Origin of the sequence: Actinomadura parmotrematis (assembly GCF_019458805.1) — a bacterium.
Taxonomy (GTDB): domain Bacteria; phylum Actinomycetota; class Actinomycetes; order Streptosporangiales; family Streptosporangiaceae; genus Spirillospora; species Spirillospora parmotrematis.
Genome location: NZ_JAIBOA010000037.1, coordinates 1 through 55508, shown reverse-complemented (window position 1 = coordinate 55508; position 55508 = coordinate 1). Strand labels below are relative to the sequence as shown.

The following is a 55508-nucleotide window of genomic DNA, read 5'->3' as shown; positions in this document are numbered from 1 at the left end:
CGCCCCCCCCCCCCCCCCCCCCCGCCCCCCCCCCCCCGCCCCCCCCCCCCCCCCCGGGGGGGGGGGGGGGCCCCCCGCGGGGGGCCCCCCCCCGCCGTTTCGCATGCCCCGCACCCTCCGAGACGGAAAAGGACGCCCATGCACGGACGTGATGGCAGGCTCCGGGCCGCCGTACCGCTGGCGGCAGCGCTCATCATCGCGGCCGCGGGATGCGGCGGCGGAAAAGACGGAAAGACCGGGAAGGCCACCGAGAGCCCCACCCCCCGGCCCGCCACGGCGTCGTCGGCCGCCCCGCCGCAGTCCCTCGGCTCGGTGCCCATGGCGGTGGAGGCCAGCGCGGCGCACCTGGACGTCCTGTCCCTGAACCGCGAGGCCGACCGGACCGTCACCGCGCACCTGCGGATCGTCAACGACGGCCAGGGCACCCTCGAACCGTCGACCATCCTCAACGAGCTCGGCACCCCGGCCGACCTCGACAACGACGGCGGCGACCCGCTCTCCCGCACCAACGTGCGGTCGTCGGCGAGCGGCATCGGCCTGCTCGACGCCAAGGGCGGCAACCTCTACCTGCCACTGCGCACCAAGGACTACGAGTGCGTGTGCACCGGCCTCGGCGGGACGAGCGTCCGGCCGGGCGCCTCCCTCGACGTGTACGCGGTGTACCCGGCGCTGCCCGCCGCCGTCCAGCGGGTCACGGTCACCGCCCCGCTCACCGTGCCGCTGCAGGACGTCCCGATCGCCGGCGCCCCGGCGGCTGCCGGGGCGGGACGGCCGACCGTCCCGCCGCAGGCGTCCCTGGCCCCGCCGCGCGTCCTGCCCGTCGTCAGCGTCAGCGAGGGCGCCGACGAGGGCGTGGACGACGGCCCCGGCGGGCGCGCGGTGCGGCTGTCGTCCGACGTACTGTTCGCCCTGAACAAGGCCGACCTGACGCCGCGCGCGACGGCGCTGCTCCAGAAGGTGGCCCAGCAGATCGACGCGTCCACCGGGACCACCGTCAAGGTCGACGGCTACACCGACTCCTCCGGCAACGACGCCATCAACAAGCCGCTGTCGGGGCGCCGCGCCAAGGCCGTCTCCACCTGGCTGAAGCAGCACGTGACCCGCCAGGGCATCACGTTCACGGCCGCAGGGCACGGCTCCGCCAGCCCAGTGGCGTCCAACGACACCGAGGAGGGGCGTCGACACAACCGGCGCACCACCGTCTCCTTCGCCCGCCCAGTGCCGCCCGCACCCCAGATCAGCGGCGCCCCCTACCGGCTCGCGCCGGGCGCCCCGCCCGTCCTCGGCAGCGGCGCCTTCACCCCGGCCGCCGCGTCCGGATTGAAGGCGGAGGTGAACAGCCTGCACCGGGACGCGACCGGCCTCGTCACGCTGGTCTTCACCCTCCGCAACACCGGCACCCGGGAGGTGTCGGTCAGTATCGCGCTGGAGCGGAACGAGCGCCTGCACGGTGGTTTCCAGGCGCGCCGCACCTACAGCGTCGGCGGGGTGATGCTCTACGACACCGCCGCCCGCGTCCGCTATGAGCCGCTGAAGACCTCCAACGGCGAGTGCCTCTGCACGTCCACCGCCGACTTCGACGCCCACTCGCGCCTCAACCCCGGCGACAGCGCGATCTACTCGGCCACCTACCTGCCCGCCGCGCAGACCTCGACGGTGGAGCTCCGGCTCCCCTGGCAGGACCAGAACGGCGCCACCGTCACCGGCCTCACCGTCAAGTGAGCTCCGGGTGCCGGACGGTGAGAACGACCTTGCCGACCTGCGCGTTCGACTCCAGGTACCGGTGCGCCTCGGCGGCGTCCGCCAGGTCGAACACCCGGTCCACGACCGGCCGGAACGCGCCCGACCGCACCCCCGAGGCGACGAACGCCGCGGCGCGGCGCAGCCGCTCGGGATCGGTGGTCGTCTCCAGGACGGTGTAGGTGCGCATGCTGAGGGCGGGCATGCCGAGGTCGAGGCCGGGATAGGGCGTCGGCTCGCCGCTCAGCCCGCCGACGATCAGGTGGGTGCCGCCGGGGGCGGCGGTCCGCGCGAGGTCGGTCACGCCGGGGCCGGCGACGGCGTCGAGGACGAACTCGGCGCCGCGCCCGCCGGTCGCGGCGCGCACCCGCGCCACGACGTCCTCCTCGCCGGTCACGACGACCTCGGCGGCGCCCTCCTTGAGCAGCGCGTCCCGCTTTGCGGCGGTGCGGGTGAGGGCGATCGCGGTCGCACCTACCCGCTCGGCGACGTGGATCGCGGCGAGGCCGACGCTGCTGGACGCCGCGTTCAGCACGACCGTGTCGCCGGGACGCATCCCGCCGACCTCCACCAGCGCGCCGTAAGCCGTCAGGTAGGGCATCCACACCGCCGCGCCCTCGACGGCGCCGACCCCGTCCGGCCGGTGCAGCAGCGCCGCCGCCGGCACGATCGCGCGCTCGGCGTAGACCGCGTGGTCGTTCTGCGAGAACGCGGGGACCGTGCTGACCGCCTGTCCCGGCGCGAACCCCTCGACGCCCTCCCCGACCGCCTCGACGACGCCCGCCGCCTCCGTCCCGAGCCGGCCGGGGAACCGCCGCACCGGCTCGATGTAGTGCCCGCTGCGGAACAGCACCTCGGCCCGGTTGACGCCGACCGCGTCCACCCGGATCCGCACCTCGCCGGGTCCCGGCTCCCCCACCGCGACGTCCTCGACCCGCAGCACCTCGGGACCGCCGTGCTCGTGGAACAGCACCGTCTTCGCCATCGTCTCGCCCTTCCGCGCAGAAGTGATGATCACACTCGACCACATAAGTACGACGATCGTCAAACTTCGATTCCTGTCGTACAATCGGGCCATGGCCGACGACCGCATCCCCCCGCACCCCGACCCGAGCGCGATCCCCTTCCAGCAGGTCCTGGAGGCCCTCGTCGACCCGGTGCGGCGCAGCATCGTCACGCAGCTCAGCGCGTCCCCCGACGACGTGCGCTGCGGCGGCTTCGACCTGCCGGTGAGCACCTCCACGGCCACCCACCACTTCAAGGTGCTGCGCGAGGCGGGCCTGATCAGGCAGTACTACGTCGGCACCTCCCGCATGAACACCCTGCGCCGCGACGAGGTCGACGCCGCCTTCCCCGGCCTCCTCAAGGCCGTCACCACCGCCGACAGCGCCTGATCAGCCCTCCCCCACCGCCCGCCGCCGATGCCGCACCGGCGCGATATCGACGTCCGCGGCCTCACCCCCCGCGTTCACGAACGCCCGCGCGTCACCCACCGCCTCCCGCAGCCGCCGCCGCTCCCGCCGCTCGTAAACCCTTGCCGCCTCGCGCACGCCCCGATCCCGCACGGCGAACCGCGCCCAGGAGTAGACCCGCACCTCCCGCCGCACCGCCTCCGGCCGCGGACGCCCGGCCCGGCTGTAACGCAGATCGTGCACGACGACAGCACGCCACAGGGGCACGTCGAAGAACTCCACCCGCGACCGAGCGGACGAAAGATGATGAGCGGTACGGGACATCAGCGAACCTCCCCTGCCAGTCCTAAGCCCGGAGCGCGGCGATGACCCGCTCGAACGCCGGCACGTCCGGCAGACTCTCGGGCGGCTCGCGCATGCTTCGCGCGATGCCCATCGCGGGCGCGTCCGGGCCGAGGCCCGCCGTGACCTCCGCGACGAAGTCGTCGACGATCCGCCGCCGCGAGCACCGCACGGCGCAGCCGCAGCGTCCGGACCAGCTCCAACCGGCCGACGGTGACCAGCCCCGCACTCGCGTCCATGGCCCCCAACCCTGCACCTGCCACCCGCTGGAACCTCAACCCTTTTCCCCGGAACGTCACGACGAGGGATCGGCGCCCTCAGCGCCCACCCGCCTGCGCCGCACTCCCGTGCACGTCAGAAGCTCGGCGGCGTCAGGCGACAGGAACAGGATGAACGTCCAGCCCCCATCGCTGCTCCGGATGCGCCCGAGCCGCACCGGGTCCTGGCCGAGACCTTCCAGCGTCGCCACGGCATGATCCAGCCCGAGCGTCTCGAGCCCCTGCGCCCGGGTTCGCCTCCTCCTCGACCTGTAGACCCTGGCGAGATCCTCAGCAGGGCCCGCCCCCTCCCAGACGACGAAGTCGCCGCCGGACCTGAGCGCGGCCCGAGCGGGTTCGCACGCCTCGTTCGCGCACCTCAAGACCGCGATGAGCGCGCCGCGCTCCCCGCCCGCGCCCGCCCCGGCCTCCGGAACGGCCCGCAGGACCGACCGCGCGGCGGCCCACACCTCCTCGAACTCCACCGCAGTGATCTCCGCCGTCCCCGAGGCGTCCTGCCAGCCCGCCAGGTCGCTTTCCGCGAGCACGCCGTACCGGCGCTCGTAGGCGGCCATCGCGCCCCGATCGGCGTGATCGCGGATCCACAGGACCTCACCCAGATCAGCGGCGGTCACCGGCTCACGGGCGGAGCCCCTCGACTCGACCTGCCGAACGAGCCGCAGATCCTCGCCGACCTCGAAGTACGACCAGGTGTCGGCGTCGGCCCGGTAAGCGCGGATCATGAGCGTCACGGCCCCATTGAACCGCCCCGCCGCCCCGCTCACCGCGTCGGCAGGATCTGGTCCAGCCACCCGCAGGCGGTGACGCCGCTGGCGTCGCGCTCAACGAGGTCGAAGCGGCCGCCCATGGGGATGATCCCGGCCATCAGCACCCTCGCCCGACCACTGACGCCGGCGAATCCCGGACGGCACGACCTTCGAGCGGCGACATCCACCCATGCTTCCCGACCGCTCGACTCTCGGCAGGAACCACGCCGCCCAGCACCCCGATGACCGGGCGGCTCGGTGACCCGGCGGTCATCGAATGTTGACGTGCGGCGTGTTGCCTGGTTGAAACGTTTCCATCGGGCAACACGCCGCACGTCAACGAGAAGCGGCCGGGTGGTCATAGCGGAAGGGTGAAGGACGGGTCTCGGCCAGGCCGGTCGATCAGCGAGTGATCCAGGCCAGTCGGCGTGCTGTTGGGCCGCTGGTCCACGATCGCCCTGCTGGGTCCGCGACTGCACTGCCGGGATGTGCGTTCTGCTCGTATCGCGCTCCGGTGTCCGGCGACCGATCGCGCGTGAGGAGCGGCTCTGCCCGGACAGCCGGCGGAGTTTCACGGAGCCGCCGAACGATTGAGCCCCGGGGACGGTTCGCACCGGGCGCGACGGAGAGAGGACCGCCGCCGGACGGCGCGTGGGAATGGTTCTTCATTGTTGATGAGCCGGTCCGAGAGCCAATTGAACTCATCAAGTGGCGAGGTGGGCGGGGCCGGCGAGTCGATCATTCGGGGAGCGCTGGTGGGCTGGTCTTCGTGCCTTCGCGGCTCGGGCAGGGCGCGGGCGACGCCCCTACGAAACGGCGGGGGCGGGGGGCCGATCAGGTGATCGGCCCCCCGCCCCCGGCGGGTGGTGCTGCGCCTTGGCGGCGGCGGGCAGGGTCAGCTGCAGCCGCTGGTGGAGCCGCAGCCCTCGCAGACGTAGCAGCTGCCGGCCGGGCGCATCTTCGTGCCGCACGTCATGCAGAGCGGCGCGTCGGCGGTGCGGCCCTGGCGGCTCTCGATGACCTCCATCGACGAGCCGGCCGGGGTGGACGGCGCCGCCGGGGCGGCCGGAGCCGACGCCGGGGCCGGGGCGGGCTCGGCCGGGGCCTCGGTGGTCGGGGCCGACTGGGCGAGCGTCTCGTGCTCGACCTCGGGCTCGGCGTGCAGGGACGCCGGGTCCTCGCCGTTGGCCTGCATCGCCCGCTCGGCGGCGGTGAGGATGCCGAGCTCGGCGCGCTCCTCGTAGGACATGTTGTCCAGCGCCAGGCGCCGGAAGATGTAGTCCATCACCGAGGTCGCCATGCGGATGTCGGGGTCGTCGGTCATGCCGGCGGGCTCGAACCGCATGTTGGTGAACTTCTCCACCCACGTCTCCAGCGGGACGCCGTACTGGAGGCTGATGGAGATGGCCATGGAGAAGGCGTCCATGACGCCCGCGAGGGTCGAGCCCTGCTTGCCGAGCTTGAGGAAGACCTCGCCGAGGCCGTCGTCGGGGTAGGACGAGGCGGTCATGTAGCCCTCGGCGCCCGCGACGGAGAAGCGGGTGACGGTGGCCGGGCGCTGCTTCGGCAGGCGCCGGCGGACGGGCCGGACCTCGGCGGGCGCGGCGGCGGCCGTCTCCGGCTTCGCCTCCTCCTTCTTGCCCGCGGCCGACAGCGGCTGGCCGACCTTGCAGTTGTCGCGGTAGATCGCCAGGGCCTTCAGGCCGAGCCGCCAGCCCTCGAAGTAGACCTTCTCGATGTCCTCGATCGCGGCCTGCTCGGGCATGTTGACGGTCTTGGAGATCGCGCCGGACAGGAACGGCTGCACCGCCGCCATCATCCGCACGTGCCCCATCGGGCTGATGGTGCGGTCGCCCATCGCGCAGTCGAACACCTCGTAGTGCTCGGGGCGGAGGCCCGGCGCGTCGACGACGTGGCCGTGCTCGGCGATGTACTCGACGATCGCCTCGACCTGCTCCTGCTGGTAGCCGAGCTTGGCCAGGGCGCGCGGCACCGTGTGGTTGACGATCTGCATGGAGCCGCCGCCGACGAGCTTCTTGAACTTCATCAGCGCGAGGTCGGGCTCGATGCCGGTGGTGTCGCAGTCCATCATCAGGCCGATGGTGCCGGTCGGGGCGAGCAGCGACGCCTGCGCGTTGCGGTAGCCGTTCTTCTCGCCGGTCTTCAGGCACTCCTGCCACTGCTTGGCCGCGGCGGCGAGGATGGACCTGTCCATCTCGTCGAGGGTGCGGACCTCGTCGTTGGCGGCGGCGTGCTTGCGCATGACGCGCTTGTGCGCCTCGGCGTTGCGGGCGTAGCCGGCGTAGGGGCCGACGACGCCGGCGAGCTCGGCGGAGCGGCGGTAGGCGACGCCGGTCATCAGCGAGGTGATGGCGGCGGCGAGGGAGCGGCCGCCCTCGGAGTCGTAGGCGTGGCCGGTCGCCATGAGGAGCGCGCCGAGGTTGGCGTAGCCGATGCCGAGCTGCCGGTAGTCGCGGGTGGTGCGGGCGATCGGCTCGGTCGGGAAGTCGGCGAAGGTGATGGAGATGTCCATCGCCGTGATGATCAGCTCGGTGAGCCGGACGAACCGCTCGGTGTCGAAGACGTCGCCCTCGCCGAGGAACTTCAGCAGGTTGATGCTGGCGAGGTTGCAGGAGGAGTTGTCCAGCGACATGTACTCCGAGCACGGGTTGGACGCGGTGATGCGGCCCGTCTCGGGGTTGGTGTGCCAGTCGTTGATGACGTCGTCGTACTGGATGCCGGGGTCGGCGCACTCCCAGGCGGCCTTGGCCATGAGCCGGAACAGGTCCTTGGCCCTGATGGTCTCGACGACCTCGCCGGTCATGCGGGCGCGCAGCGCGAACTCGCCGTCGGACTCGACGGCGCGCATGAACTCGTCGGACACCCGGACGCTGTTGTTGGCGTTCTGGTACTGGACGCTGCCGATGTCGCGGCCGCCGAGGTCCATGTCGAACCCGGCGTCGCGGAGCGCGCGGATCTTGTCCTCCTCGCGCGCCTTGGTCTCGATGAACTCGGCGATGTCGGGGTGGTCGACGTCCAGCACGACCATCTTGGCGGCGCGGCGGGTGGCGCCGCCCGACTTGATCGTTCCGGCGGACGCGTCGGCGCCGCGCATGAACGAGACGGGGCCGCTGGCGGTGCCGCCGGAGGACAGCAGCTCCTTGGAGGAGCGGATGCGGGACAGGTTCAGGCCGGCGCCGGAGCCGCCCTTGAAGATGATCCCCTCCTCCTTGTACCACTCCAGGATCGACTCCATCGTGTCGTCGACCGACAGGATGAAGCAGGCCGACACCTGCTGCGGCGACTTCGTCCCGACGTTGAACCAGACCGGCGAGTTGAAGCTGAACATCTGGTGGGCCAGCGCGTGGGTGAGCTCGTGCTCGAAGATCTCGGCGTCCTCGGGGCCGGCGAAGTAGCCGTGCTCCAGGCCGGTGTCGACGTAGCGGCGGACGACGCGGTCGATGAGCTGCTTCAGGCTCCACTCGCGGGCCGGCGTGCCGACGGCGCCGCGGAAGTACTTGGAGGTCACGATGTTGACCGCGTTCAGCGACCAGAAGTCGGGGAACTCCACCCCGCGCTGCTCGAAGTTCACCGAGCCGTCGCGCCAGTTCGTCATGACGACGTCACGACGCTCCCAGCGGATCTCGTCGTACGGATGCACGCCGGGCGTGGTGAAGATCCGCTCCATCTTCAGCCCCTTGCGGCCCCCCTTGCCGCGCCGGACCGCCGAGCTCGCCGTCTCCGTCATGGCCTACCCCCTCCGGGCCCTCCCGCCGGGCCCTGTCCAGGAACAACTGGTTCCGCCCCCGGCCCGTTACCGCGGCCGGGGGCGCTCTCGCGAAAGTCGAATGAACGCCTGTGCAGTTGGTGCGTCAGCGCGGTGGCGGCGCGGTCCCCGAGGGGCCGGCCGCGCGGCGCAGCACGTCGATCTCCCGGGCGAAGTCGTCCAGCGACTCGAAGCCCCGGTACACCGAGGCGAAGCGCAGGTAGGCGACCTCGTCGAGTTCGCCGAGCGGGCCGAGGATCGTGAGTCCCACCTCGTGCGAGGGGATCTCCGCGGCCCCCGTCGCCCGCAGGGCCTCCTCCACCCGCTGCCCCAGCTTGGCGAGCGCATCCTCGTCGACCGGGCGGCCCTGGCAGGCCCTGCGCACCCCGGCGATGATCTTGTCTCGGGAGAACGGCTCGGTGACCCCGCTGCGCTTGGCCACCATGAGGAGCACGTTCTCCTGGGTCGTGAACCGCTTGCCGCACTCCGGGCACGAGCGGCGCCGCCGGATCGCGGCCCCGTCGTCGGTGGAGCGGCTGTCGATGACCTTGGTGTCGGGGTTGCGGCAGAACGGGCAGTGCACCGCGCCCTCCCCTCCCTGACCGCACCGACGCCGGCTCCACAGGAACACAACCTGTGGTTAATCACATCGGTGTAACTACTAGATGTTGTGGTCAACCGTAGAACGCGGCCGGGGGCTTCGCAACCTGGATCACCGGCCCCGCGCGTAGACCCTGGTCACATCGGGCCTGCGCGCGGCCCGCCCGGCGTGTCGCGATCGGACGATCACGGGCGGTGATCGCCGTACCGCGCCCGTACCCGCCCCGACCTGCGCGGACACCCGGGATCCGGGGGGCGATCAGCGTGCGGGCACGCGCAGCCGCTGGCCGGGCTGGACGATGGACCCGGACAGGCCGTTGAGATCGCTGATGCGGCGGACGGTGCGGCGCGGATCGGCGTGCGGATCGGTCCGCAGCGCGATGTCCCAGAGGGTGTCGCCGGGCCCGACCACGACGGAGACCACCCTAGGGCCGCCGGGGGCCCGGTCGCTCGCCGGACGCGCGCCCGACCCGGCCCGCGCGCCGCGGCCCGCCGTCGCCCACAGGGCCGCGAGCAGCACCGCGGCCACGAATGTGACGAGCACCACCCGCCCGCGCCGGGTGAGTCGCAGGCCCTGCGGGGGCGCGGACGGCCGCCGCTCGCGCGGCGCCGGCGCCGGGGCCTCCGCCGGCTCCGGCGCGGCCTCCGGGACGCCCGTGCAGTCCTCTACAAGGCGTAGCCGCCGCGGCCCCTCCCCCGGACGCGCGCCGCCCGCGCGGACGCCGCCCGCCCCCGCGCGGCGCGCCGGACCGCAGCGTCCCGCCGCGCTGTACGCCACCGCGTGCCCCCGTCGAAGTGCGCCGCTCATCCCGGGTACCCCCTCGCGACCTGCCGACGATCCCGACCCTCGAATGGATTTTCGATCGAACGCCTGTACGATGTTCTACAACAGGACGCACCCCCGTGGCGAGCACCGTCTTCGAACAATTGTTTGATCATCCGGCCGGAACGCGATACCGTCTCATGACAAGGAGTGACGGTCCCCAGCGCCAGGAGGAGAGCGAGCGATGAGCAAGGTCCGGGAGTTGCCCGACGGTCCCAGCGACGAGACCGGCCTGACCCAGCGCCAGCGCATGGTGCTGGAGGTCATCCGCGACTCGGTGAACCGCCGCGGCTACCCGCCGTCGATGCGCGAGATCGGCGAGGCCGTCGGCCTGACCAGCACCTCCAGCGTCTCGCACCAGCTGCGCACGCTCCAGCGCAAGGGCTTCCTCCGCCGCGACCCGAACCGTCCCCGCGCCGTCGAGGTGCGCGTCCCGGGCGCCACCCCCGTCCGCACCGAGGACGAGCCGTTCGACGCCGTCACCGACCCCGCCGTCCGCCAGGCGCCCGCCTACGTGCCGCTCGTCGGCCGGATCGCCGCCGGCGGCCCGATCCTCGCCGAGGAGGCCGTCGAGGACGTCTTCACGCTGCCGAAGCAGCTCGTCGGCGAGGGCACCCACTTCCTGCTGAAGGTGAGCGGCGACTCGATGATCGAGGCCGCCATCGCCGACGGCGACTGGGTCGTGGTCCGCCAGCAGCCGGTCGCCGAGCAGGGCGACATCGTCGCCGCCATGATCGACGGCGAGGCCACCGTGAAGACCTTCAAGCGCAAGGACGGCCACATCTGGCTGATGCCGCAGAACGCCGCCTACGAGCCCATCCCGGGCGACGAGGCGTCGGTCCTCGGCCGCGTGGTCGCCGTCCTCCGCAAGATGTAGCCGGCGCCCGCCGCTCCTGACCGCCCCGCCACGACCCCGGCCGGCCCCCCGCCGCCCGGGGTCGCAGCCGTGCCCGCACGCCGCCCGCCGGGACGTGCCGCGGGCGCGGCGCCCCGGATCGGGCGCCGCACCCGCCGCCTCAGCGCTGCGGCACGATGTTCACGATCTTGGGGGCGCGCACGATGACCTTGGCGATGCCCGCGCCGCCGAGCGCCTCGGCCACCTTCGGCGAGGCCAGCGCCAGCCGCTCCAGCTCGGCCTCCCCGATGGACGGCGCCACCTCCAGCCGGTCGCGGACCTTGCCCGCCACCTGCACGACGCAGGTGACGGCCTCCTCGACCAGCAGCGCCGGGTCGGCGGCCGGCCAGCCCGCCCGGACGACCGGCGCCTCGTGCCCGAGCACCTCCCACGCCTCCTCGGCGGTGTAGGGCGCGAACAGCGACAGCATCAGCGCGATCGTCTCGGCGGCCTCGCGGACCGCCGGGTCGCCGGCGCCGGGACCGGAGTCGATGGCCTTGCGGGCCGCGTTGACCAGCGTCATGATCCGCGCGATGGCCACGTTGAAGCGGTTCGCCTCGATCATCGCGGTCGCCTCGTCGACGGCGCGGTGCGTGGCGCGGCGCAGCTCGGCGTCGCCGCCGGCCGGGTCGGTGCCGGGCGCGGACGTCACCTCGGCCGCGATGCGGTGCACGCGGGCCAGGAACTTGTACATGCCGGACGGCGACACGTCCGCCCAGTCGATGTCGTCCTCGGGCGGCCCGGAGAACAGCATCGCCAGCCGGACGACGTCGACGCCCGACTCCTCGATCTGCTCCCCGAGGTCCACCAGGTTGCCGGTGGACTTGGACATGCCCTTGCCGTTCAGGATCACCTGGCCCTGGTTGAGCAGCCGCGCGAAGGGCTCGGTGAAGTCCACCATGCCCATGTCGTACAGGACCTTGGTGAAGAACCGGCTGTACAGCAGGTGCAGGATGGCGTGCTCGACGCCGCCGGTGTACTGGTCGACCGGCATCCAGCGGCGGACCGCCTCGACGTCGAACGGGCCGTCCTCGTAGGTCGGCGAGCAGTACCGGAAGTAGTACCAGGACGAGTCGACGAAGGTGTCCATGGTGTCGGAGTCGCGCTTGGCGGCGCCCCCGCACTTGGGGCAGTCGACGTTGACCCAGTCCTCGGCCGCGGCGAGCGGCGAGGTGCCCTTGGGCGCCAGGTCGGCGCCGCGCAGGTTCTCCGGCAGCCGCACCGGCAGCTGCTCGTCGGGGACGGGGACCTCGCCGCAGGACGGGCAGTGCACGATCGGGATCGGGCAGCCCCAGAAGCGCTGCCGGGAGACCAGCCAGTCGCGCAGCCGGAAGTTGACGGCGGCCTTGCCGGTGCCGCGCTCCTCCAGCACCTGCGTGATCCGCTCGATCGCCTCGGCCTTGGCCAGCCCGTCGACCGGGCCGGAGTTGACCAGGGCGCCGTCGCCGGCGGTCGCGACGCCGGTCTCGGCCGGGTCGGGCTGCCCGGTCTCCACGACGACGCGGACCGGCAGGCCGAACTTCAGCGCGAAGTCCAGGTCGCGCTGGTCGTGCGCGGGCACCGCCATGATCGCGCCGTGCCCGTACTCGGCCAGCACGTAGTCCGACGCCCAGACCGGGATGCGGTCGCCGGTCACCGGGTTGACGGCGTAGCGGCCGAGGAAGACGCCGGTCTTCTCGCGCTCGCTGGACAGCCGCTCGATCTCGCTCTCGCGCGACACCTCGTCCCGGTAGGCCTCGAACGCGGCGCGCCGCTCGGGCGCGACGATCTCCTCGGCCAGCGCGGCGTCGGCGGCGACGACCATGAAGGTGGCGCCGAACAGCGTGTCGGGGCGCGTGGTGTAGACGGTGACGGGCTCGGCGCGGCCCTCGATGGCGAAGTGGACGTCGGCGCCGGTGGAGCGGCCGATCCAGTTGCGCTGCATCAGCAGCACCCGCTCGGGCCAGCCGCCCTCCAGCTGCGCCATGTCGTCCAGCAGCCGGTCCGCGTAGTCAGTGATCTTGAAGTACCACTGGGTCAGCACCCGCTTCTCCACCAGCGCGCCGCAGCGCTCGCAGTGCCCGCCGACGACCTGCTCGTTGGCCAGCACCGTCTGGTCGTTCGGGCACCAGTTGACCTGGCCGCCCTTGCGGTAGGCGAGGCCCCGCTCGTAGAAGCGCAGGAACAGCCACTGCGTCCACCGGTAGTACTCGGGGTCGGAGGTGTGCAGCCGCCGCGACCAGTCGAAGGACGGCGCGTAGCGGCGGAACGAGGCGGCCTGCGTCTCGATGTTGGCGTAGGTCCACTCCGACGGGTGCGAGTCGCGCTTGATCGCGGCGTTCTCGGCGGGCAGGCCGAAGGAGTCCCAGCCGATCGGGTGCAGCACGTTGCAGCCGCGCTGCAGGGCGAAGCGGGCGGGCACGTCGCCGATGGCGAACGCCTCGGCGTGGCCCATGTGCAGGTCGCCCGAGGGGTAGGGGAACATGTCCAGGGTGTAGCGGCGCTCGCGCGAGCCGTCGGCGTCGTCGGCCCGGAACGGCCGGAGCTGTTCCCAGCGGGCCTGCCACTTGTCCTGAACTGCCCGCGGGTCGTACTGCTCGTCGCTGCTCACGGTCACTGGCTCCGGTCCTTCACGAAAGGTCGAATGGGCTGCCGCTGACATAGAAGAACCCCTCGCGCAGGAGGGGTCACCGCGGTGGCGTCTCAGTCCGCCGCCGCGGTCAGCTAAGGAGCAGCCGGGCTCGCATACCAACAGACTATCGCAGCGGCAACCCTTCCCGCCGGGCCTCACGTCCCCGGCAGGAAGGGACGGCGGTCAGCGGCCGCCGTCCTGGCGGGCGAGGGCGAGCACGCCGGTCACCTGGACGCGGGTGAGGTCCAGGTCGGCGCCGACGGCGCCCAGGGTCTCCTCCTCGGAGACGGTGAGCGGGCCGTCGGCGAGGGCGACCTCGGCGGCGGCGCGCAGCACGTCCTCGCGGACCTGCGGGGCGAGGACGCCCGCGCCGCGGGCCATCTCGGCGCGCACCTGGTCGAAGGGGCGGGCCATGTCGGCGTCGAGGACGGTCCCGTCGTAGGCCGGGTCGCCGGCCCGGTGGACGGCGGCGACCGCGCGGTCGCGGGCCGGGCCGTGGGTGACGTCGCCCGACCGCAGCGCCTGGGCGACGGCGAGGCGCACCAGCGTGGCGGGCACGGTGGCGAGGTGCGCCGCCGTCGGGACGGTCAGGACGCCGGGCGTCCAGCGCCCGTGGCAGGTGCCGCACTCGACGATCTCGCCGCCGGTGCGGTTCAGCGGGATCACCGGGATGAAGAACAGCGTGAACCAGTTGCGGCCGCGCCGCAGCCGGTACTCCCGGTCGCCGCCGCACTGGGGGCAGTGGAAGACGCCCGTGCCGATCGTGCCGAGCAGGACGCGCAGGCCGAAGATGATGAGCACCCGTCACTCCTTGTCCGCGGGGGCCGACCAGCCTAGCCGCTCCGGGCCTTGGCAGCCGGCCGGACGGCGGTCGCCCTCCAGTTAAATAGGAAACTTTCCTATACGAAAGGAGGACCTCCCCCTCGCCGCCGCCGGGCCCGCCCTGGCGCACGGCCACACCACCGGCCCGCCGAGCCGCAGCGCGTACACCTTCACCTGGAAGCTGACGGCGATCCACGCGACGACGTCCTTCCGCTACTTCCTCACCAGGAGCGGCTGGAACCCCGCCCAGCACGGCCGCCACCTGCTGCCGGCGGTCTGGGACATCGCCGACACCGGCAACGCCTTCTACTCCTGCGCCGACGTCGACCTCGGCCGACCCTCCCCGCACCGCCCACCCCCCCGGCCGTCCCCGCCGGAGCACGCCCTCACCTGGGCTGGTCGGGGATGGCGCGGGCGGGTGCCATGTACCAGGATGTGCGGAACCGCTCATACACTCACCGGTAATAAACGCCTGGTGACAAGCGTCGACGCCGAACCCTGTGCGAGGAGAGCCATGCTGAACCTGTCCGTGCTCCTTGAGGACGCCGCCCGGGAGACCCCCGACCGGGACGCCGTGGTGTTCGGCGACATCAGGCTCTCCTACGCGACGCTGGACGCCGTCGCGAACCAGGTCGCGAACCTGCTGGTGTCGCGCGGCGTGAAGCCCGGCGACAAGGTCGCGCTCGCCTCCCCGAACCTGCCCTACTTCCCGATGGTGTACTTCGGCGCGCTGAAGGCCGGCGCCGTCGTCGTCCCGCTGAACGTGCTGCTGAAGCCGCGCGAGATCGCCTACCACCTCGACGACTCCGACGCCAAGGCGTTCTTCTGCTTCGAGGGCACCCCCGAGCTGCCCCTCGGCGAGAGCGGCCACGCCGGGTTCGGGCGGGCCGAGGGCTGCGAGCACTTCTTCCTGCTGCCCGCGAGCCTCGCCACCACCGAGTCGCCGATCGAGGGCGCCGAGCTGTTCTGGGCGGCGCTGGACGGGCAGCCGGCCACCTTCGACAGCGCGCTCACCGAGCCGACCGACACCGCCGTGATCATCTACACGAGCGGCACCACCGGCCAGCCCAAGGGCGCCGAGCTGTCGCACCTGAACCTGCTCACCAACGCGATGGTGGACGACACCCTGTTCGCCAAGACCGCGCACGACACCTCGCTGGTGACGCTGCCGCTGTTCCACATCTTCGGCCAGACCTGCGTGATGAACGTCGGGTTCTACCGGCACGGCACCCTCGTCCTGCAGCCGCGGTTCGACGCCAAGGAGGCGGTCCGGCTGATGGTGGACGAGAAGGTCAACATCTTCGCGGGCGTGCCCACCATGTACTGGGCGCTGCTCGCCGACGACACCGACCCCGCCGACGTCGAGGCGATCTCGCGGAACCTCAACGTGGCCGTCGCGGGCGGCGCGTCGCTGCCGCTGGAGGTGCTGAAGGGCGTCAAGGCCAAGTTCGGGGTGGACGTCCTGGAGGGCTACGGCCTGTCGGAGACCTCCCCGGTCGCCTCCTTCAACCGGCCCGACCGGCCGACCAAGCCCGGCTCCATCGGCCTGCCCGTCTGGGGCGTGGAGATGAAGCTGATCGAGGACGACTGGACGACGGTCGAGGGCGAGGGCCCCGGCGAGATCGCGATCCGCGGCCACAACATCATGAAGGGCTACTACAACCGGCCCGACGCGACCGAGGCGGCGATCCGCGACGGCTGGTTCCGCACCGGCGACGTCGCCCGCCGCGACGACGAGGGCTACTACTACATCATCGACCGCTCCAAGGACATGATCATCCGGGGCGGCTACAACGTGTACCCGCGCGAGCTGGAGGAGGTCCTCATGACCCACCCCGGCGTCTCGCTCGCGGCCGTGGTCGGCGTCCCGCACGACTCGCACGGCGAGGAGATCAAGGCGTACGTGATCCGCAAGCCGGGCGCGACGGTGACCGAGGACGAGCTGGTCGCCTGGGGCAAGGAGCAGTTCGCCAGCTACAAGTACCCGCGCCTGGTGGAGTTCCGCGACGAGCTCCCGATGACGGCCACCGGCAAGATCCTCAAGCGCGAGCTCCGCTAGCCGCGCCGCGCGGCCCCCGCCCCGGGCGGGCGGGGGCCGCGGCCGGCGTCAGGACAGGCGGTAGGGCATGCGCTTGATGCCGTTGATGAAGTTGGACTCCAGCCGCTCCGGCTCGCCCGCGCGGATGCCGGGGTAGCGGGTGAACAGCTCGCGCAGCATCACGGTGATCTCGCGGCGGGCCAGGTGGGCGCCGAGGCAGAAGTGCGGGCCGGGGCCGCCGAACCCGACGTGCGGGTTGGTCTCGCGCAGGATGTCGAACTTCGCGGGGTCGGTGAAGACCGTCTCGTCGCGGTTGGCCGACCAGTAGTACAGGAGGAGCTTGTCGCCCTCCTTGATCTCGTGGTCGTTCAGCGTGGTGTCGCGGGTCGCGGTGCGGCGCATCCAGATGACCGGCGACACGTAGCGGACGATCTCCTCGACGGCGCCGGCGATCCGGCCGTCGAAGTCGGCGAGCAGCGCCTCGCGCTGGTCGGTGTGCACGGTGAACAGGTGCAGCGCGTGCGCGATGGCGTTGCGGGTCGTCTCGTTGCCGGCCACGACGAGCAGGATGAAGAACGAGCCGAGCTCCTGGTCGGTCAGCGACTCGCCGTCGATGTTGGCGTTGACGAGCGCGGAGACCAGGTCGTCGGTCGGCTCCTCGCGGCGGCGGCGGCCGAGGTCCTGGACCAGGTCCTGGAGGGACTGCCCGGCCGTGATCAGGGCGGTCGCCCACTGCTCGGGGTCGTCGGAGGGGACGAACTCGGGGTCGTTGCCCGCCAGGATGACGTTGGTGGCGTCCAGCACGGTGCCGTAGTGCTCGGCGCCGATGCCCATCATGTCGCAGATGATCTTCAAGGGGAGGCGGGCGGCGATCTCGGCGACGACGTCGCCGGTGCCCGGCCCGCCGGCGAGGCCGGCGGCGAGCTCGCCGGCGACGGCCTGCACCTTGTCCTCGAAGCGCTGGATCATGCGGGGCGAGAAGGCCCGCGAGACGATGCGGCGGATCTTGGCGTGCCGCGGGTCGTCCATGCTGATCATCGAGCCGAAGTACTCGTGCATGTCGCCGGGCACGTCGGTGATGCTGATGGCGCCGCGGCCCGAGCAGAAGTCCTGCGGGCGGCGGGACGCCTCGACGACGTCGGCGTGCCGGGTGAGCGCGTAGTAGCCCGGGCCGGGCTCGACGAACAGCACCTCCGGCTCGGGGTAGAGCGGCAGGTCCGGCTGCTCCCGCAGTGTCCTGAACGCGTCGTGGCGGACGTCGTGGGGCTCCTTCCAGAACCCCCAGTCGGTCAGGTTGATGTCCTCGGCCTTGAGCATCGGCTGCCACCGTCTCTGAATCGAATCCGGTTCGGTTTACATCACCGCTCTCAAGGTAAAGGAAGATCAGTCCTTGAGCCAGTCCAGCACGCGCGCGTTCACCGCGTCCGGCCGTTCGAGCTGGAGGAAGTGCCCCGCCCCCTCGACGATCTCGGCGCGCGAGCCCGCCGGGAGCTGGGCGAGCACCGCGTCCGGGTCGGCCGCCGCGACGCCGAGGCAGCCGTCGTCCGCGCCGTGCAGGTAGAGGACGGGCCGCTCGCCGGTGCGCTCCCCGGCGGCCTGCTCGGCCGCGTAGCGCGCGACGAGCCGGGACGGGTCGAGCATGGTGCGGTAGTAGCCGATCGCGGCGGCGAGGTTCTCGGGCATGGACAGGCACGCCATCACGTGGTCGACGTCCTCGGCCGCGTCGTAGCCGGGCGACCAGTCGGCCCAGAGCCGCTCGACGAACGCGCGGTTCACCGCGAGCTCGGCGAGCGGGGTCTGGAACAGGAAGATGTAGAACGAGCGGCGCAGCTGCTCGTAGTCGAAGAAGGCGCCCATCATGGCCGCGATCGGCGGCACCGCGAGCGTGACGGCCTTCCGCCAGCGCCCGGGCGCGTGGGCGGCCGCGCCGTAGACGGCGAAGGCGCCCCAGTCGTGCCCGACCAGCACCGCGTCGGGGCCGCCGCCGAACGCCTCGTGCAGCGCGTTGGCGTCGGCGGCGAGGGCGCCGCTCTGGTAGGCGCCGTCGGCGGGGACGGCGGTCGGCGCGTAGCCGCGCATGAAGGGGGCGACGGCGCGGTACCCGGCCGCCGCGAGCTCGGGCAGCAGGTGGCGCCAGGTGTGCGCGGAGTCGGGGAAGCCGTGCAGGCAGAGGGCGAGCGGCCCGTCCTCCGGTCCCGCCGCCAGGTAGCCGAACTCCAGCCCGTTCGCCGTCACCGAGCCCCGCCGGATGTCGTTCACGAGCGCCTCCTCGCGCACCGGTGCCACGTTCCGGCGGCGACCCTATCCGGCGGTTTCCGGCCGTTCCGGTGAGGCTTCTCACCGGTACTTCGGAAACCGCCGTATCTAGCCATATTTACACCGAATTCCGCAGTGAACTACCATCGGGACGACTGGATCACTCGCACTTAGAGGAAGCGTGATGACGGAGCAGACAGCCGACCTACAGTCCGCCGCCCGCGACCACCTGTGGATGCACTTCACCCGGCACTCGACGCACCGGGACGGCGCCGAGATCCCGATGATCGTCCGCGGCGAGGGTCCGTACGTCTACGACGCCGGCGGCAAGCGCTACCTCGACGGCCTCGCCGGCCTGTTCACCGTCCAGGCCGGGCACGGCCGCGAGGAGCTCGCGCAGGCCGCCGCCAAGCAGGCCGCCGAGCTGGCCTTCTTCCCGCTCTGGTCCTACGCCCACCCCAAGGCGGCCGAGCTCGCCGAGCGGCTCGCCGCGCTCGCCCCCGGCGGCCTGGACCGGGTGTTCTTCACCTCCGGCGGCGGCGAGGCCGTGGAGAGCGCCTGGAAGCTCGCCAAGCAGTACTTCAAGCTCGTCGGCAAGCCCACCAAGCACAAGGTGATCAGCCGCGCCGTCGCCTACCACGGCACCCCGCACGGCGCGCTGTCGATCACCGGGCTGCCCGGCCTGAAGGCGCCGTTCGAGCCGCTCGTGCCGAGCGGCTTCCGGGTGCCCAACACCAACCTGTACCGCGCCACCGCGCACGCCGACGACCCCGAGGCGTTCGGCCGCTGGGCCGCCGACCGCATCGACGAGGCCATCGAGTTCGAGGGCCCCGACACCGTCGCCGCCGTCTTCCTGGAGCCGGTGCAGAACGCCGGCGGCTGCTTCCCGCCGCCGCCCGGCTACTTCCAGCGGGTCCGCGAGATCTGCGACAAGCACGACGTGCTGCTGGTCTCCGACGAGGTCATCTGCGCGTTCGGGCGGCTCGGCACCATGTTCGGGGCGCAGAAGTTCGACTACCGGCCCGACATCATCACCTTCGCCAAGGGCGTCACGTCCGGCTACTCCCCGCTCGGCGGCATGCTCGTCACCGACCGGCTGTTCGAGCCGTTCAAGTCCGGCGACACGATGTTCGCGCACGGCTACACCTTCGGCGGCCACCCGGTGTCGTCGGCGGTCGCGCTCGCCAACCTCGACCTGTTCGAGCGCGAGGACCTGCTCGGCCACGTCCAGCGCAACGAGAGCACCTTCCGCGCCACCCTGGAGAAGCTGCGCGACCTGCCGATCGTCGGCGACGTGCGCGGCGACGGGTTCTTCTACGGCATCGAGCTGGTGAAGGACCAGGCCACCAAGGAGACCTTCAGCGGCGACGAGGCCGAGCGGCTGCTCCGCGGCTTCCTCGACAAGGCCCTCTACGACAACGGCCTGTACTGCCGCGCCGACGACCGCGGCGACCCCGTCGTCCAGCTCGCCCCGCCGCTGATCTGCGACGCCTCCCACTTCGAGGAGATCGAGCAGATCCTGCGCGCGGTGCTGACCGAGGCGTGGGCCAAGCTCTGACCCCGCCCCGGCCTCCCCGGCCCCGGCGCTAGCCGCCGCGGACGAGGTCGGCGGCCTTCTCGCCGACCATGATGGCGGGCGCGTTGGTGTGACCCCGGATGATCTCGGGGAGCACCGACGCGTCCGCCACCCGCAGCCCCTCCACCCCGCGCACCCGCAGCTCGGGGTCCACCACCGCGTCGTCGCCGGTGCCCATCCGGCAGGTGCCGGTCGGGTGGTAGAGCGTCTCGGCGTGCGCGCGGACGTAGGCGGCGAGCGCCGCGTCGTCCACGACGCCCGGGTAGGGCGCGAGCGGCGCGCCCGCGTAGCGCCGCAGCGGCTCCCCCGCGATCAGCTCCTCGGCGAGCCGCAGGCCGTGCAGCAGCCGCGGCAGGTCGGTCCCGCCGGTCAGGTAGCCGGGGTCGATGACGGGCGCGCCCGCCGGGTCGTCCGGCGCCAGCGTGATCCGCCCCGCCGACTCGGGGCGCAGCAGCACCACCCCGACGGTGATGCCGTGCTCCTCGGGCGGCGTGAGGCCGTGCGCGACGAACGGCACCGGCGCGAAGATCAGCTCCAGGTCGGGGGCGGGCTGCTCCGGCCCGCTCCGGGTGAACACCACCGCCTCCCCCACGTTGGAGGTGAACGGGCCGCGCCGCCGCAGCAGGTAGCGGGCGATGTTGGCGGGGGTGTCGGCGCCGCTCAGCGTCACCGGCAGCGGGCAGGCGCGCGTCACCCCGACCGTCAGGTGGTCGCGCAGGTGGCGGCCGACGGCCGGGCTCTCCACGAGCGGCGCGACGCCCGCCTCCCGCAGGTGGCCGGGGTCGCCGACGCCCGACAGCATCAGCAGGTGCGGCGAGCCGATCGCGCCCGCCGACAGGATCACCTCGCGGCGCGCCCCGACGGTCCGGCCGCCGAACTCCACGCCCCGCGCGCGGCCGTCCTCGATCACGACGCGGGACGCGTGCGCGCCCGTCAGCACCGTCAGGTTGGTGCGCTTGCGCGCCGGGCGCAGGTAGGCGTCGGCGGTGCTCCAGCGCCGGCCGCGCCGCTGGCTGACGGGCGTCTGCGCGTACCCCTCGTTGGACGGGCCGTTCAGCTCGGGCAGCCGCTTCAGCCCGGCGGCGGCGCAGGCCGCCAGGAACGCCGCCGTCGTCTCGTTCGGACTGCGCTGCTCCGACACCGTGACCGGGCCGGCCGTCCCGTAGACGGCGCCCGCGTTGCTGCCGACGCGGCCCTCCAGCCGCCTGAAGTAGGGCAGCACCTCGTCGTAGGACCAGCCGGGCACGTCCCAGCCGTCGTAGTCGGCGCGGTGCCCGCGCACCCACATCATCGCGTTGATCGACGAGCAGCCGCCGAGCGTCTTCCCGCGCGGCCAGTACAGCTCGCGGCCGTCCAGCTCGGGCTGCTTGGCGGTGGTGAAGTCCCAGTCGAAGGTGGTCTTGAACAGCTTGGGGAACGCCGCCGGGATGTGGATCTCCTGCTTGGCGTCGGGGCCGCCCGCCTCCAGCAGCGCCACCTGCACGGAGGTGTCCTCCGACAGGCGGGCGGCGAGGGCGGCGCCGGCCGAGCCGGCGCCGACGACGACGTAGTCGAACTCCATGGGCGCTCCCGCGGGGTGGGGGCCGTGCTCGCGCCGGCCCGGTCGCCCCCTTGGGATATCACCGGCCGGAGGCGGCGTCCACCGGCTCCTTCTCCGGGCGCGCGCGGCGCGCGAGGCGGCCCGGCCACCACGCCCGGTCGCCGAGGTCGTGGACCAGCGCCGGGACGAGCAGCGAGCGGACGGCGAGGGTGTCCAGCAGCACCCCGAACGCCACGATGAAGGAGATCTGCACGAGGAACACCAGCGGGATCACCGACAGCGCGCCGAACGTCGCGGCCAGCACCACGCCCGCCGAGGTGATGACGCCGCCGGTCGCGACGAGGCCGCGCACCACGCCCTCGCGGGTGCCGTGCTCCGCGGCCTCCTCGCGGACCCGCGTCATCAGGAAGATGTTGTAGTCCACGCCGAGCGCGACCAGGAACACGAACCCGAACAGCGGCACGACCGGGTCGGAGCCGGGGAACCCGAACGGGCCGTCGAAGGCGAGCGCGGCGACGCCGAGCGTCGCGGCGTACGACAGCGCGACGGTGGCGATCAGCACCAGCGGCGCGACCAGCGCGCGCAGCAGCAGGATGAGGATGAGCAGCACGACGGCGAGCGCGATCGGGACGATGACCGTCCGGTCGCGCTCGGCGGTGCGCAGCGTGTCGTACTCGGTGGCGGTGTAGCCGCCGACGAGGACGTCCCCGCCGGGCACGGCGCGCAGGTCGTGGCGGAGGCGCGCGACGGCGTCCTCGGCGGCCCTGCCGTCGGCGGCGACCTTGAGCGTCGCCGACAGCTCGACGCGCCCGTCCACGACCTTCGGCCGGTCGCCGTCCATCGTCGGCCGCACCTCGGAGACGGCCGGGTCGGCCTGCACCGCCTTGGCGACCTGCTGGACGGCGCCCTCCCGGGTGATGATGACGACGGGGCTGCCGGAGCCGGCCGGGAAGTGCCGGGCGAGCGCCTTCTGCCCCTGCACCGACGGCTCGGGGTTCAGGAACGTGTCGGTCTGCGCGATGCCGTCGGCCTTCAGCAGCGGCAGGAACGCCGCGAACGCGGCGAGCACCACGGCGGTGACGATCCAGATGCGGCGCGGCGCCCGCGCGATCAGAGCGCCGAGCCGCTCCCACAGCCCGCGGCCGCGGCTGAGGTCGCGCGACGGCCAGTAGGCGGCGCGGCCGAGCAGGGCGAGCGCGGCCGGCAGGAACGTCAGCGCCGACAGCAGGGCGCAGCCGACGCCGATCGCGGCGACCGGGCCGAGCGCGCGGTTGGAGTTCAGGTCGCTGAACAGCAGCGTGAGCAGCCCGGCGGCGACGGTCCCCGCGCTCGCCGCGATCGGCGCGAGCGATCGGCGCCAGGCGTGCCGGACGGCCTCCCGGGCCGGGCCGCCGCCCGCCAGCTCCTCGCGCACCCGCACGGCCAGCAGCAGCGCGTAGTCGGTGGCGGCGCCGACGACGAGGATGAACATGATGCCCTGCGTCTGGCCGTTCAGGTCCAGCACTCCGTGCTCGGCGAGCTGGTACACGATCGCCGACGCCAGGCCGAGCGCGAGCACCGCGCCGAACACCACGACCAGCGGCAGCAGGACGCTGCGGTAGACCAGCAGCAGGATGAGCAGCACCACGCCGAGCGCGACGCCGAGCAGGATGCCGTCGATGCCGGCGAACGCGCCGCCGAGGTCGGCGCGCAGCGCGGCCGGACCGGTGATCGACACGGTGGTGCCGGGGACCTTCCGCGCCGCCGCGCGCAGCCGGTCGATGGCCTGGTCGGGTTCGGCGAGGTCGGCGCGGAGCGGCACGATCGCCTGCAGCGCCCGCCCGTCGGGCGCCGGGATCGGCGGGGACGCGGCGCCGCGCGCGTCCGGGCTGCCCGCGAGCGACTTCAGCGCCCCGGCGGCGGCGTCCCTCTGCGCGGCGGTGACCGGCCCGGCGGTCTCCCACACGATCACCGCGGGGCTCGCGCCGGACTGCTCGAACCCCTTCTGCAGCTTCGCCACCTCGGTGGACTCGGCGCTCGCCGGCAGGAAGGTGGTGCTGTCGTTGCTCGCCACGTCGCCGAGCTTCCCGGCGAACTGGCCGAGCGGACCCGCCCCCAGGATCCAGACGAGGACGAGGAGGGCGGGCAGCAGGCGCCGGAGCATGCGGGACCTTTCAGCGGGGAGACCGAACATCGTTCCGTTTCCCGGATTTCGGTGGGCCGGCCGCCGGCGGTTGCATCGGCGCGCGTGTGACCTACCGCACTCTAGCGGCCGCGGCGCGCCGCCCAGGGACGCGAAGGGCCGGCCGGGAGGTCCCGGCCGGCCCTTCGGTGCACACCGCTCGCGCCGGTCACACGCCCCAGTCGGGACGGAGCGGCATGGCGGCGCCGCCGTCGTCGTCGAGCTTGACGCCGAGCGTCTGGTGGAGCTGGATCCAGTTCTGCTCGAAGCCGAGGACGCAGCCGGCCATGTAGACCCGCCACACGCGGGCGGTGCCCTCGCCGACCTCGGCGACGGCCTCGTCCCAGTGCTCGTCCAGGTTGCGGCACCAGGCGGCGAGCGTGCGCGCGTAGTGCTCGCGCAGGTTCTCCTGGTGCCGGATCTCGAAGCCCGCGTCGTTCATCCGCGACTGCACGTACCCCGGGCCCTCCAGCTCGCCGTCGGGGAACACGTAGCGGTTGATGAACCCGTCCTCCTTGATGGACGGGGCGATGTTGTCGGGCCGGGTGATGGTGTGGTTCAGCATCCGCCCGTGCGGCTTCAGCTTGCCGTAGAGGAAGCCGAAGTAGTCGGGCAGGTTCTTCTTGCCGATGTGCTCGGTCAGGCCGATGGAGCTGACGGCGTCGAAGCCGGTCTCGGCGACGTCGCGGTAGTCCTGGTGGCGGACCTCGGCGAGGTCGGACAGGCCCGCGTCGGCGATCGCCTTCTGCGCCCACTCGGCCTGCTGCTTGGACAGCGTGACGCCGAGGGCCTTCACGCCGTACTCGCGGGCGGCGTGCATGACCATGCCGCCCCAGCCGCAGCCGACGTCCAGCAGCCGCATCCCCGGCTTCAGCCCGAGCTTCTTGGCCACCAGGTCGAACTTGTGGGCCTGCGCCTCCTCCAGGGAGGCGCCGTCCGTCGGGTAGCAGGCGCAGGTGTAGGCCATGGACGGGCCGAGCACCCACTCGTAGAAGGTGTTGGAGACGTCGTAGTGGTGGGAGATCGCCTTGGCGTCGCGCCGCTTGGAGTGCCGCAGCCAGAGCGGGAGCCGGCTGAACGGGGCCTCCTGCGGCGGGGGGTCCAGGCGGCGCGTCGTCGCGGCGCGCAGCAGCGGGTCCCCCATGACCGCGCCGATGATCTTCATTTTGTCGCGCGGGGTGACCTCGCCGAACACCCGCTGCATGGTGGCGAGCGCGGTGTACATGTCACCGGACACGTCCACCATGCCGGTCACGTAGGCGCGGGCGAGACCGAGCGCGCCGGGCGAGTGGACCAGGTAGGACACCGCGTACGGCGAACGCACGTCGAACCGGATGTCGGCACCGGGCACCCCCGCGCGCGAACCGTCGTACGCCGCGAACTCCACTGGCGCCCCAGCCCCGGCGAGCTGCTCGAAGACCCTGGCCAGCGTCATCTTTCTTCCTCCTGTCTCTCCGCCCCGTGCAGGGGCGTTGGCATCATCGGCCCGCCGCTGCGGGCCATCCCCCCGATGCCCCGGGCGCGTCAGCGCCCGCGCACGCACTTGTCGTAGAGATCCAGCAGCCGCCCGTCAGGGTCGTACCCTTCCTTCAACCGCTGGTAGGTCTCCCCGTCGTAGTGGCGCCAGAAATCGTCACGGCTGTAAAAAGAAGTCGAGTAGAGGGACTTGTGCCCGTCAAGGGCGGCGACCTCACGCTCGATCAAGCGGTTGTGGTACTCGGGGATCTGCCCCATGGGCAGCCGCACGGTGCCCCAGAACCCCGCGTTGACGTAGGTGCGGCCCGGCTCCAGCGGGTAGAGCGGCCACGTCTCGCGGGCCCGCAGCGGGCACAGCCAGATGGGGCTCATCCCCACCTTGGCGTGGAAGAACTCCAGGAACTCCGGCAGCCGCTCGACGGGCACCTCGATGTCCTGGATGACGTCCTCGCGGGGCCGCAGCCCGCGCCAGCGCTCGACCCGCGCGACGAACTGGTAGCGCCGGTCGTAGGCGACGAGCCTGCGGTAGACGTCCGAGCGCTTGGCCTTGTCCGGCCAGACCCGCCGCACGATCGGGTGCTGCACGCCGAACGCGCCCGAGCACCAGAACCAGTCGGTGTCCCAGCGCCAGAGGTAGTCGTGGACGGTGAGGAAGTCCACGGCCCGCTGCTGGATCGACCGGTAGTAGATCTGCTGCCCGGTGTAGTCGGAGGCGTAGGGCGCGGTGTCGGTGAAGAAGCCGAGGGAGATGTACTGCTCGCCCGCGCTGAAGACGGTGCCGTCCATGAAGTCGACGGTCTCGCCCTCGAACGTCCCGGACTCGGTGATCTCGGCCATCGCCCGGCTGAGCTCGGCGGCGTCGTCGAACCGCAGGTGCCGGACCTTGACGTAGGGCTTGGTCTCGATCAGCTCGATCTTCAGGCGGAGCGAGTAGCCGAGCGTCCCGTAGGAGTTCGGGAAGCCGTAGAACAGGTCGCGGTGCTCGTTGTCCTTGGTGGCGACGACGACCCGCCCGTCGCCGGTGAGGACCTCCATCTCCAGCACGGCCTCGTGCGGCAGCCCGAGCCGGAACGAGGTCGACTCGATGCCGAGGCCGGTCACCGCGCCGCCGAGCGTGATCGTCTTCAGCTGCGGGACGACCGTCGGCATCAGGCCGTGCGGCAGCGTCGCGGCGACCAGGTCCTCGTAGGTCGTCATGCCCTGCACCTGCGCCGTGCGCGTCTCCGGATCGACGCTCAGCACCTTGTCGAAACCCGAGACGTCCAGCCCCGGCGCGTCCGACGGATCGCGCCAGCGGAACAGGTTGGAGGTCTTCTTCGCGAGCCGGACGGGCGTCCCCGCCGGGATGGCGTCGTAGGACCCGCGCAGCGCCTCGACCGCGCGCCGGTGATCGTCGTTGACCAGAAGCTCCGTCATGCACACCCTCTCCCCCAGACAGTAAACCGATCATCCCATGTATGCGCCACATAAAATTCCGAGAGGACGGTCACAAGCGATCAAGGGAATAGGCAGCCCGCTCGACCTGCGGCGATACGCGGGAGCGTCCGCCATCCGATACCGGGAGGCGGCGGGCGTGCGGGGGGAGTAGGAAGGACGGCGAGCCGAGGAGGCCGCCAGTGAAGCTGCACGAACGCATCGACGACCGGCTGCGCGGGTTCATCACCGCCCAGCCGATGTTCTTCGTCGCCACCGCCCCGCGCGAGGGCCACGTCAACGTCTCGCCGAAGGGGTACGCCGACACCTTCGCGATCATCGACCCGCTGACCGTCGCCTACCTGGACCTCACCGGGTCGGGCGCCGAGACCGCCGCGCACCTGCGCGAGAACGGCCGCATCACCCTGATGTTCTGCTCGTTCGGGCGCGCCCCCAACATCGTCCGCCTGCACGGCACGGGCCGCGTCGTGCTGCCGGGCGAGGACGGCTGGGCGGAGCTGGCGCCGCTGTTCCCCGCCCACCCCGGCGCCCGCGCGATCATCAGGGTGGACGTGCGGCGGGTCTCGGACTCGTGCGGCTACTCCATCCCCTACATGGAGCCGGCCGGCGAGCGCCCCACGCTCAACGACTGGACGGCGCGCAAGTCGCCCGAGCAGCTGGCGGAGTACCGGGTGAAGAAGAACACCGCGAGCATCGACGGGCTGCCCGCCTTCGACCCGCCTACCGGATGAGGCGGAGCGTCAGCGGGTAGCGCAGGGAGCTCCCGGCGAGGGCGGCGACGGCCGCGACGCACGAGGCGATCCAGGCGACGGCGTAGAGCATCCCGCCGACCCCGAACGTCACCACGGTGACGAGCAGCAGGGTCAGCTGGAAGTTGATCGCCTCCACGGCGTGCCGCCGCACGTACCCCGCCCGGCCGCCCGCGACCAGCATCAGCACCAGCGGGCCGACGAACAGCGTCGGGATCGCCAGCACGTGCGCGAGCGCCGCGTACACGCGCTCCCTGTCGTCGGCGGGCCCCGCCTCCGTGCGCGCGGCGGGCGGCGGCGCGAGGTCCACCAGCACCACGTCGAGGTCGGCGCGGGTCTTGGCGGTCATCGCGAGGTGCGCCCGCATGTCGAACTCCTCGTGGTCCAGCCGCCCCTCCCCGTAGGCGTGCTGGAGGCGGTCGACGACGGCGTCGCGTTCGGCGTCGGAGACGCGCAGGTGGCCGAGGGTCTGTTCGCTCATGCCTCCATGCTCGGCGCGGGACTCCCCCAGGACCATCGGGGAAACCCCCGGTTCGTCCCTGGGATCGACCCCGGTGATCGCCCGCGCAGGGGAACCCGCGGTGGCCGGCGGATCGTTATCGTCGTACCTGCTCACCCGGCTGCGGCCCGCCCGCCCGGCCGGACGACCAGCGACAAGGACGGACACGAGCGCAGATGGGCATCATCGACCGGTTCGGCATCCGCAGGCACCGCGGCGACAGCGTCACCACCCTCGACCGCGAGGCCACCGACGCCGACGTCAAGGCCCTCATCGCCTTCGCGCGCGCCCGCCGCGGCGTGGAGTTCTTCGTCGAGCCGGAGACCTTCGCGACCGACACGACGGCCGTCGCCGTCGCCCACGACGGCGAGTGGACGCGCCGCCGCGTCGGCTCCCCGAAGGTCATCGGCAAGGTCGCCCGCGACCTCGGCCTGCCCGTCTACGACGTGCAGATCGTCGGCTACCCGCCCCGCATGCGCGCCTGGAACGACCGCAACCGCGACCGCCGCATCGACCCGGGCCGCCCCGGCGAGTCCGTCCGCTGACCACCCTCGAGAAAAGGCGTGGCCCCGCGTCCGCCGGTGGCTGGCGTCGCTGCCCTGATGAACACGAGCCTGGAGCTGCGGGTACCCGCCGGGGAACTCGACGAGTTCACCGGCGCCTGACGCCGGTCAGCTCACGAGGCCGCGGCCGGCGGTCAGCGGGAGGTCCAGCGCGGTGAGCAGGCCGGGCTCGGCCGCGACGACGGCGGGGACGGCGTTCACGAGCCGCATCGCGGTGGCCTTCAGGCCGGCGGTGTTGTGGTCGCCGTCCTCGCCGAGCAGCCGCAGGTCCAGGGTGTAGTTCGGCTGGCCCGTCACCTGCACGCGGTAGCAGCCCTGCCCGGCGGGCTGCGGCCAGTCGGGGCCGAGGTCGTCGCGCAGCCGGGTCACGTGCTCCAGCACCACCACCGGGCGGCCGCCGCGCATCCCGCGCACCTCGAAGCGCAGCGCGGCCGCGGTGCCCTTCCGGATCGTCCCGGACGACACCTCGAACGTCTCGGGCGCGGGCAGCCGCGTGTACACCTCGGTGACCTCGTCCAGCTCGACGCCGAGCCCGGCCGCGATCTGCCGGACGACGCTCCCCCACGCCATGGTGAGCACCCCGGGCTGGAGCAGGAACGGCGTCTCGTCCAGGTCGCCGCCGAAGCCCATGATGTCGAACAGGACGGTGCTCTGGTCGTAGGTGGCGTAGTTGAGGATCTCCAGGCAGCGGACCTCGTCGACGCGCTCGCTGATGCCGGTGAGCGCGAGCGGCAGCACGTCGTTGGCGAAACCGGGATCGATCCCGTTCACGAAGATCGACGCACCGCCCTCGCGGGCCGCCTCCCGCACCGGGTCGGCCATCTCCGGCGGCACCACGCCGTCGGGGAACTGCAGGAAGACCGGGCTGCTGGACACCACGTTGGCGCCCGACCGCAGGATGCGACAGAGGTCCTCCAGCGCCTCGAAGATCCGCACGTCCGCCATCGCGGTGTAGACGACGCAGTCGGGCCGCAGCGCGAGCACCGCGTCCTCGTCGGTGGTGGCCGCCACCCCGAGCTCGCGCCCGAGCCCCGCCAGCTCACCGGCGTCCTTGCCTTCCTTGGCGGGGTTGGACACCCACACGCCCACCAGCTCCAGATCGGGCCGCGCGTCGATGCCGGCGATGGCGTTCCGCCCCACGTTCCCGGTGCTCCACTGCACGACCCGGTACACCATCGCCCCTCCACACCCTCGCCCACTGCTCGGTGGCCCCACCGTATGCCGCCACCCCGCCCCAAATCTAGAACCTGTTCTAAAAACTCTTCCCTCTCCACCGGCCCGCACGGAACGCCACCGGCGACTGGGGCGATGCCCGCGGCACGCCGCCGGCGAGGCCGGACCTGGTGGCCCAGCGTCGAGCGCGCCATCCCCAAGGTCAGCCGAGCCGCGCCTTTGCGCGAGGACGCGGCGCGTCCCCGCAGGGGGTCTAGGCGTCCGGGGCGCCGTAGCGGCCGTACTCCTTCGCGCTCCACCAGTGGCTGTAGGCGGGCGCCTGCGGCCAGCCGTCCGGGACGTCCTGCCACTCCTCCTGCCTGCCGTAAGGGAGCAGGTCGATCAGCGGGAAGGTGTGGCCGAGCTGTTCGGTGCCGCGCCCGGCGGTGTGCCAGGTGCGGTAGACGATGCCGCCGTCGCGCAGGAACACGTTGACCGCGAAGCCGCCTCCGGGCGGGGCGTCCATGTCGGCGCCGAACGGGCTGCCGGCGGTGGAGTACCACTCCATCGCGTTGCCGGTCCGGCGCTTGTAGGCGAGGGCCTCGCCGATCGGGCCCTGGGTGACGACGACGAAGCGGGCGTCGTACTCGTCGAGGAACTCCAGCTTCCAGAACTGCGAGGTGAACTGCGTGCAGCCGGGGCACTGCCACTCCTGGCCGTCCCTCCACATGTGGTGGTAGACGATGAGCTGGGACCTCCCGTCGAAGATCTCGGCGAGCGTCACCGGACCGTCCGCGCCCTGCAGCGTGTACTCGGGGAGCTCCACCATCGGCAGCCGCCGCCGCTGCGCGGCGATGGCGTCCAGCTCCCTCGTGGCGGCCTTCTCGCGGGCGCGCAGCTCGTCCAGCGCGCGGCGCCAGTCCTGCGCGCGGGCGACGGGCGGCATGGGCTTGGAGGTCATGACGGCGCCTCTCCTCGCGTACGTCTCGGTCGTGCACTTCCTGCCGACCATGAGACCGGCGGGCCGCCCGGAACTCATCGGCGGGCGGGCCGGGGAGAGGCCGCGGGGATTTGTGATCCGGAGGTCGGCGCCCGCGGCTAGCATCCCGGCCATGATCGTCGATGAGGTCGAGTTCTCCTACTGCGAGGGCTGGGACGCGGACCTGCGAGACGCCGCCGGTCCGCTGTCCACCGAACGTGCCCGCCGCCTCGACGAGGCGGGCTCGCAGTACGCCGTGCTGCTGCGCGTCGCGGGCCGCCCGGCGGCGATCGCGGAGATCGCCTGGAGCGCGGGCTACTGCTCGGTGTGGTCGGTGGACGGCCAGGGGCGCCGCGACTCCCAAGCCGTCTGGCTGCTGCTGGAGGACGACCGGCTCTTCCTGCGCAGGGAGCGCTCGTGGCGCTACGACGTTCCGGAACGGCCCGAGTTCCACGGCGAGGCGGCGCGGCGGGAGCTGACCGTGGACCCGGACGGCCGCACGCTCTCGGTCGAGGAGCCGCGCGGCGACGCCGGCGGCAGCACGCACGCCGCCGACCGGATCCCCGCCGACGCGCGCTGGAGGCGCGTCCCGGCGTTCGGCGACTGGGCGGTCCTCGCCGAAACGCTGGGACGGCGCGACGGCTGGGAGGTCGCGCCGCGGGTCGTGCTGCGGGACGTGTCGCCCGCCGAGGACGGCGGCCTTCCCGGCGGCCCCCTCCCCTGGCGCCCGCCGCGTCCGCTGCGCCCCGAGGGCGTTGACCGCATGTTCCGGCACGGCGCCCGCTACCGGCTGCGAACGGCGGAGGAGGAGGGCGAGGCCCGCGAGGTCGCGATCGAGGTCGAGGAGGCCGGAACGGTGCGGCTGCCGTCCGGCCGCGTCGTGGCCGCCGACCCCTCGTCCATGGAGTTCGGGGAGAAGCCCCTCACGACGGCGGTCGCCCCCGGCGCCTACCCGCTGCTGCTGGCGCGAGTGCGGTTCGCCGACGAGCCCGGCCACGCGAGGGTCGCGGCCGCCCGCCTCGTCATCGCCGACCGGTCCGCCGCCACATGGGAGCTCGGCGTCCGCGACGGGGAGGACCCGCGGCTGCTGGACGACGGGGAGTTCTACGGGTTCGGCGTCGACGCCGGGCTCGGCTGCTTCGTGGACGCCACCGCCGCCGAGGCGCTGGGAGGGCTGGTCTGGGAGGACTGGGACGACTGGACAGGCGGTCCGGAGCAGCGGCCGGCCGAGCTCACCGATCCCGCGACGGGCGCCAACCTGCTGGCGTTCGGCACCGGGTGGGGCGATGGCTCCTATCCCGTCTGGGTCGGCCGCGACCGCGACGGCGCCGTGGTGGGCCTGGTCGCGGACCTGCTCGTCCTGCACAGCGCCGAACCGCTCGGCTGAGCAGCGCCCCGGACGCGCCGCCGACGGCCGGGCACGGCCCCGGGGCGTCATCCGCAGTGGACGCCGTCGTCCTGACGCGGGCGGGACCGGCCGCCGGAGCAGTGACGGTCGGCGCCACCGCCGGACCGCAGGCACCACCATGATCATCTCGCCCGGGCGCCCGAAGCGTCGATAGAACATGCCCTGGAACGGAGGCATGCCGTTCACACCTTCGGCGCGTTCTCGGCGGCGGTCGAGGGACTGCCCGGGGTCCGTGTCCGTGTGGACGGCGTCCACCGTCTCCGAGTTCGGCAGTTACGTCACCACGGTGGCGGTCCGGGTCCTGGCCGTGGTGAACCTGCATCAGAGCGCCGGAGGCGTGGGGCTGGCGAGCGCGGCCCGCTGGTTCCCCTACATGCTGCTGGGTTGTTCTCCGATGTGCTGATCGATCGTTCTCGCGGCCTCTCGCGCTCTCGCGGCGGATGTCCGCTCAGAAGCGTCGGGGGCGGTCAGGGTGATCGGCGTAGGGGGAAGCGAGGTCGAGCAGGTCGTCGCATGGCCAGGGATCACCGTCGTACTGGCAGTCGTCGACGTTCTCCCATGGCAGTTCCGGGTCTCCTCCGGCTGGGCTGAGGGCATGGCGGGCGAGCACACGTCGCTTGGCCTCGATTTCTCGTAGGACGCGGGCCGGGTCGTGCAGTGCCACATGCAGAGCGATGGTGGGGTGGAAGCCGGCGAGCCGGCTTTGGCAGAAGTCGACGGCGTGGCCCTGAGCGACCCACTCCCCGCATCCGTCACCGTCGCAGCGTCGGGCCAGATCGGCCTCCTCATCCAGCCGTGCTCCAAGGAACGCCACCAGTTCTTGACTCATGGGGTCATCCTGGGCGAGGCGCCGAGTCCCGGTCGCACGATGTGTCGTTCGCGGCCGAGCTCTGATCGGGCGGCAGAGGAACGTCCTTGTCGTGGTCGGTGCGATCACAGCGTCGCAGCCGTCCCGGACAGCCCGTTCGTCAGCCTGATGCTCAGCCGAGGCGACTCGGCGCCCGGTGGCAGGGCGAGCAGGCGATCGGGCGCGGTGCGCCGCTGGGGCGTCAGAAGCCTCGCCATCGGCCGGCCCGGCCCGGCCCCCTCATCGGCCCTCACCTACCCGACCTGAACCGGCGTCGGCCGCGTCGCCGGCACCGGTGCTCTCGGGGGTGCTGTCACCGCGCCCGTCGTGCTTGCTCGTGCCGGCGTCCGCGCGACTGCCTCGGCGCGGATGGTCTCCTGCGGCTTCTTCCGGCGAGACGTTCGCTCGAGGCGCACCCTTCGTGTGGTTGCCGGGTGGTGCGTCCTCGTCGGGACGCGTGCCGTTGGTCCGGGGAGTGAGGGGTCCTTGAGACGTCGCCTGAGGACGGCCGCGGCCTGCCGGCCCTTTGGAAGGGTGATGGGCGCGTGCGGCTTCTGCGGAGGTCGGGCAGGCGGGAACGAGATGCTCGGACGCCAGATGCGACGACGCGGAGCCTGCGGTCGCCGAACCCGCTCCCGTGGGGTTCGCCGCCGCCCGTCCCAGCTCTGCCCGTCCCAGCTCTGCCCGTCCCAGCTCTGCCCGTCCCAGCCGCGCGGTCCCTGATTCCATCGCTTCCTTTCCCGTCGGGCTCGGTGCTGTCGGGGGTGTTGTGATGCGGGTTGCCGGCGGGTGGGGTGGGGGTTGCAGGACCGGGGGGCGTGGGGCGGGGATGGGGAGAGGGGGGTGGGTGGACAGCGGTGGTTTTGGGATCGTGGGCGGGAGGTCGAGGAGAGGGGGGAGGTCGGTGGGGGTCATGTGGAGGCGGGCTTGGGCGGGTGGGACGCCCAGGGCCATGACCTCGCGGATCAGGGCGGCCGCCGAGTAGGCCGGGTCGGCGGCGAAGGCGCGGTCCAGGGCGATGTTGGCCAGGGCGCCGTCGCCGGAGGCGTAGGCGGCGAAGGCGAGCAGGGTCGCCGGCGGGGCCGCGTAGCGGGGTTCGACGCGGCGGGCGATGTCGCGCCAGAAGGCGACGTCGCGGGACGGGTCGTGCTCGTCGATGCGGACCCACGCCTCGTCGCGGACGCGGATGCCCATGAGCAGGAGGCCGAGCCAGGCGATCTCGTCGTCGTCGGGCGGGGCGAGCCCGTCGCGGGCGCGGTCGAGGAGGTCGACGACGAGGGCGACGCCCTCGCGGTCGGCGGCGGAGCGGAAGGTGCCGCCCCAGGAGAAGTAGCGCGCCTCGGCGCGGGCCGTCGCCTTCCGGACGGCGTCGCTGGGCAGGGGGTCCAGGGACCGCTCCAGCTCGGCGCGGTCGGCCAGCGCCACGTGCCCGGCGAAGGTGGCGCGGGCCGCGATGACGCTGTCGGCGGGCTCGAACGGCGTGCCCTCCGCCGGGCAGCAGATCGTGTCGGGGCAGGTCAGCGACCACCAGCGGCCGTCCGCGACGCGGAGGGCGTCCACCGTGTCGAGCCCGCACGAGGTGAGGGCCTCGCGCATGGCGGCGACCGCGGGCAGGACGTCGCCCGGCGGCCCGTAGCCGACGAGCAGCGCCCTGCGGAAGCCGTTGCGGGCGAGGACGCCCGCCACGCGGCGGTCGGCGCCCGGGAGGTCCTGGCGGACGGCGCAGGTGCGGCCGGGGCCGTCGAAGCCGATGCAGACCAGGCTGGCGGACGGATGGAAGCCGAGCAGGTACGGGACGGCCGCGATGGCGTCCTCCGGCGTGCGGATCGCGAAAGGTTCCATGCCCCCAGGGTGAACGGAACCGCAAGGACATAACGGACTCGATCTTGCCTGTGGATAACTTTCTCGCGGCGCCGTCAGCGCTGGTCGGCGCGGCGGCAGCTCTCGGCCTTGCAGGAGCGGTAGCGGGCCAGCCAGGCGTGCATGGTGCGGGCCAGGACGCCGGTCGGGGTGCGCGGGCGCATCTCGGCCGGGTCGGTCAGGCGGTCGTAGAGGCGGCGCTCGCCCGTCGAGTACTCCACGTAGGTGTAGCGGGACGTGCGGATGGCCGCGTACGTCGGCGGCAGCGGGCAGCCGTGGCGGGTGCGGGTGTCGCAGTCGGGGCCCTCGGGGCGCTTCTTGACGTGGCCGGCGAAGAACTCGACCAGCATGCCCGTGCGCCACGGCGTCGGCGGGCCGCCGCGCAGCAGGGGGACGAGCGAGCGCCCCTCGGCGAACGACGGGACGCCGGCGCCCGCCAGGTCGGCGAACGTGGGGGCCAGGTCGACGGTCCCGGCGAGTGAGGGGATCGTGGCGCCGGGGACGATGCCGGGGCCGCGGACGATGAGCGGGACGCGGACGTCCTCGTCGAACGCCGTCGTCTTGCCCGGTGCGAGGCGGTGCTGCCCCAGGTGGAAGCCGTTGTCGGAGGCGAAGAACAGGTAGGTGTCGTTCAACCTCCCCGTCGCGGCGAGCGTGCGGGTCAGCGAGCCGATCATGTCGTCGACCGACAGCGTCGAGCGCAGCCGGTCGCGGTAGACGCGGTCGATGCGGGCGGTCTGGGCGCGGCCGAGCGGCGGGCGGCGCGCCAGCCAGCGGGCGTCGCCGGAGGACGCGCGGTCGAAGGACGCCGTGCGGGGCGCGCGGACGCCCGCGAAGGCCCCGGCGTGCCGGGGCGCGTAGGGCGCCGGCAGGTGCGGGGCGAGCGGCGCCAGGTAGAGGAAGAACGGCTTTCCGGCCGGGGTGGACCTGATGAACGCGTCGGCCTTCCAGGTGAGGACGTCGTCGAGGTGGCCCTTCTTGTACGGGCAGGGCTTGCCGTTCTCGATGAGGACGAAGTCGCGCTGCGCGTACATGTGCCGCGGCGTCGGGACGCGCCAGTCGTCCCAGCCGGGCGGCACGCTCGGGCCCGGGTAGCCGTTCAGGTACTTGCCGATGAGGCCGGTGCGGTAGCCCGCCGAATGCAGCCAGGTCCCGACGGTGGACGCCTCCAGGCCGCGGCGGCGGAAGACCGGCCAGCCGCCGTCGGGCGGGTTGTTGGTCTTGACGCCGTGGCTGTGCACGTACTGCGAGCGGAGGATGGTCGAGCGGGACGGGCAGCACCACGAGTCGGTGACGATGGCGTTGTCGAAGCTCGCGCCGCTCCGCCGCAGCGCGGAGATCTGCGGGAAGCGGGCGAGGTCGGCGCGGTCCAGGTCGTCGGCGAGCACCAGGACGATGTTGGGGCGGGCCGGGGGCGGGGACGGCGCGGCCGGCACGTCGGAGTCGAAGCCGACGAGCAGCATGGGGACCGTCATCGCCGGCGCGAGGGTGAACGCGCAGATCCAGCGCCCGGCACGGTGCAACGCTCCCCCTAGGTCGGGTCGGGTGTCGACCTGACTCTTCTAGCAGGGGACGTCACGGGGAGTGACCGTTTTCACGCATCCCGTACCCGTGGCGCCCGGCTGGTGACGGGCGGTTCGGCCGACCACGGGAAGTCGATCCACCGGTCGGTGCGCTTCCAGACGTACTCGCACTTCACCGTGGAGCGGGGCTTCTCGTAGACGACGGCGCAGCGCACGTCGGCGACGTGGTCGGCGCAGAAGTCGCGGACGAGCTTCAGGGTGGCGCCGGTGTCGGCGACGTCGTCGGCGACGAGGACGCGGGCGCCCGACAGGTCCACCGCGCTCGGCGTCGGCGGCAGCATGACGGGCAGGTCCAGCCGCTGGTCGACGCCGGTGTAGAACTCCACGTTCATCACGTGCAGGTTCTTGACGTCGAGGGCGTAGCCGAGGGAGCCGGCGACGAACAGGCCGCCGCGGGCGATGGACAGGATCAGGTCGGGTTCGTAGCCGTCGGCCGCGACCTGCCCGGCCAGCTCGCGGCCGGCGCGGCCGAACAGCTCCCAGGTGAGGACTTCTCGTTCCGTTGACACGCCGCCATCCTCTCGCGGCGCGCCGGCGGGCCCGTCAGGGGGCGCCGGGCGCGGCGGGGCAGACGTCCACGACGATCCCGCAGAGCTCCAGCGCCTGGCGGCTGCGCAGCACGGCGGTGCGGGTGCCCTGCGGTCCGGCGCCGTACATGACGTTCGACAGCATGTCGAAAAAGCCGGTGAGGCCGCCGAGGAGCTGGACGAGCTCGCGGTCGCGGGCCGCGACGACGCCGGCGACCGGCGCGGCGCCGTCGACGATGCGGCCAAGGTTCGCGCCGTGCCCGGCGAGCGTGGCGCCGACGCCGGTGGACGTGCGGGCGGCCTCGTCGAGCAGCCGGGAGATCTGGTCGGGGCGGTCGGTGGCGAGGCCGGCGAGGTCGCCGGCGCCGGTCACGGTGGCGGCGAGGGCGTCGCCGCGCCCGCCGAGGGTGCCGGAGACGCCGGTGATGCCGGCGAGCAGCCGCTCCAGTTCCGCGCGGTCGGCGTGGACGGCGCCGGTGACGCGGGCGCCGTTGTCCAGGGTGCGGCGGAGCGCGGGGCCCTGCCCGGCGAGCCCGGCGGCGAGCGTGCGGTTCAGGGTGAGGAGGTCCTGCGGGTCGATCGCGCCGGCCAGCTCGTAGGCGGGATCGGCGGTGTCGGACGGGTCGGAGGCGTCGGCGGTGCGGGTGATGGTGCCGCCGGCCGGGAGCGCGGGGCCGTCCGGCGGCAGGTCCAGCGAGATCTCCTTGGGCCCGAAGACCGAGACCGGGTCGATGCGCGCGGTGGCGGCCGCGGGGATCCGGACGCCGCGCTCGACGTGCAGCCGCACCCGCACCCGCCCGTCGGGGTCCAGGCGCACCGCGTCGACCGACCCGACGGTGACGCCGCGGACCTTGACGTCCGAGCGGCCGTCGAGGCCCGCGCCGGTGCGGGCGAACACGGCGCTGTAGGTGATCGCGTCCCCGTCCGGCGGCGCGGCGGCGTGGACCATCGCCCCGGCGGCGACGGCGAGGGCCGCGCAGCCGAGGCCGGCGTGGAACGTGCGCGCGGAAACGAACCCGATCACGTGCGAGATCCCCCCGGCGAGCTCAGTAAGCAAGCACTTATAGTGGGGGGCGGAACGATCTTCGTGACCCCTCGGTCGCGTGATCCGTCTCACCCGGTCGGGGCGCGGGCGCGCCGCGCGACCGGTAGCGTTGGCCGACGTGCCGGCCCCTGATCTGCTGAGCGACGGCGCCCTCGCCGGCGCCGACGCCCCCGCCCCGACCGCCCTGCCCTCCATGGACGTCCTGCTCGCCGCCGCCGTCGAGGCGGTCGGCGGCGCCGAGCGGCCCGGCCAGGTCGAGATGGCGCGGGCGGTGGCGCACGCCATCGACAGCGGCGAGCACGTCGCCGCGCAGGCCGGCACCGGGACCGGCAAGTCGCTCGCCTACCTCGTCCCCGCGATCCGGCACGCGATCGCCGAGCGGACCACGGTGGTGGTGTCGACCGCGACGATCGCGCTGCAGCGCCAGCTCGTCGACCGCGACCTGCCGCGCCTCGCCGAGGCGCTGCGGCCGCTGCTCGGCCGGGAGCTGAAGTTCGCGATCCTGAAGGGCCGCCGCAACTACCTCTGCCTGCACCGGGTGCAGACCGGCGCGCCCGAGGACCCCGACGACGGGCCCGGCCTGTTCGACCCGCAGGCGCTGTCCACGCTCGGCCGGCAGGTGAAGCGGCTGAACGAGTGGGCCGAGACGACCACCACCGGCGACCGCGACGAGCTCGTCCCCGGCGTCGGCGAGCAGGCGTGGCGGCAGGTCGCGGTGACCGCGCGCGAATGCCTCGGCGCCGCGCGCTGCCCGCAGGGCACCGAGTGCTTCGCCGAGCTGGCCCGCGCCGAGGCGGGCGAGGCGCACATCGTCGTCACCAACCACGCGCTGCTCGCCATCGACGCCCTGGAGGAGTTCCAGGTGCTGCCCGAGCACGACGTGGTGATCGTCGACGAGGCGCACGAGCTGGTCGACCGGGTCACCTCGGTCGCGACCGGCGACCTCAGCGGCCCCGGCGTCGAGGCCGCCGCGCGCCGCTGCAACCGCCTGGTCGAGGAGGGCGTGTCGGTCCGGCTCGCCGAGGCCGGCGAGGCGCTCGGCATGATCCTGGAGGACCTGCCGGCCGGCCGGATGGACGTCCTGTCGCCCGCCCTCGGCACCACCCTCGCCGTCGTCCGCGACGCCGCGCACGCCTGCCTCACCGCGATCGGCCCGGAGAAGAAGGACGCCGACCCGGCCGACGCGGGCGCCCGCAAGGCGGCGCGGTCGGCGCTGGAGGAGCTGCACGACACCGCCGTGCGGATGCTGGAGTCGTTCCAGCCCGAGATCGCCGCCCGGTTCGACGTGGTGTGGCTGGACAAGCCGTTCGCGCAGGACGGCCGCCCGAAGCGCCCGAACGCGCTCTACGTCGCGCCGATCGGCGTCGGCGGGCTGCTCCGCACCACGCTGTTCGAGCAGCGCACCGCCGTCCTCACCTCGGCGACGCTGACGCTCGGCGGGTCGTTCGAGCCGCTCGCCCGCCAGTGGGGCCTGCCGCCGCTGGACGGCGCGGCCGCGCGGGACGCGCCGCGCGACGCCCGGACCGCCGCCGAGGGCCTCGGCCGCACCGCCACCGAGGACGGCGACCAGAACAGCAAGATCACCTGGTCGGGGCTGGACGTCGGATCGCCGTTCGACCACCCCAAGGCGGGCATCCTCTACGTCGCGCGGCACCTGCCGCAGCCCGGCCGCGACGGCCTGCCCGACGCCTACCTCACCGAGATCACCGAGCTGATCGAGGCGGCCGGCGGCCGGACGCTCGGCCTGTTCTCCTCGATGCGGGCGGCCCGCCAGGCCGCCGACGAGCTGAAGGACCACCTGTCGCACCCGCTGCTCTGCCAGGGCGAGGACTCCACGTCGCTGCTGGTCAAGCGGTTCGCCGAGGAGGAGCGGACCTGCCTGTTCGGCACCCTGTCGCTCTGGCAGGGCGTGGACGTGCCCGGCCCGGCGCTGCAACTGGTGATCATGGACCGGATCCCGTTCCCGCGCCCCGACGACCCGGTCCAGTCGGCCCGCCAGCGCGCCGTCGCGGCGCGCGGCGGCAACGGGTTCATGTCGGTGGCCGCGACGCACGCCGCGCTGCTGCTGGCGCAGGGCGCGGGCCGGCTGCTCCGCTCGATGGAGGACCGCGGCGTCGTCGCGATCCTCGACCCGCGCCTCGCCACCGCCCGCTACGGCGGCTTCCTGAAGAACTCGCTGCCGCCGTTCTGGGCGACCACCGACCCGCAGGTCGTGCGGGGCGCGCTCCGCCGCCTGGACGCCGCCGCGGACGCCTAGCCGGCGGGCGCGCAGAGCACCGCCCCGGCCGGAAGCGGTCTCAGCGGCGGATGGTCTCCAGGTGGTCGCCGATGCGGCCGATGGCCTCCTCCAGCTCGTCGGCGTACTGCAGGGTGACGATCCGGAAGTGGTCGGTGCCCGGCCAGTTGAAGCCGGTGCCCTGCACGATCAGGATCTTCTGCCGTTCCAGCAGGTCGAACGCGAACCGCACGTCGTCGGTGATCGGGTACTGCTCCGGGTCGAGGCGCGGGAACACGTAGAGGGCGCCCTTCGGGCGGACGCAGCTCACGCCGGGCAGGCCGTTCAGCATCTTGGCGGCGCGGTCGCGCTGCTCGCCGAGGCGGCCGGTCGGCAGGACGAGGTCCTCGATGCTCTGGGCGCCGCCGAGCGCGGCCTGGATGGCGTGCTGGCCGGGGACGTTCGGGCAGAGCCGCATGTTGGCGAGGATGTCCAGGCCCTCGATGTAGGACTCGGCGTGCCGTTTCGGGCCCGACAGCACGACCCAGCCGGCCCGGAACCCCGCGACGCGGTAGTTCTTGGACAGGCCGCCGAAGGTGAGGCAGAGCAGGTCGGGCGCCAGCGAGGCGACCGAGGTGTGCGCGGCGCCGTCGTAGAGGATCTTGTCGTAGATCTCGTCGGCGAAGATCAGCAGGTCGTGCCGGCGGGCCAGCTCGACGATCCCCCGCAGCACCTCGCGCGAGTAGACGGCGCCGGTGGGGTTGTTGGGGTTGATCAGCACCAGCGCCCGGGTGCTCGGGGTGATCTTGGCTTCCATGTCGGCGAGGTCGGGCTGCCAGCCGTCGTCCTCGTCGCACAGGTAGTGCACGGGGGTGCCGCCGCAGAGCGACACCGACGCCGTCCACAGCGGGTAGTCGGGGGCGGGGATGAGCACCTCGTCGCCGTTGTCCAGCAGTGCCTGCAGCGTCATCACGATCAGCTCGGAGACGCCGTTGCCGAGGTAGACGTCCTCGACGTCGACGCCGGCGATCCCCTGCTCCTCGCAGCGCTGCACGACGGCGCGGCGGGCCGGGAGGATGCCCTTGGAGTCGCTGTAGCCGTGCGCCTCCGGCAGGTTGCGGATCATGTCCTGGAGCAGCTCGGGCGGCGCCTCGAACCCGAAGGGGGCGGGGTTGCCGATGTGCAGTTTGAGGATGCGCTCGCCCTCGGCCTCCAGCTGCTTGGCGCGCTTCAGCACCGGGCCGCGGATGTCATAGCAGACGTTGGTGAGTTTGCCCGACTGGTTGACCTGCATGGACACACCCTATCCACGGCCGGGCGCCGGAACCGTGCCGGATGGACCGATCCGTACCGCTCCCCCGACGCCTCCCGACGCTCTTGGACGAGCCGTCCGATTGTGATGCGCCCGACATACAAGCAGGCTTGCTTGCTTGTATGTGCGGCCTTACCGTTCCGGGTGTGTCAGTAAGCACTCGCCGGCGCCACGCGCGCCGCCGCTCCCCCGACGGCCGCCGCACGCAGGAGGAGCGCCGCGCGTCCACCCGGGCGCGGCTGCTGGAGGCGACCGTGGAGTGCCTGGTCGAGCTCGGCTGGTCGGGCACCTCCACCACCGAGGTCGCCCGGCGCGCCGGGGTGTCGCGCGGCGCGCAGCAGCACCACTACCGCACCAAGATCGAGCTGGTGGAGGCGGCGCTGGAGCACCTGCTGGACGCCCAGCGCCTGGCCTACGAGACGGCGTTCGCGATCCTGCCGAAGGACCGCCGCAACGTGGCGGGCGCGCTCGACCTGCTGTGGGAGGTGTTCCGCAGCCGCGAGGCGCGCGCGCTGATGGAGCTCGCGTTCGCCGCCCGCACCGACGAGGAGCTGCGCGCCTTCTGCCTGGACCTGAACGAGCAGATCCTGGAGATGATCCTGGACACCTTCGAGCGGCTGTTCCCGGCGAACACGCTGCCCGAGGACTTCGTGCCGACGATGCTGCGCGCCCTCTTCGCCATGTACGTCGGCCTGTCGGTGCAGAACGCGCTGGACGACGACGCGTCCGGCAACCAGCGCGCCGTGCTGGAGCAGGTCAAGAACGTCGCCGCGCTGATCGTCCCCGACCGCGGCCCGGCCGCCCCGGCCGCTCCGGCCCCGACCCCGGCCGCCCCGACCCCGCCCGACGGACCGCAGCACGCCGGTCCCGCCCCCGAGGGAGACCCGTCATGACCGAAGCCCCCACCGACCTGGCCGAAGAGGTCCGCGAGCAGGTCAAGGACCGCCGGTCCTACCACGGCGTCATCGACCGCCTGAACAAGGCGTCGGTCGACAAGCACTGGGAGGCCTACGTCGACATCCCCTGGGACGACCCGGAGCTCGCGGTCGACCAGAACGACCCGCGCTGGGTGCTGCCGCCGTTCGACCGGCTCGGCGAGACCGCCTGGTACCGGGCGCAGCCGCCGGAGATCCAGGCGCAGATCGGCCTCTGGCGCGTCGCCACCGCCATGAAGATCGGGCTGCAGTTCGAGAACCTGCTGAAGCGCGGGCTGCTCAACTACGCCTACTGGCTGCCCAACGGCCGCCCGGAGTTCCGGTACGTCTACCACGAGACGACCGAGGAGTGCCATCACGGCATGATGTTCCAGGAGTTCGTCAACCGCACCGGCATGCCGATCAAGGGGATGCCGCGCGCGCTCACCCTGATCGCGCAGCTCGCGCCGTGGATCCCGCTGGTCAGCACCGAGATGTTCTTCGTGTTCGTGCTCGGCGGCGAGGACCCGATCGACTACGTGCAGCGCAAGTCGCTGAAGGGCGGGCACATCAAGCACCCGCTCGAAGAGACGATCATGCGGATCCACATCGCCGAGGAGGCCCGGCACATCTCCTTCGCCCGGCACTACCTGAAGCACCGGGTGCCGCGGATGCCGAAGGCGCGGCGGCGCCTGCTCGGGCTGTTCACCCCGGTCGTGCTCGGCGTGATGGCGCGGATCATGCTGTCGCCGCCCGGCCCGCTGGTGCGCCGCTTCGGCATCCCCGACGAGGTCGTCCGCGAGGCGTACCGCAACGCCGCCGCCAAGGGCGAGATCACCGCGTCCGTCGGCAAGATCCGCGACCTGATGGCCGAGCTCGGCGTCATCACGCCGGTGAACCGGCAGGTGTGGAAGGCCATGGGCATCTGGGCCGAGCCGAAGAAGCCCGCCGCTCGGGCGAAGGCCGCCGCCTGATGGCCGTCACGCCGGCGGCGGGCCCCGGCGGCGCCTACCGGGCCGTCATCGTCGGCACCGGGTTCTCCGGGCTCTGCATGGCGATCGGGCTGAAGCGCTCGGGCGTGCACGACTTCGTGATCCTGGAGAAGGCCGGCGAGGTCGGCGGCACCTGGCGGGAGAACACCTATCCCGGCTGCGCCTGCGACATCATGTCGCTGCTCTACTCCTTCTCCTTCGAGCCGAAGAGCGACTGGTCGCGGATGTTCCCCGAGCAGCACGAGCTGCTGGACTACATCAAGGGCGTCGTCGACAAGTACGACCTGGCGCAGCACATCCGCTTCCGCACCGAGGTGACCGGCGCCGAGTACGACGACGCGTCCGACACCTGGCGCGTCACCGTGCAGGGCGAGGGCGCCGCGCCCGGCGAGGTCGTGCGCGGGCAGGCGCTGATGGCCGGGATGGGGCCGCTGCATCAGCCGAACGTCCCCGACCTGCCGGGCCTCGCGTCCTTCGAGGGCGAGACGTTCCACTCGGCCGAGTGGAACCACGACTACGACCTGGCGGGCAAGCACGTCGCGGTGATCGGGACGGGGGCGTCGGCGATCCAGTTCGTCCCGCGGATCGCGCGGGAGGTCGGCGCGCTGACGCTGTTCCAGCGCACCCCGCCGTGGATCCTGCCGAAGCCCGACCGGCCGGTCCTCGGCGTCGAGCGGGCGCTGTTCAAGCGGGTGCCGGGCGTGCAGCGCGGCTACCGCAGCGCCATCTACCTGGTGCAGGAGAGCTTCGTCCTCGGGTTCGAGAACCCGCGGCTGCTGAAGCTGGCGAGCGGCCTCGCGCAGTGGCACCTGAAGCGGCAGGTGCCCGACGCCGAGCTGCGCGCCAAGCTGACGCCGCGGTACACGATGGGCTGCAAGCGCACCCTGGTGTCCAGCGACTACTACCCCGCCCTCACGCGCGACAACGTGCAGGTGACGACGGCCGGCGTCGCCGAGGTGCGGCCGCGCTCGATCGTCGCGGGGGACGGCACCGAGCACCCGGTCGACGCGATCATCTTCGGCACCGGGTTCCACGTCACCGACGCCTTCGAGCACGCCCGCATCGTCGGCCGGAACGGGCTGCGCATCCAGGACGCCTGGAAGGACGGCATCGAGGCCCACCTCGGCGTGACCGTCGCGGGCTTCCCCAACCTGTTCCTGCTGCTCGGCCCGAACTCCGGGCTCGGCCACAACTCGATGATCTTCATGATCGAGGCGCAGGTCCGCTACGTGCTGCGCTGCCTGGAGCTGCTGCGCGCGGGCGGCGGCAGCCGGATCGCGGTGCGCGCGGGCGCGCAGGACCGGTTCAACCGGTGGGTGCGGCGCCGGTCCGAGGGCGCGGTGTGGGTGTCGGGCGGCTGCACGAGCTGGTACCTGGACGGGAACGGGGTGAACCGGGCGGCCTGGCCGGCGTCGACGGTCAACTACTGGCTGCGCACCCGCCGGCTCGATCCCGCCGACTTCGAGGTCGCGCGCCTGCCGGCGGCTACCGGCTAGTAGACTTCCCCCAATTCCACAGATCATCCAATAGAGCAGGCACCTCACCGAGCGGAGCGCGCAATGAGCATTGCGATCGTGACCGGCGGCGCGTCCGGGATCGGCCGGGCGATCGCCACGTCCCTGGTCGCCCGCGGCGACACCGTCGTCGTCACCGACATCAACGCCGAGGGCGCCGAGCGGGTCGCCGACAAGCTCAACACCCTGGGCAGGGGCAAGGCGACCGCCGCGCGGCTGGACGTCACCGACGCGGACGCCGTCGCGTCCCTGTACCGGGGCGTGCGCGACGAGCACGGCCGGCTCGACCTGGTCTTCAACAACGCCGGGATCTCCATCGGCGGCGCCGCCGAGGAGCTCACCCTCGCGCACTGGGACCGGGCCATCGACATCAACCTCAAGGGCGTGGTGCACGGCGTGCACGCCGCCTACCCGATCATGCTGGAGCAGCGCTCGGGGCACATCGTCAACACCGCCTCGCTCGCCGGGCTCGTGCCGATGCCGCTCGGCATCCCCTACACCGCCACCAAGCACGCCGTCGTCGGGCTGTCGCTCGGGCTGCGCGCCGAGGCCGCCGGCCGCGGCGTCAAGGTCAGCGTCGTCTGCCCGAGCTTCGTCGACACCCCGCTGCTCACCAACGTCAACCCCGACCTACCGGCCACCTCGATGAGCGGGGACGCCAAGGACGACATCAAGAAGGCGTCGCCGCGGCTCTACACCGCCGAGAAGCTGGCCCGCGACATCATGAAGGGCGTCGCCAAGAACCAGGCGCTCATCGTGGCGCCCGCCCACGGCCGGGCCGCCTGGCGCGGCGTCCGGCTGAACCCGGGCGCGGCCACCCGCGTCGCCGGGCTCGCCGTCGGCCGCATCCGCTCGGGCAAGTAGCCGCACGCACCGGCAAGAACGTGCGAGGCCCCGTCCGCGCGGACGGGGCCTCGCGCGTTCCCGCTACTCGGGCCAGGGCGCGCCGTTGCGCAGCACGTCGTAGCCGACGAAGGTGAACATCCGCACGCTCGCGTCGAACCGCGCGGACTCCGGCCGGGTGTAGCGGTGCACGCCGACGCCGTACCCGGGGCCCTCCGCCGGCGAGATCCACTCGGCGGCGAAGCCGTGGTCGGCGAACCAGCCGAGGATCTGCGGCGTGAGGTCGGGCGGCTGCCGGTTGCGCGTCCACACCACCCGGGCGCCGGGCGCGCAGAGCTGCGGCAGGATCGAGATCGTCCGCCGCACGTCGCCGTCGCCGATGTTGCCGAACACCCCGCAGGCCAGGACGAGGTCGGCCGGGATCGCGCCGGTGTAGACGGCGGTGCGGGCGGCGTCGGCGGCGATCGCGCGGAACCCCGCCAGCCCCGCGGCCGCGGCCGCCCGCTGGGCCGCCAGCACGTTGGCGGGGTCGATCTCGACGAGCAGGGCGCGCACGTCGGCGCGCCGCGGGTGCGCGGCGACCGCGCCGATCAGGTCGCGGCCCTGGCCCGCGCAGAGGCTGACGGCGCGGACCGGGCCGGGCGGCGCCGCGTCCAGGGCCGCCGCGACGCGGGCCCGGACGGTCGCGAGCCGGCGGGAGAGCGAGGAGGCGGGGTCGTCGTAGGCGTCGTGCCAGGCGGCCCAGTCGCGCTGGGCAGGGGTCTGCAGTCGCTCCATGCCGCCAACGTAGGACGACGTGACGGCGCGAACACGGAAAGTAACCGCGAAGAGTCTGCCGGGGACGGGGTTTATGTATCCGATCCGGCAGTGCCGCCTTCCGCATTGCCCGATTGGAGCCGTTCGGGCGGCAGGTGCGGATGGTGCAGGTCGAACGCCGGCCGCTCGGAGCGGATCCGCGGGATGCTCGTGAAGTTGTGCCGCGGCGGCGGGCAGGACGTCGCCCACTCCAGCGAGTTGCCGAAGCCCCAGGGGTCGTCGACGTCGACGCGCCTGCCGTGCCGGGCGGTGTGGTACACGTTGAACAGGAAGAACAGCGTGGACGCGCCGAGCACGAAGGCGCCCACGCTGGACACCTGGTTCAGGCCCTCGAACTCCTTGGGGTAGTCGGCGTAGCGGCGCGGCATGCCCTCGGCGCCGAGCCAGTGCTGCACGAGGAACGTGGTGTGGAAGCCCACGAACAGGAACCAGAAGTGGATCTTGCCGAGGGTGTCGTTCAGCATCTTCCCGGTCATCTTCGGCCACCAGAAGTAGAAGCCGGAGAACATCGCGAACACCACCGTCCCGAACACCACGTAGTGGAAGTGCGCGACGACGAAGTAGGAGTCGTTGAGGTGGAAGTCCAGCGGCGGCGAGGCGAGGATGACGCCGGTCAGCCCGCCGAACAGGAACGTCACCAGGAACCCGACGGCGAACAGCATCGGTGACTGGAAGCTCAGCCGGCCGCGCCACATCGTCCCCACCCAGTTGAAGAACTTCACCCCGGTCGGGACGGCGATGAGGAAGGTCATGAACGAGAAGAACGGCAGCAGCACCTGCCCGGTGACGAACATGTGGTGCGCCCAGACCGTCACCGACAGCCCGGCGATGAGCATGGTCGCGCCGACCATGCCGAAGTAGCCGAACAGCGGCTTGCGGCTGAACACCGGGATGACCTCGGTGATGATCCCGAAGAACGGCAGCGCGATGATGTAGACCTCGGGATGGCCGAAGAACCAGAACAGGTGCTGCCAGGTCATCGCGCCGCCGACGGCCGGGTCGAACACGTGCGCGCCGAGCTTGCGGTCGGCCTCCAGCACCAGCAGCGCGGCCGCCAGCACCGGGAAGGCGATCAGCACCAGCACGCTGGTCAGCAGGATGTTCCAGGTGAAGATCGGCATCCGGAACATCGTCATGCCGGGCGCGCGCATCCCGATGATGGTGGTGACGAAGTTGACGCCGCCGAGGATGGTGCCGATGCCGGCCAGCGACAGCCCCATGATCCACAGGTCGCCGCCGGTGCCGGGCGTGCGGACGCCGTCGCTGAGCGGGGTGTAGGCCGTCCAGCCGAACCCGGCGGCGCCGCCGGGGGTGACGAACGACAGGAACACGATCAGCCCGCCGAACAGGAACAGCCAGTAGCTGAACATGTTGAGGCGGGGGAACGCCACGTCCGGCGAGCCGATCTGCAACGGCATGATCACGTTGGCGAAGCCGACGAACAGCGGCGTCGCGAACAGCAGCAGCATCACCGTGCCGTGCATGGTGAACAGCTGGTTGAACTGCTCGTTGCTGACGAGCTGGCGGCCCGGCTCCAGCAGCTCGGCGCGGATCACCATCGCCATCACGCCGCCCAGCAGGAAGAACACGAACGAGGTGATCAGGTACAGGTATCCGATGACCTTGTGGTCGGTGGTGGTGACCCACCGCACCAGGGCCGAACCCCGCAGGCGCCGCGGCGCGGGCGCCTCGGGGAGTTCGCGGCCGAGCAGGACCATGCCGGGCTCCCTAGGGACGACAGACCCCACCACCATCCGCCGTCGCCCCATCCGGCGCAAGACGTCACGCGGCCTAGGCTGGCGGGGTGGAACCGATCCTGGTGAGCTCCTGCCTGCTCGGCCGCCCGGTCCGCTACGACGGCACCGGGAGGCCGGTGGCGGACGCCGTCGTCGAGGCGTGGCGCGCGGCCGGGCGGCTCGTCCCGGTGTGCCCGGAGGTCGCGGGCGGCCTCGCGGTCCCGCGCCCGCCCGCCGAGATCGTCGGCGGGACCGGCGCGGACGTGCTGGACGGCGCCGCCCGCGTCGTCGCCGTCACCGGCGAGGACGTCACCGAGGCGTTCCTGCGCGGCGCCCGGCACGCCCTGGACGCCGCGCGCCGCACCGGGGCGCGCGTCGCGGTGCTCAAGCAGGGCAGCCCGTCCTGCGGGACGCTGCGCGTCCACGACGGGACGTTCAGCGGCCGCAAGGTGCCCGGCGAGGGCGTCACCGCCGCGCTGCTGGAGCGCGCGGGCGTCCGCGTCTTCGGCGAGGACGACCTGGCGGCCGCGGCCGCCTACGCCGACTCCCTCTAGGGCATCTCCCAGGGGGCCTCCGGCAGCACGTGCCCGGTCTCCAGCAGCGTCTTCAGGTTGGCCAGCACCGCCGTCCAGCCCTTGGCGGCGACATCGCGCTGCTCCTCGTCGGGCAGGTCGGTGTGGGTGACGGTGACCCGGACGATCGCGCCGTAGGGCTCGATGTCGAAGGCGACGGTGGACGCCTCCGCGCCCTCCTCGGGGGGACCGAAGGTGAGGACGAGCCGGCGCGGCGGGTCGGCCTCCAGGACGGTGCCGCCCGCGTCGACGACGCCCGACCCGTCGGTGCGCCGGTGCTCCCACCGCGATTCCGGCCGCCAGTCCGACACGTTGGCGTGCCCCCAGTAGGCGGCGGTCAGCTCGGCGTCGGTGAGGGCCTCCCACACCTTGCCGGGGGTGCTCTCGATGTAGGTGACGTACACGTACGTGGGCCTGTCGGACACGGCGTCCTCCGCGCGGCGTTTGAGTTCGGCGAGCGCCCGCAGCCGCGGCCGCTCGAACTTGTCGATCCAGCGCTCCTGCACCTCGTGCAGCGGCACCGGGTTCAGGTAGTGCAGCCGCTCGCGCCCGCGGCGCACGACGGTGACGAGGCCGGCCTCTTCGAGGACCGCGAGGTGCTGGCTCGCGGCCTGCCGCGACATCCCGAGCCCGGCGCAGAGCCGCCCGAGCGTCGGCCCGTTCTCCTCGTGGAGGCGGTCCAGGAGGCGGCGGCGCGTGGGGTCGGCCAGCGCCCGGAACACGGCGTCCTGCATACCCGCAGTAATGCAGGCATTTCCTTGCATGTCAAGGCCGTCCCGCTCCCTGCCACGCCGCTGGTCCAACCAGTTGATAAGTGGACCGTTATCGAGGACCCTGGACGGTATGCCGGAGATGACCGCCGTAGCGCGGGGCGTCCTGTCGGACGCGGTGTACGCCCAGCTGATCGGCCGCATCCTCGGCGGCGAGGTCGCGCCCGGCGACCTCCTGCCGCCCGAGCGCGAGCTGACCGAGGTCTTCGGGGTCAACCGGCACGCGGTCCGCGAGGCGCTGAAGCGCCTCCAGCAGGCGGGCGTGGTGCGCGTCGCGCAGGGAGGCAGGACGCAGGTGCTGGACTGGCGGCGGCACGCCGGCCTGGAGCTGCTGCTGGAGCTGACCCGCTCCGGCGTGGCCGAGGCCCGCACGGTGCTGCACGACATCGTCGTCATGCGGCAGACGGTCGGCGCCGACGCCGCCCGCCGCTGCGCCCGCCACGCCGACGCCCGCGACGTCGCCCGCGTCACCGAGGCGGCCCGGCGCTTCCCCGCCGACGCCCGCGACCGGGACGCCCTCGTCGCCGCCGACCTCGCCTTCTGGGACGCGGTCGTCGACGGCTCGGGCAACATCGCCTACCGCCTCGCCCTCAACAGCCTGGTGGACGCGGTGGCGCGGCTCGGCCCCGAGACCGTCGCCGGGCTGCTGGAGGAGTACGCCGACCGCGCCCGCCACGACGAGCTCGCCGCGCTCATCGCCGCCCGCGACGGCGACGGCGCCCACCGGGCGGCGTGGGACCTCCTCGGCGACGTGGTGGCCAGGATCGAGCAGGAGGAGGAGTTCTGATGGGTGCGGTCGTCGACCCGGTGCTGTACGCGGTCCCGGTGTTCGTGCTCTGCCTGGCGCTGGAGGCGTTCTCCTACCGCTACCTGCCCGACGACGACGAGCGCGGCTACGAGGTCCGCGACGCCGCCACCAGCCTGTCGATGGGCCTCGGCTACGTCGCCATCAACGTCGGCTGGAAACTCGCCGTCGTCGCCGTCTACACCGCCGCCTACGCCGTCGCGCCGTTCCACCTGCCCGCGAGCGACCCGCTGACGTGGGTGGCGCTGTTCTTCGCCGAGGACCTCGTCTACTACTGGTACCACCGGCTGCACCACGAGGTCCGCGTCCTCTGGGCGAGCCACGTCGTGCACCACTCCAGCACCTTCTACAACCTGTCCACCGCGCTCCGGCAGACGTGGACGCCGATGACGGCGCTGCCGTTCTGGCTGCCGCTCGCGCTGCTCGGCTTCTCCCCCTGGATGATCCTGTTCCAGCAGTCGGTCAGCCTCGTCTACCAGTTCTTCCTGCACACCGAGCGGGTCGAGCGGCTGCCGCGACCGGTGGAACTGGTCTTCAACACCCCCTCGCACCACCGCGTCCACCACGGCTCCAACCGCCGCTACCTGGACCGCAACTACGGCGGCATCCTCATCGTGTGGGACCGGCTGTTCCGCAGCTTCGAGCCCGAGGGCGAGCGGCCCGTGTACGGCCTCACCAAGAACGTCGGCACCTACAACCCGGCCCGCGTCGCCTTCCACGAGTTCGCCGGCCTGTGGCGGGACGTGCGCGCCGCCCCGTCCTGGCGCGACCGCGCCGGCCACGTGCTGCGCGGCCCCGGCTGGACGCCCGCCCCGCCCGCCCCGCCTACGCCCGCGCCCGCGTCCACAGGCTGACGTCGGCGCTCGTCGCGACGACGAAGGTCTCCCCCGACGGCGCGAACCCGGCGGCGCGCAGCTCGGCGTGGTCGACGTGCCGGACGTGCCACCACGTGCCGCCCGGCGACCCCGAATGCTGCCCGCCGTCGGACGACAGGATCACCCGCTGGTCGGGCCAGCCGGGCGCGACGACCTCCACCGACCAGCCGTCGCCGGTCCCGGTGTGCAGGCCACCGCCGAACAGGCCCGCGATCCGCACCGGCTCCGCCGCGACGGGCCCGATGCCGTGCCGCACCAGATCGTCGTCATCGGCGGGATCGGGGGTGCGCTCTCGCGCGACGCGCTCGCCCGTCACCGTGTCGAACAGGCCGTACCCGTCATGGGACACCACCAGCAGCAGGTCCCGCCCGTCTTCGGGGCGGACGGCGAACCCGGCGCCGAGCAGGCCCCCGACGGGCCGCGGGCCGTCGAACACCCGCCGCCACGGCGCGGGCGCCGCCGACACCTCCGCCGACAGGTACTTGTCGCGCAGCCGCGACTTATGGGCGGTGACCACGGGACCTCCAACCGGAACGCATCCCCGTATGATCCCGCAGGCCGCCCTCACGCGCGGTCGAACGCCTCGCGTGCGGCGCGGACCGCGTCCTCGTTCTCGACCGCCCACACCGCGAGATGGCGCAGCCGCCCGTACAGCGACCGGCCGAGACCGGTGAGCGCGTAGGCGACCCGCCCGTCGGGCAGCGGGGTGCGGCTGACGAGCCCGTCGCGCTCCAGGATGCGCAGCGTCCGGGTCAGCACCCGGCGGCTGAGACCCTCGACCGCCCGGTCCAGCTCGTTGAACCCGTAGGCGCGCTGGCTCAGCAGGGACAGCAGCAGCATCGTCCATTTCTCCCCCGAGCGGCGCACGACGGCCGTCCCCGGACAGCCCTCGTAGTCGGCGGCGGTCACGGGAGTCACGAGGGCGGTCGGCGTCACCGGAGCAGTGGACATCGAAGTGCCTTCTTTCGAGGGGCCGGGCGGACGGCGCACGATCAGCGTACGCATCCGCGCACGACCTCGGGAGATCTGTGATGCTCGCTGTCAGCGGCGCCTCTGGAAAGCTGGGCGGCCTGGTGCTGCGGCACCTGCTGGACCGCGTCGACGCGTCCCGCGTGCTCGCCCTCACGCGCACCCCCGACCGGGTGAAGGGCGTCCGCGCCCGGCACGCCGACTTCACCGCACCCGGCGACCTCGCCCGCGCCCTGGACGGCGTCGAGCGGCTCCTCGTCATCAGCCTGGACGCCTGGACGGGGCGGGTGCCCGCGCACACCGCCGCGATCGAGGCGGCCGCCGAGGCCGGCGTCGGCCACCTCGTCTACACCTCGGTGACGCGTGCCGGCGACCCGGGCAACCCGGTCGGCGTCGTCGCCGACCACCGCGACACCGAACGCGTGCTCGCCGGCAGCGGCGTGCCGTTCACGGCGCTGCGCTTCAACTTCTGGCCGGAGATCCTGCTCGACATGGGCCTGGCGCAGCGCGCCGTCGCCACCGGCGAGCTTCCGACCACCGCCGGGAAGGGCCGCGTCGGCTACGTCACCCGCGACGACAGCGCCGCCGTCGCCTCCGCCGTCCTCGCTGAGGGAGGCTCGACCGGCGAGTACCTGGACGTGACGGGCCCCGAAGCGGTGACCGCCGCGGGCCTCGCCGCCGCCCTGTCGGAGGCGACCGGCCGCCCGGTCCGGCACGTCCCGCTGGACCCCGCCGAGGCCACCGCCCGGCTCGCCGCGCAGGGCGTCCCCGAGACGCTGGCGGCAGCCTGGGCCGGGGCGGGCGCGGCGCACCGCGCCGGCTGGATGGACGTCGTCACCGGCGCCGTCCCCCGCCTCACCGGCCGCCCGGCGACCTCCCTCACCGCCTACCTGACCGGCCGGCGCGCCGACCTGCTCTGACCCGCGCCCGGCCACGCGGCGGCGAACCCGTCCAGCGCCGCCAGGACGGCGCCCGTCATCGCGGCGCCACCGGTATGCCCGGTGTCCACCACCACGAGGCGGGCGTCCGGCCACGCCTCGGCGAGCTGCCAGGCGTTCTCCAGCGGCGCGCCCAGGTCGAGGCGACCGTGGACGAGCACCCCCGGTATCCCGGCGAGACGGTGCGCGTCGCGCAGGAGCGCACCCTCCTCCAGCCAGGCGGAGTGCGCGAAGTAGTGGGCGCAGATGCGCGCGAACGCGAGCCGGGCCGCGTCCGGACGGCCGCTGTAAGGCCGCGGCCTCCCCTCTTTCTCCAGGGAGACGACGGCGTCCTCCCAGGCCGTCCAGTCGCGGGCCGCCCGCTCCCGCACCGCCGGATCCGGATCGGACAGCAGCCGGGCGTAACCCTCGACCAGGTCGCCGTCAGGGTCGGGGGCGCCGTCCCGGAACCGCCGCCACTCCGCCGGGAAGAAGCGGCCCACGCCCCGGTACAGCCAGTCGATCTCCGACCGGCGCGACATCGTCACCCCCGCGACCACCATCCCGGTGACGCGTTCCGGGTGCGCCTCGGCGTAGGCGAGCATCAGCGTCGACCCCCACGAGCCCCCGAACAGCAGCCAGCGGTCGATGCCGAGGTGCTCGCGGAGCCGCTCCATGTCGGCGACCAGATGCCAGGTCGTGTTGCCGTCCAGGCCGGTCGACGGGTCGGCCGTGTGGGGCCGGCTCCGCCCGCAACCCCGCTGGTCGAACAGCACGGCCCGGTAGTGCTTGGGATCGAACAGACGGCGCTGGCCGGGCGTGCAGCCCGACCCCGGGCCCCCGTGGACGACGAGCACCGGCCGCCCGCCGGGATCACCGCAGGTCTCCCAGTGGACGCGATGCCCGTCCCCGGTGTCGAGGAGGCCGTCCGCGTACGGCTCGATCGGCGGATGCACGAGCGCGTCCCCGCGTCTAGCCGACGCTGTAGACGAGGTGCTGCACACCGGTGGTGAACACCTCCGCCGAGACCAGGGACAGGGGCGTCTTCGGCACCCCCGCCCCGAAGAGCCGCTGCCCCTTACCGACGATCACCGGGTCGACCAGGAGCCTGATCTCGTCCACCAGGCCCTCGGCGATCAGGAAGTCCACCAGGACGCCGCTGCCCATCACGATGATGTCCCGGCCCGGCCCCTCCTTCAGCTCCCTGATCGCCGCGGCGACGTCACCGTTGCCGTCGATGACGGCGGAGTTCTCCCACTCCGCCTTCTCCAGCGTCCTCGACACCACGTACTTGGCGGTGCCGTTCATGAAGTCGCCGCCGGGCTGGTCCCGCATCGACGGCCAGGCGGCGGCGAACCCGTCGTAGGTGGTCCGGCCGAGCAGGATGGCGTCGGCGTTCGCCCACTGGCCCCCGACCGCCTCGCCCATCTCCTCGTTGAAGTAGTCGCCGTGCCACTCGTGGGGCGCCTCGATGACGCCGTCCGCGGTGATGAACTCCGAAACGAACAGCTTGCGCATGGGGACTCCCAGGTCTCGATCCGTACACCCTGCCGTTGGAACCACCCTGGCAGCCGCCTACGACGAAACCCGCCGTCAGCCCTCCCCGAACCGCTCGGCGAACGCGGCCTTGTTCGCGGAGACCGGCGAGCGATCCCAGACGGCGAACACCACCCGCTCGAAGGCGCCCGTGAACGCCCCCGGCCCGACGAGGTGCGCGTGGAACGCGTCGGCGACCTGGCGAGGATCGTTGCGGAACACCCCGCATCCCCAAGCCCCCAGAATCAGCGTCCGGACCCGCTGATGGGCCGCGACGGCGAGTACCCGCTCGGCACGCTCGTGCAACACCTGCACGATCCGGTCACCCAGCACGCGGTCACGGCGCAACGCCTCACCCGCGTTCGGCGCGGGACTCGTCAAGAACGAGACGAGCCGGAACTCGTCGAGCAGCCGCCCGCCCTCGTTCCGCACCACGGGGACATCCGGCGACCAGATGACCCGATGGCTGTAAAGGAGATCGCTGGACGCCCGATGCGTCTCGTAGTAATCCGGGGCCTTGAGGAGGCACGAGTACAGGAGCGCGCTACGGCACAGATCTTCTTCCTGCGCCTTCGCGCCCCTGATGTACCCGCCCCCGGGATTGCGAGCCGAGGCGAAGTTGAGCGCCGCGATGCTCCCCGCGCCCTCCCTGTGCAACCGCCCCGCGGCCTGCATCGTCCCCTCGGCCGTCACCTCGAAGGACGTCGCGTGATCGCCGCCGCCCTCACGAGAGTTCAGCAGGGCGTCCAGCTCGGCCGGGGTGTAGTCGACGGTCCCCTCTGCGGCGGCCCGCAGCGCCGGCCCGATCCTGACGACCCGCCCGCCGTCGGCGACGTACTCGCCGGCGGCAACGATCTGCTCGTTCTCATCCGCGATCCCGCGCAACCTGCTGCTCACAGGACCGCAGCCTAGGCCGGATCACTCATCCCTTCGAGCCCTTTTCTGCGCCTGGAAATGGAAAAGGCCCCGCCTTTCGGCGGGGCCTTCCCAATAT

The 55508-nt window shown here is 72.8% G+C and carries 50 protein-coding genes and 1 pseudogene; 19 read left to right on the top strand and 32 right to left on the bottom strand.

The features are described 5' to 3' along the window. Nucleotides 1-318: 318 nt before the first annotated feature. Nucleotides 319-1722 (top strand): OmpA family protein, encoded by a 1404-nt coding sequence (locus K1Y72_RS35165; RefSeq protein ID WP_220170866.1) that lies wholly within the window; start codon nucleotides 319-321, stop codon nucleotides 1720-1722. Here K1Y72_RS35165 and K1Y72_RS35160 read toward each other — a convergent pair. After that, entirely contained in the window at nucleotides 1715-2725 is a 1011-nt protein-coding gene (locus tag K1Y72_RS35160) for a zinc-dependent alcohol dehydrogenase family protein (protein ID WP_220170865.1), read from the bottom strand. The genes K1Y72_RS35165 and K1Y72_RS35160 overlap by 8 nt on opposite strands. Nucleotides 2726-2816: 91 nt before the next feature. On the opposite strand from K1Y72_RS35160, the gene K1Y72_RS35155 reads away from it, so the two are divergent. Continuing rightward, entirely contained in the window at nucleotides 2817-3134 is a 318-nt protein-coding gene (locus K1Y72_RS35155; protein WP_220170864.1) for an ArsR/SmtB family transcription factor, read from the top strand. Here K1Y72_RS35155 and K1Y72_RS35150 read toward each other — a convergent pair whose 3' ends face one another. From K1Y72_RS35150 to K1Y72_RS35125, 6 genes are all read right to left on the bottom strand, one after another. Beyond that, nucleotides 3135-3434 carry a hypothetical protein gene (locus K1Y72_RS35150; protein WP_220170863.1) on the bottom strand — a complete coding sequence of 100 codons (300 nt, stop codon included), beginning with the start codon at nucleotides 3432-3434 and terminating at the stop codon, nucleotides 3135-3137. Between the two features lie 64 nt (nucleotides 3435-3498). Then, nucleotides 3499-3666: a hypothetical protein gene (locus K1Y72_RS35145; protein WP_220170862.1), complete on the bottom strand. Its 168-nt coding sequence runs from the start codon at nucleotides 3664-3666 to the stop codon at nucleotides 3499-3501. Nucleotides 3667-3789: 123 nt separating this feature from the next. After that, nucleotides 3790-4503, bottom strand: a complete 714-nt coding sequence (locus K1Y72_RS35140; RefSeq protein WP_220170861.1) for a hypothetical protein — start codon at nucleotides 4501-4503, stop codon at nucleotides 3790-3792. Between the two features lie 910 nt (nucleotides 4504-5413). After that, a complete protein-coding gene (locus tag K1Y72_RS35135) occupies nucleotides 5414-8266 on the bottom strand; it encodes a vitamin B12-dependent ribonucleotide reductase (protein WP_220170860.1) in 2853 nt (950 codons plus the stop codon). Between the two features lie 124 nt (nucleotides 8267-8390). Then, complete coding sequence (gene nrdR / locus K1Y72_RS35130) at nucleotides 8391-8867, bottom strand: transcriptional regulator NrdR (protein WP_220170859.1); 477 nt, start codon at nucleotides 8865-8867, stop codon at nucleotides 8391-8393. 276 nt (nucleotides 8868-9143) lie between these two features. Then, nucleotides 9144-9662: a LysM peptidoglycan-binding domain-containing protein gene (locus tag K1Y72_RS35125; protein ID WP_220170858.1), complete on the bottom strand. Its 519-nt coding sequence runs from the start codon at nucleotides 9660-9662 to the stop codon at nucleotides 9144-9146. A 229-nt stretch (nucleotides 9663-9891) separates the two neighbouring features. Between K1Y72_RS35125 and lexA the strand changes: the two genes are divergently transcribed. Then, the gene (lexA, locus tag K1Y72_RS35120; RefSeq protein ID WP_220170857.1) at nucleotides 9892-10584 is read left to right on the top strand and encodes a transcriptional repressor LexA; all 693 of its coding nucleotides are present in this window, start codon (nucleotides 9892-9894) and stop codon (nucleotides 10582-10584) included. 139 nt (nucleotides 10585-10723) lie between these two features. Here lexA and leuS read toward each other — a convergent pair whose 3' ends face one another. Continuing rightward, complete coding sequence (gene leuS, locus K1Y72_RS35115) at nucleotides 10724-13198, bottom strand: leucine--tRNA ligase (protein WP_308287383.1); 2475 nt, start codon at nucleotides 13196-13198, stop codon at nucleotides 10724-10726. A gap of 198 nt (nucleotides 13199-13396) precedes the next feature. After that, nucleotides 13397-14014 carry a zinc ribbon domain-containing protein gene (locus K1Y72_RS35110; protein ID WP_220170855.1) on the bottom strand — a complete coding sequence of 206 codons (618 nt, stop codon included), beginning with the start codon at nucleotides 14012-14014 and terminating at the stop codon, nucleotides 13397-13399. Nucleotides 14015-14099: 85 nt separating this feature from the next. Between K1Y72_RS35110 and K1Y72_RS37690 the strand changes: the two are divergent. Continuing rightward, nucleotides 14100-14273: pseudogene (locus K1Y72_RS37690) on the top strand (hypothetical protein); the annotation flags it as partial. Nucleotides 14274-14549: 276 nt separating this feature from the next. Further along, a complete protein-coding gene (locus K1Y72_RS35100; RefSeq protein ID WP_220170854.1) occupies nucleotides 14550-16094 on the top strand; it encodes a long-chain-fatty-acid--CoA ligase in 1545 nt (514 codons plus the stop codon). A 48-nt stretch (nucleotides 16095-16142) separates the two neighbouring features. Here the strand turns inward: K1Y72_RS35100 and K1Y72_RS35095 are convergent, their stop codons facing one another. Continuing rightward, entirely contained in the window at nucleotides 16143-17390 is a 1248-nt protein-coding gene (locus K1Y72_RS35095; RefSeq protein WP_220170853.1) for a cytochrome P450, read from the bottom strand. 66 nt (nucleotides 17391-17456) lie between these two features. Continuing rightward, complete coding sequence (locus K1Y72_RS35090) at nucleotides 17457-18359, bottom strand: alpha/beta fold hydrolase (protein WP_308287382.1); 903 nt, start codon at nucleotides 18357-18359, stop codon at nucleotides 17457-17459. A 154-nt stretch (nucleotides 18360-18513) separates the two neighbouring features. Between K1Y72_RS35090 and K1Y72_RS35085 the strand changes: the two genes are divergently transcribed. Further along, nucleotides 18514-19887, top strand: a complete 1374-nt coding sequence (locus K1Y72_RS35085) for an aspartate aminotransferase family protein (RefSeq protein WP_220170852.1) — start codon at nucleotides 18514-18516, stop codon at nucleotides 19885-19887. Nucleotides 19888-19915: 28 nt separating this feature from the next. On the opposite strand, the gene K1Y72_RS35080 is transcribed toward K1Y72_RS35085, so the two are convergent. From K1Y72_RS35080 to K1Y72_RS35065, 4 genes are all read right to left on the bottom strand, one after another. Beyond that, complete coding sequence (locus K1Y72_RS35080) at nucleotides 19916-21466, bottom strand: GMC family oxidoreductase (RefSeq protein WP_220170851.1); 1551 nt, start codon at nucleotides 21464-21466, stop codon at nucleotides 19916-19918. A 58-nt stretch (nucleotides 21467-21524) separates the two neighbouring features. After that, nucleotides 21525-23588, bottom strand: coding sequence for an MMPL family transporter (locus tag K1Y72_RS35075; protein WP_220170850.1), 2064 nt, complete (start codon nucleotides 23586-23588; stop codon nucleotides 21525-21527). 187 nt (nucleotides 23589-23775) lie between these two features. Continuing rightward, nucleotides 23776-25041 carry a class I SAM-dependent methyltransferase gene (locus K1Y72_RS35070; protein WP_220170849.1) on the bottom strand — a complete coding sequence of 422 codons (1266 nt, stop codon included), beginning with the start codon at nucleotides 25039-25041 and terminating at the stop codon, nucleotides 23776-23778. 89 nt (nucleotides 25042-25130) lie between these two features. Next, on the bottom strand, nucleotides 25131-26498 hold the full coding sequence (locus tag K1Y72_RS35065) for an FAD-binding oxidoreductase (RefSeq protein ID WP_220170848.1): 1368 nt from the start codon (nucleotides 26496-26498) through the stop codon (nucleotides 25131-25133). A gap of 200 nt (nucleotides 26499-26698) precedes the next feature. Between K1Y72_RS35065 and K1Y72_RS35060 the strand changes: the two genes are divergently transcribed. Further along, the gene (locus K1Y72_RS35060) at nucleotides 26699-27247 is read left to right on the top strand and encodes a pyridoxamine 5'-phosphate oxidase family protein (RefSeq protein WP_308287381.1); all 549 of its coding nucleotides are present in this window, start codon (nucleotides 26699-26701) and stop codon (nucleotides 27245-27247) included. Here K1Y72_RS35060 and K1Y72_RS35055 read toward each other — a convergent pair. Next, a complete protein-coding gene (locus K1Y72_RS35055; protein WP_220170847.1) occupies nucleotides 27237-27746 on the bottom strand; it encodes a DUF1707 and DUF4870 domain-containing protein in 510 nt (169 codons plus the stop codon). The two genes, K1Y72_RS35060 and K1Y72_RS35055, sit on opposite strands and share 11 nt — an antisense overlap. 194 nt (nucleotides 27747-27940) lie before the next feature. Between K1Y72_RS35055 and K1Y72_RS35050 the strand changes: the two genes are divergently transcribed. Next, nucleotides 27941-28309 carry a hypothetical protein gene (locus K1Y72_RS35050; protein WP_220170846.1) on the top strand — a complete coding sequence of 123 codons (369 nt, stop codon included), beginning with the start codon at nucleotides 27941-27943 and terminating at the stop codon, nucleotides 28307-28309. A gap of 126 nt (nucleotides 28310-28435) precedes the next feature. On the opposite strand, the gene K1Y72_RS35045 is transcribed toward K1Y72_RS35050, so the two are convergent. Both K1Y72_RS35045 and K1Y72_RS35040 read right to left on the bottom strand, forming a co-directional pair. Next, a complete protein-coding gene (locus K1Y72_RS35045; protein ID WP_220170845.1) occupies nucleotides 28436-29503 on the bottom strand; it encodes an NAD(P)H-dependent amine dehydrogenase family protein in 1068 nt (355 codons plus the stop codon). Nucleotides 29504-29753: 250 nt separating this feature from the next. Then, nucleotides 29754-30440: a DUF899 domain-containing protein gene (locus K1Y72_RS35040; protein ID WP_258574572.1), complete on the bottom strand. Its 687-nt coding sequence runs from the start codon at nucleotides 30438-30440 to the stop codon at nucleotides 29754-29756. 151 nt (nucleotides 30441-30591) lie between these two features. Here K1Y72_RS35040 and K1Y72_RS35035 point away from each other — a divergent pair, with 151 nt between their 5' ends. Next, the gene (locus K1Y72_RS35035) at nucleotides 30592-31845 is read left to right on the top strand and encodes a DUF4241 domain-containing protein (RefSeq protein ID WP_220170844.1); all 1254 of its coding nucleotides are present in this window, start codon (nucleotides 30592-30594) and stop codon (nucleotides 31843-31845) included. Nucleotides 31846-32098: 253 nt separating this feature from the next. Beyond that, complete coding sequence (locus K1Y72_RS35030; protein ID WP_220170843.1) at nucleotides 32099-32269, top strand: hypothetical protein; 171 nt, start codon at nucleotides 32099-32101, stop codon at nucleotides 32267-32269. A gap of 45 nt (nucleotides 32270-32314) precedes the next feature. Here the strand turns inward: K1Y72_RS35030 and K1Y72_RS35025 are convergent, their stop codons facing one another. The 5 genes from K1Y72_RS35025 to K1Y72_RS35005 form a co-directional block, all read right to left on the bottom strand. Next, a complete protein-coding gene (locus K1Y72_RS35025; protein WP_220170842.1) occupies nucleotides 32315-32695 on the bottom strand; it encodes a DUF6221 family protein in 381 nt (126 codons plus the stop codon). A gap of 258 nt (nucleotides 32696-32953) precedes the next feature. Beyond that, entirely contained in the window at nucleotides 32954-34555 is a 1602-nt protein-coding gene (locus K1Y72_RS35020) for a DUF4192 domain-containing protein (protein WP_220170841.1), read from the bottom strand. A 74-nt stretch (nucleotides 34556-34629) separates the two neighbouring features. Beyond that, complete coding sequence (locus tag K1Y72_RS35015; protein WP_258574569.1) at nucleotides 34630-36096, bottom strand: sulfatase family protein; 1467 nt, start codon at nucleotides 36094-36096, stop codon at nucleotides 34630-34632. Between the two features lie 71 nt (nucleotides 36097-36167). Continuing rightward, the gene (locus K1Y72_RS35010) at nucleotides 36168-36665 is read right to left on the bottom strand and encodes a phosphoribosyltransferase (protein ID WP_220170840.1); all 498 of its coding nucleotides are present in this window, start codon (nucleotides 36663-36665) and stop codon (nucleotides 36168-36170) included. A 34-nt stretch (nucleotides 36666-36699) separates the two neighbouring features. After that, nucleotides 36700-37707 carry an MlaD family protein gene (locus tag K1Y72_RS35005; RefSeq protein WP_308287380.1) on the bottom strand — a complete coding sequence of 336 codons (1008 nt, stop codon included), beginning with the start codon at nucleotides 37705-37707 and terminating at the stop codon, nucleotides 36700-36702. Nucleotides 37708-37921: 214 nt separating this feature from the next. Between K1Y72_RS35005 and K1Y72_RS35000 the strand changes: the two genes are divergently transcribed. Continuing rightward, on the top strand, nucleotides 37922-39985 hold the full coding sequence (locus tag K1Y72_RS35000) for an ATP-dependent DNA helicase (protein ID WP_220170870.1): 2064 nt from the start codon (nucleotides 37922-37924) through the stop codon (nucleotides 39983-39985). Nucleotides 39986-40025: 40 nt separating this feature from the next. On the opposite strand, the gene K1Y72_RS34995 is transcribed toward K1Y72_RS35000, so the two are convergent. Beyond that, on the bottom strand, nucleotides 40026-41237 hold the full coding sequence (locus K1Y72_RS34995) for a pyridoxal phosphate-dependent aminotransferase (protein ID WP_220170839.1): 1212 nt from the start codon (nucleotides 41235-41237) through the stop codon (nucleotides 40026-40028). A gap of 164 nt (nucleotides 41238-41401) precedes the next feature. Between K1Y72_RS34995 and K1Y72_RS34990 the strand changes: the two genes are divergently transcribed. From K1Y72_RS34990 to K1Y72_RS34975, 4 genes are all read left to right on the top strand, one after another. After that, the gene (locus K1Y72_RS34990) at nucleotides 41402-42148 is read left to right on the top strand and encodes a TetR/AcrR family transcriptional regulator (protein WP_308287379.1); all 747 of its coding nucleotides are present in this window, start codon (nucleotides 41402-41404) and stop codon (nucleotides 42146-42148) included. Further along, nucleotides 42145-43143 carry an AurF N-oxygenase family protein gene (locus K1Y72_RS34985; RefSeq protein ID WP_220170838.1) on the top strand — a complete coding sequence of 333 codons (999 nt, stop codon included), beginning with the start codon at nucleotides 42145-42147 and terminating at the stop codon, nucleotides 43141-43143. The genes K1Y72_RS34990 and K1Y72_RS34985 overlap by 4 nt, the downstream gene beginning before the upstream one ends. After that, on the top strand, nucleotides 43143-44657 hold the full coding sequence (locus tag K1Y72_RS34980; RefSeq protein WP_220170837.1) for a flavin-containing monooxygenase: 1515 nt from the start codon (nucleotides 43143-43145) through the stop codon (nucleotides 44655-44657). The genes K1Y72_RS34985 and K1Y72_RS34980 overlap by 1 nt, the downstream gene beginning before the upstream one ends. 63 nt (nucleotides 44658-44720) lie before the next feature. Beyond that, nucleotides 44721-45539 (top strand): SDR family NAD(P)-dependent oxidoreductase, encoded by an 819-nt coding sequence (locus tag K1Y72_RS34975; protein WP_220170836.1) that lies wholly within the window; start codon nucleotides 44721-44723, stop codon nucleotides 45537-45539. A 63-nt stretch (nucleotides 45540-45602) separates the two neighbouring features. On the opposite strand, the gene K1Y72_RS34970 is transcribed toward K1Y72_RS34975, so the two are convergent. Further along, on the bottom strand, nucleotides 45603-46295 hold the full coding sequence (locus K1Y72_RS34970) for an SAM-dependent methyltransferase (RefSeq protein ID WP_220170835.1): 693 nt from the start codon (nucleotides 46293-46295) through the stop codon (nucleotides 45603-45605). Between the two features lie 71 nt (nucleotides 46296-46366). After that, nucleotides 46367-48052 (bottom strand): aa3-type cytochrome oxidase subunit I, encoded by a 1686-nt coding sequence (gene ctaD / locus K1Y72_RS34965; RefSeq protein WP_220170834.1) that lies wholly within the window; start codon nucleotides 48050-48052, stop codon nucleotides 46367-46369. Nucleotides 48053-48138: 86 nt separating this feature from the next. On the opposite strand from ctaD, the gene K1Y72_RS34960 reads away from it, so the two are divergent. Beyond that, complete coding sequence (locus tag K1Y72_RS34960) at nucleotides 48139-48624, top strand: 2-thiouracil desulfurase family protein (RefSeq protein WP_220170833.1); 486 nt, start codon at nucleotides 48139-48141, stop codon at nucleotides 48622-48624. Here K1Y72_RS34960 and K1Y72_RS34955 read toward each other — a convergent pair. After that, nucleotides 48621-49376, bottom strand: a complete 756-nt coding sequence (locus tag K1Y72_RS34955; RefSeq protein WP_220170832.1) for an ArsR/SmtB family transcription factor — start codon at nucleotides 49374-49376, stop codon at nucleotides 48621-48623. The two genes, K1Y72_RS34960 and K1Y72_RS34955, sit on opposite strands and share 4 nt — an antisense overlap. 109 nt (nucleotides 49377-49485) lie before the next feature. Here K1Y72_RS34955 and K1Y72_RS34950 point away from each other — a divergent pair, with 109 nt between their 5' ends. Together K1Y72_RS34950 and K1Y72_RS34945 are read left to right on the top strand one after the other, a co-directional pair. After that, complete coding sequence (locus K1Y72_RS34950; protein ID WP_258574562.1) at nucleotides 49486-50199, top strand: FadR/GntR family transcriptional regulator; 714 nt, start codon at nucleotides 49486-49488, stop codon at nucleotides 50197-50199. After that, nucleotides 50199-51071 carry a sterol desaturase family protein gene (locus K1Y72_RS34945; RefSeq protein WP_220170831.1) on the top strand — a complete coding sequence of 291 codons (873 nt, stop codon included), beginning with the start codon at nucleotides 50199-50201 and terminating at the stop codon, nucleotides 51069-51071. Before K1Y72_RS34950 ends, K1Y72_RS34945 begins: the two co-directional genes overlap by 1 nt. Here K1Y72_RS34945 and K1Y72_RS34940 read toward each other — a convergent pair. Both K1Y72_RS34940 and K1Y72_RS34935 read right to left on the bottom strand, forming a co-directional pair. Further along, the gene (locus K1Y72_RS34940) at nucleotides 51043-51609 is read right to left on the bottom strand and encodes a hypothetical protein (RefSeq protein ID WP_220170830.1); all 567 of its coding nucleotides are present in this window, start codon (nucleotides 51607-51609) and stop codon (nucleotides 51043-51045) included. The two genes, K1Y72_RS34945 and K1Y72_RS34940, sit on opposite strands and share 29 nt — an antisense overlap. A gap of 47 nt (nucleotides 51610-51656) precedes the next feature. Continuing rightward, on the bottom strand, nucleotides 51657-52043 hold the full coding sequence (locus K1Y72_RS34935) for a winged helix-turn-helix transcriptional regulator (RefSeq protein ID WP_220170829.1): 387 nt from the start codon (nucleotides 52041-52043) through the stop codon (nucleotides 51657-51659). 80 nt (nucleotides 52044-52123) lie between these two features. Between K1Y72_RS34935 and K1Y72_RS34930 the strand changes: the two genes are divergently transcribed. After that, nucleotides 52124-52981 carry an NAD(P)H-binding protein gene (locus K1Y72_RS34930; RefSeq protein WP_220170828.1) on the top strand — a complete coding sequence of 286 codons (858 nt, stop codon included), beginning with the start codon at nucleotides 52124-52126 and terminating at the stop codon, nucleotides 52979-52981. Here K1Y72_RS34930 and pip read toward each other — a convergent pair. The 3 genes from pip to K1Y72_RS34915 form a co-directional block, all read right to left on the bottom strand. Next, a complete protein-coding gene (gene pip / locus K1Y72_RS34925) occupies nucleotides 52948-53934 on the bottom strand; it encodes a prolyl aminopeptidase (protein WP_220170827.1) in 987 nt (328 codons plus the stop codon). The two genes, K1Y72_RS34930 and pip, sit on opposite strands and share 34 nt — an antisense overlap. 16 nt (nucleotides 53935-53950) lie before the next feature. Next, a complete protein-coding gene (locus K1Y72_RS34920; protein WP_220170826.1) occupies nucleotides 53951-54496 on the bottom strand; it encodes a dihydrofolate reductase family protein in 546 nt (181 codons plus the stop codon). 75 nt (nucleotides 54497-54571) lie between these two features. Continuing rightward, on the bottom strand, nucleotides 54572-55411 hold the full coding sequence (locus K1Y72_RS34915; protein ID WP_308287378.1) for a TIGR02452 family protein: 840 nt from the start codon (nucleotides 55409-55411) through the stop codon (nucleotides 54572-54574). Between the last annotated feature and the right edge of the window lie 97 nt (nucleotides 55412-55508).

Excerpts from the sequence above, each read along its gene's own strand:
- K1Y72_RS35165 (WP_220170866.1), top strand. The coding sequence starts at position 319 with ATGGCGGTGGAGGCCAGCGCGGCGCACCTGGACGTCCTGTCCCTGAAC.
- K1Y72_RS35160 (WP_220170865.1), bottom strand. The coding sequence starts at position 2,725 with ATGGCGAAGACGGTGCTGTTCCACGAGCACGGCGGTCCCGAGGTGCTG.
- K1Y72_RS35155 (WP_220170864.1), top strand. The coding sequence starts at position 2,817 with ATGGCCGACGACCGCATCCCCCCGCACCCCGACCCGAGCGCGATCCCC.
- K1Y72_RS35135 (WP_220170860.1), bottom strand. The coding sequence starts at position 8,266 with ATGACGGAGACGGCGAGCTCGGCGGTCCGGCGCGGCAAGGGGGGCCGC.
- lexA (WP_220170857.1), top strand. The coding sequence starts at position 9,892 with ATGAGCAAGGTCCGGGAGTTGCCCGACGGTCCCAGCGACGAGACCGGC.
- K1Y72_RS35100 (WP_220170854.1), top strand. The coding sequence starts at position 14,550 with ATGCTGAACCTGTCCGTGCTCCTTGAGGACGCCGCCCGGGAGACCCCC.
- K1Y72_RS35095 (WP_220170853.1), bottom strand. The coding sequence starts at position 17,390 with ATGCTCAAGGCCGAGGACATCAACCTGACCGACTGGGGGTTCTGGAAG.
- K1Y72_RS35085 (WP_220170852.1), top strand. The coding sequence starts at position 18,514 with ATGACGGAGCAGACAGCCGACCTACAGTCCGCCGCCCGCGACCACCTG.
- K1Y72_RS35080 (WP_220170851.1), bottom strand. The coding sequence starts at position 21,466 with ATGGAGTTCGACTACGTCGTCGTCGGCGCCGGCTCGGCCGGCGCCGCC.
- K1Y72_RS35075 (WP_220170850.1), bottom strand. The coding sequence starts at position 23,588 with ATGCTCCGGCGCCTGCTGCCCGCCCTCCTCGTCCTCGTCTGGATCCTG.
- K1Y72_RS35070 (WP_220170849.1), bottom strand. The coding sequence starts at position 25,041 with ATGACGCTGGCCAGGGTCTTCGAGCAGCTCGCCGGGGCTGGGGCGCCA.
- K1Y72_RS35065 (WP_220170848.1), bottom strand. The coding sequence starts at position 26,498 with ATGACGGAGCTTCTGGTCAACGACGATCACCGGCGCGCGGTCGAGGCG.
- K1Y72_RS35055 (WP_220170847.1), bottom strand. The coding sequence starts at position 27,746 with ATGAGCGAACAGACCCTCGGCCACCTGCGCGTCTCCGACGCCGAACGC.
- K1Y72_RS35050 (WP_220170846.1), top strand. The coding sequence starts at position 27,941 with ATGGGCATCATCGACCGGTTCGGCATCCGCAGGCACCGCGGCGACAGC.
- K1Y72_RS35045 (WP_220170845.1), bottom strand. The coding sequence starts at position 29,503 with ATGGTGTACCGGGTCGTGCAGTGGAGCACCGGGAACGTGGGGCGGAAC.
- K1Y72_RS35040 (WP_258574572.1), bottom strand. The coding sequence starts at position 30,440 with ATGACCTCCAAGCCCATGCCGCCCGTCGCCCGCGCGCAGGACTGGCGC.
- K1Y72_RS35035 (WP_220170844.1), top strand. The coding sequence starts at position 30,592 with ATGATCGTCGATGAGGTCGAGTTCTCCTACTGCGAGGGCTGGGACGCG.
- K1Y72_RS35025 (WP_220170842.1), bottom strand. The coding sequence starts at position 32,695 with ATGAGTCAAGAACTGGTGGCGTTCCTTGGAGCACGGCTGGATGAGGAG.
- K1Y72_RS35020 (WP_220170841.1), bottom strand. The coding sequence starts at position 34,555 with ATGGAACCTTTCGCGATCCGCACGCCGGAGGACGCCATCGCGGCCGTC.
- K1Y72_RS35000 (WP_220170870.1), top strand. The coding sequence starts at position 37,922 with ATGGACGTCCTGCTCGCCGCCGCCGTCGAGGCGGTCGGCGGCGCCGAG.
- K1Y72_RS34995 (WP_220170839.1), bottom strand. The coding sequence starts at position 41,237 with ATGCAGGTCAACCAGTCGGGCAAACTCACCAACGTCTGCTATGACATC.
- K1Y72_RS34985 (WP_220170838.1), top strand. The coding sequence starts at position 42,145 with ATGACCGAAGCCCCCACCGACCTGGCCGAAGAGGTCCGCGAGCAGGTC.
- K1Y72_RS34980 (WP_220170837.1), top strand. The coding sequence starts at position 43,143 with ATGGCCGTCACGCCGGCGGCGGGCCCCGGCGGCGCCTACCGGGCCGTC.
- K1Y72_RS34975 (WP_220170836.1), top strand. The coding sequence starts at position 44,721 with ATGAGCATTGCGATCGTGACCGGCGGCGCGTCCGGGATCGGCCGGGCG.
- K1Y72_RS34970 (WP_220170835.1), bottom strand. The coding sequence starts at position 46,295 with ATGGAGCGACTGCAGACCCCTGCCCAGCGCGACTGGGCCGCCTGGCAC.
- ctaD (WP_220170834.1), bottom strand. The coding sequence starts at position 48,052 with ATGGTCCTGCTCGGCCGCGAACTCCCCGAGGCGCCCGCGCCGCGGCGC.
- K1Y72_RS34955 (WP_220170832.1), bottom strand. The coding sequence starts at position 49,376 with ATGCAGGACGCCGTGTTCCGGGCGCTGGCCGACCCCACGCGCCGCCGC.
- K1Y72_RS34950 (WP_258574562.1), top strand. The coding sequence starts at position 49,486 with ATGCCGGAGATGACCGCCGTAGCGCGGGGCGTCCTGTCGGACGCGGTG.
- K1Y72_RS34945 (WP_220170831.1), top strand. The coding sequence starts at position 50,199 with ATGGGTGCGGTCGTCGACCCGGTGCTGTACGCGGTCCCGGTGTTCGTG.
- K1Y72_RS34935 (WP_220170829.1), bottom strand. The coding sequence starts at position 52,043 with ATGTCCACTGCTCCGGTGACGCCGACCGCCCTCGTGACTCCCGTGACC.
- K1Y72_RS34930 (WP_220170828.1), top strand. The coding sequence starts at position 52,124 with ATGCTCGCTGTCAGCGGCGCCTCTGGAAAGCTGGGCGGCCTGGTGCTG.
- K1Y72_RS34920 (WP_220170826.1), bottom strand. The coding sequence starts at position 54,496 with ATGCGCAAGCTGTTCGTTTCGGAGTTCATCACCGCGGACGGCGTCATC.